The sequence below is a fragment of the Kitasatospora sp. HPM-01-4 genome (genome assembly GCF_051374625.1).
In the GTDB taxonomy this organism is placed as follows: Bacteria; Actinomycetota; Actinomycetes; order Streptomycetales; family Streptomycetaceae; genus Kitasatospora.
Map to the genome: position 1 here is coordinate 4,919,070 of NZ_JBPQGP010000005.1, position 57,194 is coordinate 4,976,263.

General features: G+C 70.7%; 49 protein-coding genes (2 of these 49 cut by a window edge). 34 read left to right on the top strand and 15 right to left on the bottom strand.

Annotation, left to right across the window (positions count from 1 at the left end):
- From ACSMTC_RS21420 to ACSMTC_RS21440, 5 genes are all read left to right on the top strand, one after another.
- Positions 1-1,469: the 3' portion of an FxsB family cyclophane-forming radical SAM/SPASM peptide maturase gene (locus ACSMTC_RS21420; protein WP_436561320.1), read on the top strand. The gene continues 931 nt to the left of window position 1, outside the view; 1,469 of the gene's 2,400 nt are visible here — the last part of the coding sequence; its start codon lies beyond the left edge, outside the window; it ends in the stop codon at positions 1,467-1,469.
- A 44-nt stretch (positions 1,470-1,513) separates the two neighbouring features.
- The gene (locus ACSMTC_RS21425; protein ID WP_436561321.1) at positions 1,514-2,302 is read left to right on the top strand and encodes an AAC(3) family N-acetyltransferase; all 789 of its coding nucleotides are present in this window, start codon (positions 1,514-1,516) and stop codon (positions 2,300-2,302) included.
- 199 nt (positions 2,303-2,501) lie between these two features.
- Complete coding sequence (locus ACSMTC_RS21430) at positions 2,502-3,869, top strand: TIR-like protein FxsC (protein WP_436561322.1); 1,368 nt, start codon at positions 2,502-2,504, stop codon at positions 3,867-3,869.
- Positions 3,866-7,888, top strand: a complete 4,023-nt coding sequence (fxsT, locus tag ACSMTC_RS21435; protein WP_436561323.1) for an FxSxx-COOH system tetratricopeptide repeat protein — start codon at positions 3,866-3,868, stop codon at positions 7,886-7,888. Before ACSMTC_RS21430 ends, fxsT begins: the two co-directional genes overlap by 4 nt.
- Positions 7,889-8,016: 128 nt before the next feature.
- Positions 8,017-8,994, top strand: a complete 978-nt coding sequence (locus ACSMTC_RS21440; RefSeq protein ID WP_436561324.1) for a 2-hydroxyacid dehydrogenase — start codon at positions 8,017-8,019, stop codon at positions 8,992-8,994.
- A 26-nt stretch (positions 8,995-9,020) separates the two neighbouring features.
- Here the strand turns inward: ACSMTC_RS21440 and ACSMTC_RS21445 are convergent, their stop codons facing one another.
- The 3 genes from ACSMTC_RS21445 to ACSMTC_RS21455 form a co-directional block, all read right to left on the bottom strand.
- The gene (locus tag ACSMTC_RS21445; RefSeq protein ID WP_436561325.1) at positions 9,021-9,896 is read right to left on the bottom strand and encodes an alpha/beta fold hydrolase; all 876 of its coding nucleotides are present in this window, start codon (positions 9,894-9,896) and stop codon (positions 9,021-9,023) included.
- Positions 9,897-10,059: 163 nt separating this feature from the next.
- Positions 10,060-11,046, bottom strand: coding sequence for a DUF4231 domain-containing protein (locus ACSMTC_RS21450; protein ID WP_436561326.1), 987 nt, complete (start codon positions 11,044-11,046; stop codon positions 10,060-10,062).
- Positions 11,047-11,185: 139 nt separating this feature from the next.
- The gene (locus ACSMTC_RS21455) at positions 11,186-11,935 is read right to left on the bottom strand and encodes a sugar isomerase domain-containing protein (protein WP_436561327.1); all 750 of its coding nucleotides are present in this window, start codon (positions 11,933-11,935) and stop codon (positions 11,186-11,188) included.
- A gap of 210 nt (positions 11,936-12,145) precedes the next feature.
- Between ACSMTC_RS21455 and ACSMTC_RS21460 the strand changes: the two genes are divergently transcribed.
- Positions 12,146-12,838, top strand: coding sequence for an iron-dependent transcriptional repressor DtxR (locus ACSMTC_RS21460; protein WP_436561328.1), 693 nt, complete (start codon positions 12,146-12,148; stop codon positions 12,836-12,838).
- 736 nt (positions 12,839-13,574) lie between these two features.
- Here ACSMTC_RS21460 and ACSMTC_RS21465 read toward each other — a convergent pair.
- Complete coding sequence (locus ACSMTC_RS21465) at positions 13,575-14,273, bottom strand: bifunctional DNA primase/polymerase (RefSeq protein ID WP_436561329.1); 699 nt, start codon at positions 14,271-14,273, stop codon at positions 13,575-13,577.
- A 328-nt stretch (positions 14,274-14,601) separates the two neighbouring features.
- Here ACSMTC_RS21465 and ACSMTC_RS21470 point away from each other — a divergent pair, with 328 nt between their 5' ends.
- Both ACSMTC_RS21470 and ACSMTC_RS21475 read left to right on the top strand, forming a co-directional pair.
- Positions 14,602-15,978: an NsdA family TPR-like regulatory protein gene (locus ACSMTC_RS21470; RefSeq protein ID WP_436561330.1), complete on the top strand. Its 1,377-nt coding sequence runs from the start codon at positions 14,602-14,604 to the stop codon at positions 15,976-15,978.
- A 258-nt stretch (positions 15,979-16,236) separates the two neighbouring features.
- Positions 16,237-17,502 (top strand): hypothetical protein, encoded by a 1,266-nt coding sequence (locus tag ACSMTC_RS21475; RefSeq protein WP_436561331.1) that lies wholly within the window; start codon positions 16,237-16,239, stop codon positions 17,500-17,502.
- Between the two features lie 133 nt (positions 17,503-17,635).
- Here ACSMTC_RS21475 and ACSMTC_RS21480 read toward each other — a convergent pair whose 3' ends face one another.
- Positions 17,636-18,949 (bottom strand): ABC transporter substrate-binding protein, encoded by a 1,314-nt coding sequence (locus ACSMTC_RS21480; protein ID WP_436561332.1) that lies wholly within the window; start codon positions 18,947-18,949, stop codon positions 17,636-17,638.
- Positions 18,950-19,132: 183 nt separating this feature from the next.
- On the opposite strand from ACSMTC_RS21480, the gene ACSMTC_RS21485 reads away from it, so the two are divergent.
- Positions 19,133-19,651 (top strand): SCO4402 family protein, encoded by a 519-nt coding sequence (locus tag ACSMTC_RS21485; protein ID WP_436561333.1) that lies wholly within the window; start codon positions 19,133-19,135, stop codon positions 19,649-19,651.
- Between the two features lie 191 nt (positions 19,652-19,842).
- Positions 19,843-20,709: a formyltetrahydrofolate deformylase gene (gene purU, locus ACSMTC_RS21490; protein WP_436561334.1), complete on the top strand. Its 867-nt coding sequence runs from the start codon at positions 19,843-19,845 to the stop codon at positions 20,707-20,709.
- Between the two features lie 61 nt (positions 20,710-20,770).
- Here purU and ACSMTC_RS21495 read toward each other — a convergent pair whose 3' ends face one another.
- Positions 20,771-21,937: a zf-HC2 domain-containing protein gene (locus ACSMTC_RS21495; RefSeq protein WP_436561335.1), complete on the bottom strand. Its 1,167-nt coding sequence runs from the start codon at positions 21,935-21,937 to the stop codon at positions 20,771-20,773.
- The gene (locus ACSMTC_RS21500) at positions 21,934-22,848 is read right to left on the bottom strand and encodes an RNA polymerase sigma factor (protein WP_436561336.1); all 915 of its coding nucleotides are present in this window, start codon (positions 22,846-22,848) and stop codon (positions 21,934-21,936) included. The genes ACSMTC_RS21495 and ACSMTC_RS21500 overlap by 4 nt, the downstream gene beginning before the upstream one ends.
- Positions 22,849-23,426: 578 nt before the next feature.
- On the opposite strand from ACSMTC_RS21500, the gene ACSMTC_RS21505 reads away from it, so the two are divergent.
- The 4 genes from ACSMTC_RS21505 to ACSMTC_RS21520 all read left to right on the top strand — a co-directional run bounded on the left by ACSMTC_RS21505 (position 23,427) and on the right by ACSMTC_RS21520 (position 26,873).
- Positions 23,427-23,975, top strand: coding sequence for an ATP-binding protein (locus ACSMTC_RS21505; RefSeq protein ID WP_436561337.1), 549 nt, complete (start codon positions 23,427-23,429; stop codon positions 23,973-23,975).
- 777 nt (positions 23,976-24,752) lie between these two features.
- Entirely contained in the window at positions 24,753-25,280 is a 528-nt protein-coding gene (locus ACSMTC_RS21510) for a GNAT family N-acetyltransferase (protein ID WP_436561338.1), read from the top strand.
- 119 nt (positions 25,281-25,399) lie between these two features.
- A complete protein-coding gene (locus tag ACSMTC_RS21515) occupies positions 25,400-25,741 on the top strand; it encodes a DUF4229 domain-containing protein (protein WP_436561339.1) in 342 nt (113 codons plus the stop codon).
- Positions 25,742-25,766: 25 nt separating this feature from the next.
- Positions 25,767-26,873, top strand: a complete 1,107-nt coding sequence (locus ACSMTC_RS21520; RefSeq protein ID WP_436561340.1) for a LacI family DNA-binding transcriptional regulator — start codon at positions 25,767-25,769, stop codon at positions 26,871-26,873.
- A gap of 70 nt (positions 26,874-26,943) precedes the next feature.
- On the opposite strand, the gene ACSMTC_RS21525 is transcribed toward ACSMTC_RS21520, so the two are convergent.
- Positions 26,944-28,164, bottom strand: a complete 1,221-nt coding sequence (locus ACSMTC_RS21525) for an MFS transporter (RefSeq protein ID WP_436561341.1) — start codon at positions 28,162-28,164, stop codon at positions 26,944-26,946.
- A gap of 422 nt (positions 28,165-28,586) precedes the next feature.
- Here ACSMTC_RS21525 and ACSMTC_RS21530 point away from each other — a divergent pair, with 422 nt between their 5' ends.
- Both ACSMTC_RS21530 and ACSMTC_RS21535 read left to right on the top strand, forming a co-directional pair.
- Positions 28,587-30,038 carry a peptidoglycan D,D-transpeptidase FtsI family protein gene (locus ACSMTC_RS21530; RefSeq protein WP_436564759.1) on the top strand — a complete coding sequence of 484 codons (1,452 nt, stop codon included), beginning with the start codon at positions 28,587-28,589 and terminating at the stop codon, positions 30,036-30,038.
- Positions 30,039-30,359: 321 nt separating this feature from the next.
- Entirely contained in the window at positions 30,360-31,685 is a 1,326-nt protein-coding gene (locus tag ACSMTC_RS21535; RefSeq protein ID WP_436561342.1) for a dicarboxylate/amino acid:cation symporter, read from the top strand.
- Positions 31,686-31,841: 156 nt separating this feature from the next.
- On the opposite strand, the gene ACSMTC_RS21540 is transcribed toward ACSMTC_RS21535, so the two are convergent.
- Positions 31,842-33,113: an NsdA family TPR-like regulatory protein gene (locus ACSMTC_RS21540; RefSeq protein ID WP_436561343.1), complete on the bottom strand. Its 1,272-nt coding sequence runs from the start codon at positions 33,111-33,113 to the stop codon at positions 31,842-31,844.
- A gap of 210 nt (positions 33,114-33,323) precedes the next feature.
- On the opposite strand from ACSMTC_RS21540, the gene ACSMTC_RS21545 reads away from it, so the two are divergent.
- The 5 genes from ACSMTC_RS21545 (at position 33,324) to ACSMTC_RS21565 (ending at position 38,277) form a co-directional block, all read left to right on the top strand.
- A complete protein-coding gene (locus ACSMTC_RS21545) occupies positions 33,324-33,746 on the top strand; it encodes an ATP-binding protein (RefSeq protein WP_436561344.1) in 423 nt (140 codons plus the stop codon).
- Positions 33,747-33,900: 154 nt separating this feature from the next.
- Positions 33,901-34,260, top strand: coding sequence for a hypothetical protein (locus ACSMTC_RS21550; RefSeq protein ID WP_436561345.1), 360 nt, complete (start codon positions 33,901-33,903; stop codon positions 34,258-34,260).
- Positions 34,257-34,556 carry a hypothetical protein gene (locus ACSMTC_RS21555; RefSeq protein WP_436561346.1) on the top strand — a complete coding sequence of 100 codons (300 nt, stop codon included), beginning with the start codon at positions 34,257-34,259 and terminating at the stop codon, positions 34,554-34,556. Before ACSMTC_RS21550 ends, ACSMTC_RS21555 begins: the two co-directional genes overlap by 4 nt.
- 159 nt (positions 34,557-34,715) lie before the next feature.
- Positions 34,716-35,009 carry a hypothetical protein gene (locus ACSMTC_RS21560; protein WP_436561347.1) on the top strand — a complete coding sequence of 98 codons (294 nt, stop codon included), beginning with the start codon at positions 34,716-34,718 and terminating at the stop codon, positions 35,007-35,009.
- Positions 35,010-36,336: 1,327 nt separating this feature from the next.
- Positions 36,337-38,277: a hypothetical protein gene (locus ACSMTC_RS21565; protein ID WP_436561348.1), complete on the top strand. Its 1,941-nt coding sequence runs from the start codon at positions 36,337-36,339 to the stop codon at positions 38,275-38,277.
- A 44-nt stretch (positions 38,278-38,321) separates the two neighbouring features.
- Here the strand turns inward: ACSMTC_RS21565 and ACSMTC_RS21570 are convergent, their stop codons facing one another.
- Positions 38,322-39,116 (bottom strand): GntR family transcriptional regulator, encoded by a 795-nt coding sequence (locus tag ACSMTC_RS21570; protein ID WP_436561349.1) that lies wholly within the window; start codon positions 39,114-39,116, stop codon positions 38,322-38,324.
- A 247-nt stretch (positions 39,117-39,363) separates the two neighbouring features.
- Here ACSMTC_RS21570 and ACSMTC_RS21575 point away from each other — a divergent pair, with 247 nt between their 5' ends.
- The 5 genes from ACSMTC_RS21575 (at position 39,364) to ACSMTC_RS21595 (ending at position 43,022) form a co-directional block, all read left to right on the top strand.
- Entirely contained in the window at positions 39,364-39,723 is a 360-nt protein-coding gene (locus ACSMTC_RS21575; RefSeq protein WP_436561350.1) for an SCO3933 family regulatory protein, read from the top strand.
- Positions 39,720-39,929 (top strand): hypothetical protein, encoded by a 210-nt coding sequence (locus ACSMTC_RS21580; protein WP_436561351.1) that lies wholly within the window; start codon positions 39,720-39,722, stop codon positions 39,927-39,929. Before ACSMTC_RS21575 ends, ACSMTC_RS21580 begins: the two co-directional genes overlap by 4 nt.
- Positions 39,929-41,266 carry an FtsK/SpoIIIE domain-containing protein gene (locus tag ACSMTC_RS21585; RefSeq protein ID WP_436561352.1) on the top strand — a complete coding sequence of 446 codons (1,338 nt, stop codon included), beginning with the start codon at positions 39,929-39,931 and terminating at the stop codon, positions 41,264-41,266. The genes ACSMTC_RS21580 and ACSMTC_RS21585 overlap by 1 nt, the downstream gene beginning before the upstream one ends.
- Positions 41,263-41,454 (top strand): hypothetical protein, encoded by a 192-nt coding sequence (locus tag ACSMTC_RS21590; protein ID WP_436561353.1) that lies wholly within the window; start codon positions 41,263-41,265, stop codon positions 41,452-41,454. The genes ACSMTC_RS21585 and ACSMTC_RS21590 overlap by 4 nt, the downstream gene beginning before the upstream one ends.
- 131 nt (positions 41,455-41,585) lie before the next feature.
- Positions 41,586-43,022 carry a replication initiator gene (locus ACSMTC_RS21595; protein WP_436561354.1) on the top strand — a complete coding sequence of 479 codons (1,437 nt, stop codon included), beginning with the start codon at positions 41,586-41,588 and terminating at the stop codon, positions 43,020-43,022.
- Positions 43,023-43,133: 111 nt separating this feature from the next.
- On the opposite strand, the gene ACSMTC_RS21600 is transcribed toward ACSMTC_RS21595, so the two are convergent.
- Complete coding sequence (locus ACSMTC_RS21600) at positions 43,134-44,594, bottom strand: recombinase family protein (protein WP_436561355.1); 1,461 nt, start codon at positions 44,592-44,594, stop codon at positions 43,134-43,136.
- 64 nt (positions 44,595-44,658) lie between these two features.
- Here ACSMTC_RS21600 and ACSMTC_RS21605 point away from each other — a divergent pair, with 64 nt between their 5' ends.
- Positions 44,659-44,790 (top strand): hypothetical protein, encoded by a 132-nt coding sequence (locus tag ACSMTC_RS21605; RefSeq protein WP_436561356.1) that lies wholly within the window; start codon positions 44,659-44,661, stop codon positions 44,788-44,790.
- Positions 44,791-44,867: 77 nt separating this feature from the next.
- Here ACSMTC_RS21605 and ACSMTC_RS21610 read toward each other — a convergent pair whose 3' ends face one another.
- Entirely contained in the window at positions 44,868-45,875 is a 1,008-nt protein-coding gene (locus ACSMTC_RS21610) for a bile acid:sodium symporter family protein (protein ID WP_436561357.1), read from the bottom strand.
- Positions 45,876-46,038: 163 nt separating this feature from the next.
- Complete coding sequence (locus tag ACSMTC_RS21615; protein ID WP_344637859.1) at positions 46,039-46,242, bottom strand: cold-shock protein; 204 nt, start codon at positions 46,240-46,242, stop codon at positions 46,039-46,041.
- A gap of 416 nt (positions 46,243-46,658) precedes the next feature.
- On the opposite strand from ACSMTC_RS21615, the gene ACSMTC_RS21620 reads away from it, so the two are divergent.
- From ACSMTC_RS21620 to ACSMTC_RS21650, 7 genes are all read left to right on the top strand, one after another.
- Positions 46,659-47,543 (top strand): menaquinone biosynthetic enzyme MqnA/MqnD family protein, encoded by an 885-nt coding sequence (locus ACSMTC_RS21620; RefSeq protein WP_436561358.1) that lies wholly within the window; start codon positions 46,659-46,661, stop codon positions 47,541-47,543.
- A 184-nt stretch (positions 47,544-47,727) separates the two neighbouring features.
- Positions 47,728-49,005 carry a cyclic dehypoxanthinyl futalosine synthase gene (gene mqnC / locus ACSMTC_RS21625; protein ID WP_436561359.1) on the top strand — a complete coding sequence of 426 codons (1,278 nt, stop codon included), beginning with the start codon at positions 47,728-47,730 and terminating at the stop codon, positions 49,003-49,005.
- A 33-nt stretch (positions 49,006-49,038) separates the two neighbouring features.
- Entirely contained in the window at positions 49,039-49,656 is a 618-nt protein-coding gene (locus ACSMTC_RS21630) for an amidohydrolase family protein (RefSeq protein WP_436561360.1), read from the top strand.
- A 232-nt stretch (positions 49,657-49,888) separates the two neighbouring features.
- A complete protein-coding gene (locus ACSMTC_RS21635) occupies positions 49,889-50,506 on the top strand; it encodes a hypothetical protein (protein WP_436561361.1) in 618 nt (205 codons plus the stop codon).
- 57 nt (positions 50,507-50,563) lie between these two features.
- Positions 50,564-51,256: a demethylmenaquinone methyltransferase gene (locus ACSMTC_RS21640; RefSeq protein ID WP_436561362.1), complete on the top strand. Its 693-nt coding sequence runs from the start codon at positions 50,564-50,566 to the stop codon at positions 51,254-51,256.
- A 248-nt stretch (positions 51,257-51,504) separates the two neighbouring features.
- Positions 51,505-52,809 carry a geranylgeranyl reductase family protein gene (locus ACSMTC_RS21645; protein ID WP_436561363.1) on the top strand — a complete coding sequence of 435 codons (1,305 nt, stop codon included), beginning with the start codon at positions 51,505-51,507 and terminating at the stop codon, positions 52,807-52,809.
- A 107-nt stretch (positions 52,810-52,916) separates the two neighbouring features.
- Entirely contained in the window at positions 52,917-53,318 is a 402-nt protein-coding gene (locus tag ACSMTC_RS21650; protein WP_436561364.1) for a hypothetical protein, read from the top strand.
- An 88-nt stretch (positions 53,319-53,406) separates the two neighbouring features.
- Here ACSMTC_RS21650 and ACSMTC_RS21655 read toward each other — a convergent pair whose 3' ends face one another.
- Positions 53,407-56,562 carry a DEAD/DEAH box helicase gene (locus ACSMTC_RS21655; protein ID WP_436561365.1) on the bottom strand — a complete coding sequence of 1,052 codons (3,156 nt, stop codon included), beginning with the start codon at positions 56,560-56,562 and terminating at the stop codon, positions 53,407-53,409.
- Between the two features lie 127 nt (positions 56,563-56,689).
- Positions 56,690-57,194 carry the 3' portion of a peptidylprolyl isomerase gene (locus tag ACSMTC_RS21660; RefSeq protein ID WP_436561366.1) on the bottom strand. The gene runs 170 nt beyond the window's last position, so 505 of the gene's 675 nt are visible here — the last part of the coding sequence; its start codon lies off the right edge, out of view; the stop codon is at positions 56,690-56,692.

Sequence of the window (57,194 nt, forward strand, 5' to 3'; positions counted from 1 at the left end):
GGATGGTGGAACGCCAGTCGGGGCTGGCCGGGTTGTGCGAGGAGTGCCGCTCCTGTCCCGTGGTCCGCTCCTGCGGCGGCGGCCTCTACGCCCACCGCTACCGCAGCGGACGGGACTTCGCCAATCCCTCCGTCTTCTGCGGGGACCTGATGAGTCTGATCACCACCATCCGGGACCGGGTGGCCGCCCGCGTCGCCGTCCCGGCCCAGGGCGCACCGGTCGAACCCGTGCTCACCGAGAGCCAGTTGGACGAGCTGGCGCGGGGCCACGGCGACGCGCCGACCGTGGCTGCGCTGGCCGCTTCCCAACTCGGGGTCACCCGGCGGCTGCTGGCCGCGCTGGCCACCGGGCCGTCCGAAGCATGGTCGCTGCTGACCGAGTTGGACGCCGTCGCGCCCGAGGCGCTGGACGCGGTGCTCGCCCACCCCTATGTCCGGGCCTGGGCGGTGCGCTGCCTGAGCGGTGAGCCGGGCGCCGACCTGGGCTCGCTCGCCGAGATCGCCGCCGCCGCCGCGCTGCGGGCCGGTCTGGACTTCGAGCTGCCGGTGCCGGTGCGCGGCGGCGCGGTCCACCTGCCGACGCTCGGCCGGGTCCTCACGGTCGGTGCCGGCCAGGCCGAACTGCACGGCAACGCCGACGGGTTCACCGTTCGCGGGGTCCGGGTCGGCTGGGACTCGCCGGAGGGCGAGCAGTGGCAGCCCGTCCGGCGCCTGGCGCTGGCGGGCGGCTGGACGGTCGCCCTGGAGGACACCGACCCGCAGCGCGACTGCCACCAGTGGCCGGTCGAGGACCGCCTGGGCGAGTTCGAACTGCTGAACTGGACCGGGGCGTTGCGCGAGGCCTGGGAGCTGATCCTGCGCGATCTGCCCGGCCATGCCCCGGGCATCCGGGTCGGACTCGGCACCATCACCCCGCTCCGCCCGGCCCAGGCCGGCCGGGACGTCAGCGCGGCCGCCCGGCAGGCGTTCGGCACCGTCGGCATCGCCAGGCCCGCCACCGCGCCCACCCTGGCGCTGCTGGTCACGCATGAGTTCCAGCACGTCAAACTGGGTGCCGTGCTGGACTTCCACGATCTGTACGACCCGGCGGACCAGGCACACTACTACGCGCCCTGGCGGCCGGACCCGCGCCCGCTGGAGGGGCTGCTCCAGGGCACCTATGCGCACCTGGCCGTCTCCGAGTACTGGGCCACCCGGGTCCGGGCCTACGACGGGCTGCCGGGCGAGCCGGCCGACCACGCGCGGGTGGAGCTGGCGACCTGGCGGGCGCACACCGCTCAGGCGCTGGACACGCTGGCGGGCTCCGGAGCGCTGACGGCGCTCGGGGCACGCTTCGTCGAGGGAATGCGCGCCGGGCTCGAACCCTCGCTGCAACTGCCGCTCCCCGCGGAGGCGGAGAGTTCCGCGCGCCGGATCGCGGAGCGTAACCTCGCCGAGTGGCGCGCCCGGACCGCGCTGACCGACGCCTGAGGCCGACCGGGAACAGGGAGCGCGGACCTCGGGGAGGGGCGGCGATGCACGACGTGGACCGGCTCGCGCGGGACCTGGCCCGGCTGGGGGTGGAGCGGGGCGAGACCCTGTTGGTGCAGTCCTCACTCCGCTCGATCGGGCCGATGGCGGACGGTGCCGGCACCCTGCTGGCGGCCCTGCGGCGGGTGCTCGGCCCCGAGGGCACCCTGGTGGTCTACACGGCGACCCCGGAGAACTCCAGCACCTCCCGGCTGGCGCTGGCCCCCACCGAGGGGATGACACCCGAGCAGCGCCGGGCGTACTGGGAGGCCAAACCCCCGTTCGACCGTGCCGGGACACCGACATCGAGGATTCTCGGCCACTTTTCCGAGCTGGTCAGACGGCAACCGGGCGCGGTGCGCAGCAGTCATCCGCAGACCTCCTTCGCCGCACTCGGCGGCCAGGCCCGTGAACTGATGCGACGTCACCGCTGGGCGGGCCACCTGGGCCGGCACTCACCGGTGCAGAAGCTGTACGACCGGGGGGCCAGGGCCCTGCTGATCGGCGTGCCCATCTGGTGCTGCACCGCGTTCCACCTCGCCGAGTACCGTCAGGCCGACCCGCCGATGCAGCGCTACGGCTGTGTCGTCACCGATCCCAGGGGGCAGCGGCGCTGGGTGCACTTCGACGCCGTCCACCTGCGGGACGAGCACTTCGAGCCGATGACCTCCGCACTGGAAACGGGCATGCCGAGTCTGCTCGCGGGTACTCTCGGTGATGCGAGCTGCTACCTCCTGCGGATTTCCGAAGGAGTGGATGTGGCGGACAAGTACCTTCGTGATCACCGTAGTTGAGTCTCCGCAGTCCAGCCACCCTGAGTGACGCGAGCACGTGCTGTCGACCGGTGTCGCCCTATTCCCTTGGGGAAGCCTGGGTTCCTAGACTGACAACCCCTCTGCGGGGGAACGACGTAACCGGAGACCGGACGTAGCAGCGGCTACGCCCGGTGCGGTACACCACATCACACACCGGACGGTCTCGGGGGAGGCGCGTGTGTACGACGACCCTGGGGGTTGGGACGAGGACACGGCACGGCCGTACTTCTTCCTCAGCTACGCGCACACCCCGCGAGCGGGCACCAGGGGAGCGGGAGACCCCAACCACTGGGTGAGCAAGCTGTACGAGGACCTCTGCGAGGCCGTGCTCCAGCTCACCGACCTGCCGGAGGGCGCACCGGTCGGATTCATGGACCAGTCCATGCACCAGGGGACGCTGTGGGCGAAACGGCTCTCCCAGGAACTGGCCACCTGCCGGGTCTTCGTCCCGCTCTACTCCCCGCGCTACTTCAACAGCCTGGCCTGCGGCCAGGAGTGGTACTCCTTCACCCAGCGGCCGGTCTACCCGGAGCGCTCCACCTCGGAGCGGACCAGCGGGATCGTGCCGGTGCTCTGGGTCGCCATGGGCAACTACCAGCTGCCCGAGGTGGCCAGCCAGCTCCAGTTCAACCACAGCGGCTTCGGCCCGGACTACGCCGCCGAGGGCCTGTACGCGCTGATGAAGCTGAGCTACTTCCGCGCCTCGTACGAACTGGCCGTGCACCGGCTGGCGAAACGCATCGTCGACGTCGCCGAGGAGACGGTCATCCCGGTCGGGCGGCCGCTCGACTTCCAGTCGCAGCCCAGCGCCTTCAAGGCGCTCGCCCCCACCAAGCAGCTGCGGATCTCGGTGTTCTCCTACCGCCAGTCGGAGCTGCCCCCGGGGCGCAACCCCGACTACTACGGGCAGCGCCGGATCGACTGGCACCCCTACCAGCCGCAGTCCGCACGGCCGTTGGCCGAGCACGCGATGCGGCTGGCCAAGCAGTTGGGCTTCCACCCGAGCATCCACGAGTTCGACCAGGAGGTCGAGGAGATCCTCTCCAACCGGGAGCCCGCCGCGCCCGGAGTGGTGCTGCTGGACCGCTGGGCGCTGCGGGACGAGGAGCGGCGGGAAATGGTCGCCCGGTTCGACCGCGGCAACCCGCCCTGGGTGAGCGTGCTCGAACCGTGGAACACCTCTGATGCGGACTGCGTCGAGCACGATCTGTCGCTCTCCGAACTCAGCGCCAGGACACTGAAGTTGAAACGCCGAGAAGCCAAACCGAGTTTCCAGGAGGACGCCGCGGGACTGGCCACGCTGGAGGACTTCGAGGACGCGCTGCCCCGGGCCGCGATGCGGGCCAAGTACGCCTTCGAGGACCGGACCAGGAGCGGCCAGACCAGGTCGGGCGCACCCAAGCCCAGCCTGCGGGAAGCCTTCGGCGGGGAGCCCAGGCCGTGGCGGCCCGGGGTGGGACGCAGCGATCCGGGCGGTCAGGAGGCGGCCCGTGACCAGGAGGACGGTCCACAGTCGGGGGCCGGTCCAGGGGGAGGAGAGGCATGACCGAGAACCCGACCAGGAACCTGCGGTTGCGGGCCCCGAGCACCACCGCGCCGGCCGAGAGCGAGCCGCAGGCGAACGAGGACCGGCAGGGCCGGATCATCACCTTCTACTCGTACAAGGGCGGCACCGGGCGCACCATGGCGCTGGCCAACACGGCCTGGATCCTGGCCGCCAACGGATTCCGGGTGCTCACCGTCGACTGGGACCTCGAGGCGCCCGGCCTGGCCAGGTTCTTCCACCCCTTCCTCGACCCGGCCGCGCTGGCCGGGACCACCGGGATGATGGACCTGATCACCGAGTACCGGGAGGAGGCGCTGCGCGAGGTCGACCACGCCCCCGGCTGGCACGAGGACTTCGCCCGGGTGCACCCGCACGCCCTGTCGCTCTCCTGGCCCGGCTTCCCGCCCGGCGGCAGCCTGGACTTCCTCTCGGCCGGCCAGCAGAACCGGGACTACTCCGAGTCGGTCGGCCGGCTGGACTGGGACCTGTTCTACGAGCGGTTCGACGGCGGGCAGTTCTTCGACGCGCTGCGCCGGGACATGAGCCGCCGCTACGACTACGTACTGATCGACAGCCGCACCGGCCTGTCCGACATCGCCGAGATCTGCACCGTGCAGATGCCCGACGACCTGGTGGTCTGCTTCACCCTCAGCGACCAGTCCATCGACGGCGCCTCCAAGATCGCCCAGCACATCAACGACCGGTACCGGGAGCGCGGCATCCGGATCCTGCCGGTGCCGATGCGCATCGACGAGGGCGAGAAGGAGAAGGCGGACGCCGGGCGGGCGCTGGCCAGGCTGCGCTTCGCCGGTCTGCCCGAGGGCCTGGCGGAGGAGGAACTCGCCCAGTACTGGGGGTCGGTGGAGGTCCCGTACCGGCCGTTCTACGCCTACGAGGAGATCCTGGCGACCTTCGGGGACCAGGTCGGCACGCCCACCTCGATGCTGGCGGCCTGCGAGCGGATCACCTCGGTGATCACCAAGGGGCGGGTCGCCGGACTGCCGCCGGTGGACGAGGAGGTGCGGCTGCGCTTCGTGGACGCCTACACCCGGCGCCGCCCCACCGTCCCGGCCGACCTGTACCTCAGCTATGTGCCCGAGGACCGGATGTGGGCGGACTGGATCGCCGCCGTGCTGGAGAACGCCGGGTTCCGGGTGGTGCCGAGGGACCTGGGGGCGGGCGCGGACTCCCGCTCGGAGACCGAGCGGGGCATCGACGCCGCCTTCCGGACGGTCGCGGTGTTCTCGGCCGCCTATCTGCGCTCGCCGCAGGCCAGGGCGCTGTGGGACTCGATGGCCGGGTTCGACCCGGCGGGCACCCGCCGCCAGCTGGTCCCGGTCCGGGTCAGCGACGTCCGCCTCGCGGCGCCGTTCAACAGCCGCAACCCGGTCGACCTGGTCGGCCGCGACGAGGACCAGGCCGCCGCGATCCTGCTGCGCGCGCTGGGCCGCGAGAGCGCGAACGGCGAGGGCGGCGGCGGGGCCGTGCCGCGCTTCCCCGGCACCAAGCCCTCGTACTGGTCGGTGCCGCAGCGCAACCCCTCCTTCACCGGGCGCGCCAAGGTCCTGGACGAGCTGCGCGAGCAACTGGTGGGCGGGCCCACGGCGGTGCTGCCCACCCCGCAGACGCTCTACGGGCTCGGCGGTGTCGGCAAGACCCAGCTGGCGCTGGAGTACGCCCACCGGTACATGTCGCACTACGACCTGGTCTGGTGGATCGACGCCGAGCAGACCGAACTGGTCCCCGCCGCCCTGGCGGACCTGGCCAACCGGCTCGGCCTGAGGGTCGGCGACAGCGTCAACGAGGCGGCCGAGGCGGCCCGGGAGGCACTGCGCAGGGGCACCCCGACCTCCCGCTGGCTGCTGATCTTCGACAACGCCGACGAGCCCTCGGAGATCCGCAGGTACTTCCCGGGCGGCTCCGGGCACATCCTGGTGACCTCGCGGAACCAGGCCTGGTCCGGGCAGGCCGGGGTGCTGGGGGTCGACGTCTTCACCCGCGGCGAGAGCATCGAGCACCTGACCCGCCGTACCCGTGGGCTCTCCCGCCAGGACGCCGACCGGGTGGCCGAGGCGGTCGGCGACCTGCCGCTGGCCGTCGAGGTGGCCGCGGCCTGGCTGGACACCACCCGCACCCCCGTGGACACCTACGTCGCCCAGCTGCACGCGGAGGCCACCAAGGCGCTCGCGGTCGGACGCCCGGCCGACTACCCCAGCCAGGTCGGCGCCACCTGGAACGTCTCCATCGCCCGGCTGCGCGAGCAGTCGCCGGCGGCGGTACGGCTGCTGCAGCTCTGCGCGTTCTTCGCACCCGAGCCGATCTCGATGGACCTGTTCTACAGCGACCAGATGATCCGGGCCCTGGTCCGCTACGACGAGGACCTCAGCGACACCTTCATGCTCGGCAAGGTGATCCAGGCGGTCGGCCGGTACGCGCTGGCCAAGGTGGACGCGGCCAGCAACAGCTTCCAGGTGCACCGCCTGGTGCAGGCCGTGGTCCGCGCCGAGATGAGCGAGGACGACCGGGTGAACGCGATGCACGAGGTGCACCGCATCCTGGTCGGCGCCCGTCCGGTGCTCGGCGACACCGACAACCCGGCCAACTGGCCGCGCTTCGAGAAGATCTGGCCGCACCTCGCACCGTCCCGGGCCCAGGACTGCGACGAGCGCGAGACCCGTGAACTGCTGATCGACCGCGTGCGCTACCTCTGGAAGCGCACCGACCTCGACCGGGCCCGCGCCCTGGCCGAGCAGCTGGACACCACCTGGGTCGAGCGGCTGACGGGGGAGAGGGACGAGCTAGAGCGCCGCAACCTGCGCCGCCAGATCCTCAGCCTGAACTTCCAGCTCGCCAACGTGCTCCGCTCGCAGGGCAACTACGCCGACGCGCTGCAGCTCGACGAGTCCACCCTGGCCGGACAGAGGGAACTGCTCGGTGAGCACAACCCGTACACCCTGATGACCGCCGGTTCGCTCGGCGCCGACCTGCGGGCGCTCGGCCGGTTCCAGGACGCACTCGACCTTGACCTCGAAACCTACAGCCAGTTCCGGGAGTTGTTCGGCGACGAGAACGCCCGCACCCTCTCCATCGCCAACAACCTGGCCATCGACTACCGCCTGGTCGGCGACAGCGAGGCCGCCCGCGACCTGGACCAGGAGACCTTCGACCGCCGGCTCGCCGTCCTCGGCCCCAGGCACCCGTACACCCTCTCCAGCAAGTCCAACCTGGCCCGCGACCTGCGCGAGGTCGGCGACTACAAGGGCTCCATCGAGCTCCTCCGCGAGGTCACCGAGGAGCTCGCCGACATCCTCCAGCCCGACCTGCCGGAGAACCTGCGCAACGCCAAGTCCCTTGCGGTGTCGCTGCGCAGGGAGGGCCATCTGCGCGAGGCCCGGCAGCTCACCATGCAGACCTACGAGCGCTACCTCGACCGGTACGGCGCGGAGGCGGCCGACACCCTGGCCTGCGCGCTCAACCTGGCGGCCGACCACTCGGCCTCCGGGGACAAGGAGGCCGCCCGCGACCTCGCCACCACGGTCTACGAGGGCCACCGGCGGCTGTTCGGCGACGAGCACCCGTTCACCCTGGCCTGCGAGAACAACCTCGGTATCTACCTGCGCGGCAGCGGCGAGGTCGAGGAGGCGATCCGGCGCGGGCGGCACACCGTCGAGGGTCTCCAACGGGTGCTCGGGCCCGACCACCCGTTCACGCTCAACGCGATGATCAACCTGGCCAACGCGTACGGCGAGGACGGGCAGTTGGCGAAGGCGGAGGACCTGGAGCGGACGGCCTACACGGGGCTGTGCAGCCGGTACAACCCGGCCCATCCGGACGCCGTCGCCTGCGAGGCCAATCTGGGGGTCACCCTCCGCAAGGCGGGGCGGCTCTCCCAGGCCACCGAACTGCGGGACCACGCGGTGGCCGAACTGATCCGCCTCTTCGGCGAGGAGCACCCCAACACGGTCTCCGCCCGGGGCTGGAAGCGGATCAACCGCGACCTCGAGCCCCAGCCGGTGTAGGACCGGACCCGCACCGGGCGCCTCCGCTCTCCGGCGGAGGCGCCCGGGTCCTGCCGGCCGGGGCGGCCCTTGGGCGGACCGCAGGAGTTCCCCGCCGCCTCCCAAGGGGGCGTGTACGCTGCCGGGCTGTGACCGAGACCTTGCCGCCGCCGTCCGTACTCGTCACCCGCCGGCTCGCTCCGGGGGTGCTGGAACGGCTCACGCCGTTCTGTGCCGTCACCCTGCACGACGACGATCTGCCCATGGCCAGGCCCGAGTTGCTCAGCGCGGTGGCCGGCCGGACAGCCGTGATCACCACCCTGGACGACGTGGTGGACGCCGAGTTCCTGGACGCGGCCGGCCCCTCCCTGCGGCTGGTCGCCAACCATGCGGTGGGTGCGCACAACGTGGACCTCGCCGCCTGCGCCGCGCGAGGGGTGACGGTCACCAACACCCCCGGCGTGCTCACCGAGTCCACCGCGGACATGGCCTGGGCGCTGCTGCTGGCCGCCACCCGGCGGCTCGGCGAGGGCGAGCGCCTGCTGCGCTCCGGACGCCCCTGGGCCTGGGCGCCCAACTTCCTGCTCGGCATGGAACTGTCCGGCACCCCGCTGGGCATCCTCGGCATGGGACGGATCGGCCAGGCCGTGGCCCGCCGCGCCGCGGCCTTCAACATGCCGGTCTGCTACCACAACCGAACCCGGCCGTCCGGTGACACTCCCCAGGGGGATCCCCGGTGGCTCCCGCTGGACGAACTGCTCGACCGGTCCCAGGTGCTGGTGGTCACCTGCCCGCTCAACGCCGCTACCAGGCACCTGCTCGACGCCGAACGCCTGGCCCGACTGCCCGAGGGGGCGGTGGTGGTCAGCATGACCGCGGGAGTGGTGGACGAGGAGGCGCTGGCGGCCGCCCTGGACTCCGGCGCGCTGTTCGCGGCGGCCGTGGACAACTTCGAGCACGAGCCCGAGGTGCCGGCCGCCCTGCTCGCCCAGGAGCGGGCCGTACTGGCACCGCACCTGGGCAGCGCCACCGTACGCACCCGGCAGGCCATGGGCGGCCTGGCCGTCGACAACGTCCTCGCCGTCCTGGCGGGTTCCGACCCGCTCACGCCGATCGGAACCCGCTAGCCGGGCGCGCCCCGCCGGTTCGAAGGTCAGCCGGCCGCCCCGGCCGCCCACTTCAGTTCCTCGGCCATCACCCGCAGGGCGCCGAAGTGGGCGGCGCCGGGCTCCAGGTAGAGCTCGGCGCCGGGGATGTGGTCGGCGAGCCACTGGGAGTGCTCGACCGGGGAGAACTGGTCGTCGGCGCCGTGCCAGAGCCTGGTCGGAACGGTGATGTCCTCCACCTTGAAGCCCCAGTCGGTGGTGAAGGCCAGCACGTCGTCGATCCAGCCGTGGGCGCCGTACCTGAACGCCTCCCGGTAGGTGCTCAGCAGCATCCGGCGGATTCCGGCGTCGGAGACCACCGACCGGTCCGCGGGCGGGAGTTCGGGGACCAGGCCCTTGATCAGGGCGGCCGGGTCGTCCTTGATCTTCCGGGACCTGACCTGGAAGGCGTCGACGAAGCGGTGCGGGCCGCGTTCGACCTCGCTGTATCCGCGCCGGTTGGCCTCGGTCATCCCGGCGTACCAGTCGAGCCCCTCCGCGTGCCGGGGGGCCAGGCAGACGAGTGCCGACACCCTGGTGACCCGGTCCGGCAGCAGCGCCGCGCAGGCCAGTGCGTGCGGTCCGCCGCCGGAGCGGCCGAGCACCGCGAAGCCGCCGATGCCCAGTGCGTCGGCGATGGCCGTCACATCGGCGGCGGCCGAGCCCACCCGGCGGCCGGGCAGGCGGGTGGAGTCGCCGTAGCCGGGGCGGTCGAAGGAGATCAGCCGCACCCCGAGGCGGTACAGCACCGAGGCGCGCGGCAGCGGGCCGACCCGGCTGCCGGGGGTGCCGTGCATCAGGAAGACCGGACGGCCCTGCATGTCTCCGTGGGTGTCCACCGCCAGCCTGCGGCCGTCAGGGGTATGGACCAGGAGTTCGGCCACTCGGTCTCTCCTTCGTCAGGGGACAGAGATCCTTAACGCAGTTCCAGGGTAAGGGAGTTGGCTGCCAGGGATCTTCTGTCGGCGGCAACCGGCGCCGCAGGGCCGCGTCGCACCGCGCCGTCGGAAATGTCCATGTCTGGTACATGCCCGCTCTGAGGGCCGGTCACCCGGCCACATCCAGGTTCCTGACCTCGCGACGGGCCTGCCAGGTGGTGTGCTCCCGTGAGATCGCGTCCTCGGCGTCCCTGGCGATCCGGGCCCAGGTCTCCTCGGCCTCCCCCGAACCCACCTCCAGGCTGCCCAACTGGGCCTCGATCACGGCCAGTTCGGAGGCGGCCAGCGAGTAGGCGGCCGACTGTGGCCGGTACTGGCGCAGCTGGGCCCAGGCGGCGATCGAGGCGGCGACGGCGGAGACCGTGCCGAGCGCGTCGTAGCCGAAGTACCCGAGCGCGCGCAGCACCGCCAGCCCGAGGCCGAGCATCGGCAGCGCGATGCCGAACACGCTGGTCCAGCGGCTGGCGACGGCGCACTGCCGGGCCTTGGCCCGGTACCAGTCGCGCTGTGTCCGCACCCGCTCCCGCAGATAGACCTCGCGCCGGACGGCCAGTGGCTGCTCACGCAGTGCCGCCATGGTCTCGGTGATCTGCGGGTGGTTGGGCGCCCGCCCGTCCACCGGTCCGCGCCAGGTGGCCAGCTCGGCCTGTACCCGGTCCAGCCGGGGGATCGCCCGGCTGGCGCCGAACTGGCCGATGATGCCGCCGAGTTGCGCGTCGTACAGCAGCTCGGCATCGGGCAGGGTGCGCGGTGGCGGCTGATAGGCGTCGGCGCGGACGGCGTACTTCCAGGAGAGCGTCTTGACCGACTCGGCGGCGGCCCGGCCCTCGTACCAGAGGCCCTGCGGGTTCTGGCGGCCGATCACGGCCGCGAGGGCGACGGTGCACAGGTAGGCGAAGGCCGCGGTCCAGGCCCAGCGCGTGCCGTCCGCCGAACCCGAGGCCGCCGCCGCGACCAGGAGCAGCAGCTCCCAGCGGGAGAGCGCGACGGCGCGGTGCTGCCCCTGCAGTGAGGAGGAGTCCGCCGTCCAGAACAGCTCGGGCAGCAGCTCGCGCTCCTCGAAGCGCCGGTTCGACCGCCCTGACTCCGCTGCCATGTCGGCCCCCACTGCTGCCTCGCCGTGTCACCAGCAGGTACCTACTGCCCCGGCCACGTGTCCGGTACGCGTCGCCTCCGGCCAATCTCCGGCCGCCGGGCGCCCGCCGGGGCAGCTCTCGCGCCCCCGTCCGAAGCCCCTAGTACGCGTAGTAGATCCGGTCGGCGTTCTCGGCCATCAGCCGGGCGTTCCACTCCGTGCCGCCGTCCACGTTGCCGGAGCGGAACAGCGGCGGGGTGATGCCCCGGTCGGTGAGTTTCCCGACCGCCGTGGCGACCACGGCCTGCATCAGCGCACTGGTCACGACGGTGGAGACGGAGCCGAAGGTGGTCCCGGCGCCGGGGTGCGACAGCTCGCCGTCACCGACCGCGATCTTGCTGTCCAGCACCACGTCGCAGTGGTCCTTGAGGTACGTCCCGGACGGGTGCTGCGAGGAGACCTCGGCCGGGTACGCCAGCGAGGTGACCCCGATCACCCGCAGCCCGCGCGACCTGGCGTGCTGGGCCAGTTCGACCGGCATGACCTGCCGTCCGGAGAGCGAGATCACGAACAGGAGGTCTCCCGCGCGGGCCGGGGTGAGGTCCAGCGTGGCCGGAGCCAGGCCGGAGACCCGTTCCAGCGCGCTGCCGAGCGGCGCGGGCATCACGTTGACCCCGACCATGCCGGGCACGTTCAGCAGATTGACCACGGCCAGTCCGCCGGCCCGGTAGACCACGTCCTGGGCGGCCAGCGAGGAGTGCCCGGCACCGAAGGTGAAGATCCTCCTACCCTCCGCCACCGCGTCGGCCAGCAGTGACGCGGCCTGCTCGATGGTCCGGGCCTCCTCGGTACGGACTCGCTGGAGGTGGGCCACCGCGGCATCGAAGTACTGCCCGGCCAGGTCGCTCATCAGATCTCCGTACCGTGCTGTGCGGTCGGGACGGTCCGGACCGCGGTTCGGGAAAGCCATGGAGAAAGCTACGGCGAGCACGGTGCGGCCTGCGGTGGCCCGCTGTCAACAGGGGCGAAATGCCCTGGGCATAAGGCCCGGGCGGCTCTGGTTGTCCGCGCGGTACGTCAGAATTGGCGGTGAGGACACCGATGAACGGAGCCGGCTGCGATGTCTGGGCTGATCGACACCACTGAGATGTACCTTCGGACCATCCTGGAGCTGGAGGAAGAGGGCATCACCCCGATGCGCGCCAGGATCGCCGAGCGCCTGGAACAGAGCGGCCCCACCGTGAGCCAGACCGTGGGGCGGATGGAGCGCGACGGCCTGCTCCGGGTCGCCGGTGACCGGCACCTGGAACTGACCGAGGACGGCCGCCGGCTCGCCACCCGGGTCATGCGCAAGCACCGCATCGCCGAGTGCCTGCTGGTCGACGTGATCGGCCTGGAGTGGGAGGAGGTGCACGAGGAGGCCTGCCGCTGGGAGCACGTGATGAGCGAGACGGTGGAGCGCAAGGTGCTCGCGATGCTCGGCCACCCCACCCAGTCCCCGTACGGCAACCCGATCCCGGGTCTGGACGAGCTCGGCGACACCAAGGCCGAGGGCGAGGGCTTCGACGCCGGCCTGGTCACCCTGGACGCGGTGCAGCCGGGCGAGGGCGGGACCAGCGTGGTGGTCCGCCGGATCGGTGAGCCGATCCAGACCGACGAGGACCTGATGCGTACGCTGCGCCGCGCCGGGGTCCGCCCGGGTGCCACCGTCCAGGTCGCGGCCGGGGTCGGCGGTCTGCTGGTCGGCAGCGGCGAGAGCCCGGCCGAACTGGGCAAGGACATCACGGCCCACGTCTTCGTCACCCAGCCCTGAGCCGTCGGGGGTGCCCCGTCCGGGCGTGAGCGGGTGGCCGTCGTCAGGAGGCGGGGCGGCGGGCACCTGGGCCGTGCGCACCCGCGCGAAGCGGGGCCCCACGCCCCGCCGGGGCCGTCAGGGGCGCCGCGTGCGGCCCGGCCGCAGCCGTCCTCCGTCCCGAGCGGCTCATCGTGCGCTCTTCGGCCCCCGAGGAGGGGCCGTCCGGCCGAACGCCGATGAGCCCGGTGCATCCCCGTGCACCGGGCTCATCGGCCCTCCCCAGTCCTCCCCGTTTCCCTCCCCGACCCCCGGCCCGTGCCACTCGACCACCCCGAGCGCGGTCGGTACCACGGCCCCCCGGCTTCCTCCCCGTCCACCGCGCTCGGCTTCCCCGTCCGAGCGCCCTCCCCGGTGTCCCCCGGTCCTGCTGCCCCCTGGTGCCCCGCTGTGGCCCTGTGCCCTGCGGTGTCCTGCTGCGCTGCCCTCCTGTCCGTCTCGCCGGCCGCCCCTCTCGTCGGAATTCCTCCCCTCGGCAGATCACCGCAATCCTTGAGTGCCGTCACTCGTACGAGGGGCTTTCGCTCCTGACGATCGGGTACACCGGTCTTTTATCCGCACATGCGTCTGACGGGCCCTGCCTCCGGTGGGAGACAGGGCCCGTCAGGTGCGCGTGTGGTGTCGCGCAGCGCCGCCCCTCACCCGATAGGCGTAGGGCAGTGGCCGGGGTACCGCCGGACGGCCGTCCGCGGCGGGGTCAGCGCGCGGCCACCGGCTGGCTCCTCGGCGCGGCGGCGGGTGTCGCCCCGCCCCGCCCGCAGGCGTACGCGAGCGGGCTGATCAGCTCGGCGGCGTCCGGCAGCCAGCGGTTCAGCGCGGACGGCGGCCGGGCCCACTGGGCGAACCGGTACCCGCCGACCCGGGAGGGCGGGGCGACGATGAAGTCGTCCTCGCCGCGGGCCGTCAGATCGAGCCGGCCGGGGGCCCAGCCCTGCCTGCGCAGCAGCTCCGGCAGCTTGCTCTGCCCGCCGGGCAGTACCAGGAAGTGCAGCCGCCGCCCGATCTGCCCGGCCGCCGCCGGTACGGCCACCACCGGGCCCAGCTGCAGTCCCATCCGCTCCATCCGGGCCAGCGCCAGGCAGCCCGCCACCTCCGGGACGTCCAGTACGTCGAAGGAGCGCCCGGTGGGCAGCAGGATCGAGGCCGACGGGGTCCTGGTCCACCAGTGCCGGACCACGCCGGGGCCGGAACTGGCCTCGCGGCGCCAGTCGGGGCTGGCGGGGTGTGCGCCGGGGAGCGCACAGCCGAGGTCGCCGCACGAGCAGCGCGCCGGGCCGTCCCCCTCGATCAGCCATGCGCCGGGGACGACTTCCCAGTGCCGGTCCTCCACGTATCTGACGGCTTCGACGAGAAGTGGGGGCAGCTCCTGCGACTGGGTTCCTGGGGTGTCATCCACGCGGTGCTCAACTACCGTCAGTGAGTGGGGTTACGGCTGCGATCGGGGCGGTCAAACCGCCGGAGGCGATGTCACCCGTATCGGTGATGACGCCCAACCCCGGTAGGGCGCAGTGCAGTCGAACGGGGGTCGCGCCCGGCGCAGCAGGGGGCGCACAGGGGCATTTGGCAGGGCGCGCGGGGAGTGGATTGCTCACCGTGGGTATCCCGCTGGTGTCGCTGATCGCTAATCTGGGGTCAGAAGCCCTAACCGGTCGGCACGTCGGCACCAGAGCATGCAGAATCGTCGCCCTCCGGTCCAGGGCCGGGGGCGTGGGGAGGCGAAACCCATGGCCGCGAGACCACTTGTCGCACGACAGCCCAACGAGCGCTTGCAGCAGCTGATCCAGGAAGCGAGCTGCTCGAACGCCGGGCTCGCCCGCCGGGTGAATCTCTGCGGCGCCGAGCACGGCCTCGACCTGCGCTACGACAAGACCTCGGTCGCCCGGTGGCTGCGCGGTCAGCAGCCGCGTGGCCAGGCGCCCGCCGTGATCGCCGAGGCGCTGGGCCGCAAGCTCGGCCGGAGCGTCACGGTGGACGAGATCGGCATGGCCGACGGCAAGAACCTCAGCTCCGGTGTCGGGCTGCAGTTCGCGCCCACCCTGAGCGCCGCCCTCGAGCAGGTCTGCGAGCTCTGGCGCAGCGACGTCGGCCGCCGCGAGTTCCTGACCGGGGCGACGGTGGCCGCCTCCGCGCTGGTCGAGCCGAGCCGGGACTGGCTGATCACCCCGCCCGACCCGGTGGTGGCCCGCACCGGCGGCCCCCGGGTCGGCCCGGCCGACGTGGCGGCGATCCGGGCGACCACCCAGATGCTGGTCGAGCTGGACCACCGCTTCGGCAGCGGCCACGTCCGCCCGGTGGTGGTGCACTACCTCAACTCCGTGGTCTCCGGTCTGATCGGCGGTGCGTACCGGGAGGAGACCGGCCGTCAGCTCTTCGCCGCGGTCGCCAGACTCACCGAGCTGGCGGGCTACATGGCGGTGGACACCGGTCAACCCGGCCTCGCCCAGCGGTACTACATCCAGGCGCTGCGGCTCGCCCAGGCCGCCGACGACCGCGGGTACGGCGGCTATGTGCTCGCCGCCTCGATGAGCCACCTGGCGGCGACCCTCGGAAATCCGCGTGAGATCGCCCAACTCGCCCGCGCCGCACAGGAGGGCGCCCGCACGGTGGCCACCCCGACCGCGATGGCGATGTTCTACGCGGCGGAGGCCAGGGGGCACGCCCTGCTCGGCGACGCCCGCTCCTGCGAGGCGGTGGCGGCCAAGGCGGTGGCCGCGATGGAGCAGCGCAACCCGCAGGACGACCCCGACTGGATCGTCCACTTCGACGAGGCCTACCTGGCCGACGAGCTGGCGCACTGCCACCGGGACTTGGAACAGGCCGCGCAGGCCGAGCGCTACGCCAGGACCGCGCTCGAACTCCACCCGCCGACCCGGGTCCGGCGCCGTGCGGTGGACTTGGTGCTGCTCGCCACCGCCCAGCTCCAGCAGCGCGACGTCGAACGGGCCTGTGAGACGGGCGCGCAGGCCATCCGGCTGCTCAGCGGGCTGCGGTCGAACCGCGGTGTGGAGTACCTGGACGACTTCCGCCGCAGGCTCGAGCCGTACCGGGACAACCGGGTGGTCCGGGAGTTCCAGGCCCGGGTCGACGTGGAGGCCGCGTGAGAGAAGACCGGCCCACGTAGTCACCCGTGCCGGCGAACAGGTAGCGTGGGCCCGATATTCGGCGTTACAAGCGCCGTACGGCGGCGCGAGCGTCGCCGGGCGTGCCGAGTAGCCGTGGTCCGCCGTCAGCGAGCGCGCGGAAGAACCGAGGAAGGCCCGGGTGCATACGCGGATTCGACGGTTCGGGCGGTGGGATGCCGCCCGGCTGCCGTCGCCTGCCCGCGCGTGCCAGGCGCCACACACAGGTGAGGAATCGCGTTGAGCCAGCGCCGCTCGTACTCCAGCTCCAACGACTTCAACCTGGACGACCTGTTCCGGCCCGAGCCCGCCGGTGCCCCGGGCGCCCCGCCGCCGCAGCAGCAGGACGTGCCCACCGAGCAGTTCCAGGGCGGCCCCGAGTACCTCGGCGGTCCTGTCGGCGGGGCCCCGCACCAGCCCGTCCAGCAGCCGCAGGCCGACTCGGCCGCTGCCACGCAGTACCTGCCGCCGTACCCGGCCGGCGACCCGATGGCCGGTGGCGGCATGCCCCAGCAGCCGATGGGGGGCCAGCCCTCGTACGGCGCGCAGCAGTCCTTCGGCGCGCAACAGTCCTTCGGCGGGCAGCCGTCCTTCGGCGGCCAGCAGCAGTTCGGCGCCGCCGAGCAGTTCGGCGGGCAGCAGACCGCGGCCGGGCCGCTTCAGGGACAGCCGCCGCTGGGCCAGGCTCCGATGGGGGGCCAGCCCTCGTACGGCGGGCAGCAGTCCTTCGAGGGGCAGCCGTCCTTCGGTGGCCAGCAGCAGTTCGGGGCGCCGCAGCAGCAGCCGTACGCGGGTGCGCCCGCGCAGGGGTACCAGGGTGCGCCCTCGGCGTACGCTCCCGGCGCGGAGGACAGTGGCGGGCGCCGTTCCAACAAGCTGCTGCTCGGCGGGGCGGCCGTCGGCGGTGTGGCGGTGGTGGCCATCGTGGCCGCCATGCTGATGAGCGGCGGCGGCGACAAGACCGACAACACCGCCGCCGCCAAGACGACCCCGGTCGCCAAGGTCGCCGGCAGCGCGCCGAGTGCGGCCGCCTCCGGCAGCGCGGCGGCGGCCGACCCGCAGCTGCAGGCCCAGGCCCAGGCGATCTCCGACCTGCTGGGCAAGGCCAGCTCCAGCCGGCAGAGCGTGATCGCCGCGGTGGCCGCCGTCAACAAGTGCCAGCAGCTGCCGGAGTCGCAGCAGGCGCTCGCCCAGGCCGCCACCCAGCGCGACCAGCTGGTCGCCGGGCTGAACGGGCTGAAGGTCGACAAGCTTCCGAGCGGCACCCAGCTGGTCGCGCAGCTGCAGAAGGCCTGGCAGGCGTCGGCCACCGCGGACCGCGAGTACGCGGGCTGGGCCGGTGACTCGGCGGCCGGCTGCGACCCGTCCAAGCAGGACAACCCGCACCTCAAGGCGGCCAACGACGCCAGCGGTACGGCCAGTACGGCGAAGGGCCAGGCCGCGACCCTCTGGAACGCCATCGCCGCCCAGACCAACCTGCCCACCAAGAGCACCAGCGAACTCTGAGGCGGCGCTCAGGGCCCGCCCGGCGGAGCTTTCCGGGCGCGCGAGAAGATCCGCCGGACAGGCCCTCGGGCCGCGGCATGTGCCCGGGCCCGCGCTCGGTTCGCCCGTGCCTCCGGGCTCCCGGGCGTGCGGTTCAGGCCGGGGGCGTGCCGTGGACGAGGACCCAGCGGACGTCGACGAAGCCCGGGTGCGGTTCGGTCAGGCGTCCGTCCTTGACCCGCTGGTAGGTGACCGAGGTGTTCACCAGGCGGGGCGAGTCCGCGCTGGGGAGCATGCTGGTCAGTCCCCAGTTGAGCGGAGGGGTCGCACCGGTGGTGTCGATCGGCTCGCCGCTGTCCAGGACGTTGCGCAGCGCCTTCGAGGTGAGTGCCTTCCCCTCGCCGACCCGCTGGGCGGCCTGCCGGAGGACCTCGTACGCGACCCAGGTGGTCTGCACCCCGGGGTCGGACACGTCGATGGGGGCGTCGCTGCTGCCGTAGCCGCGCACGGTGGTCCGCAGCGCGTCCCAGACGTGCGAACTCTCCGGCGGGTACCAGCCGGTCGCGTAGGCGCCGCCGAGCGGTCCGCTGTCGCCGCCGGTGGAATCGACCACCGACTGCTGGAAACTGCCGATCACCGAGGCCAGCACGGTGTTTTTGGGGCCGAGCCGCCGGTACGGGTCGAGCAGGTTGGAGGTGGCCTCGGGGCCGAGGGCGCTGGTGACGCAGCTGCCCGGCCGGTCCTCGCCGATGGCCTTGGCGGCGATGGCGGCGTAGTCGCTGGACTGCTCGGGCGCGCGGAGGTCGACCAGTCTGACGTTGGCGGGTCCGAGGGCTCCGGCGAGGTAGCCGAGCAGGGTGTCGCCGGCGCGGGTGTCGGGCCGGATCAGGGTGACGGTCCTGCAGCCGGCCTCGACCAGCTGGAGGCCGCTCCCCGCGATCAGCGCGGGTGTGCCGCCGTTCACCGGGTAGGAGAGCGGGCTGCTGAACTCCGGTGTGGAGAGCCCGTATCCGCCGATGTACGGGATCTGGGCGGCTTCCAGCACGGGGATGAAGTCACTGCCGAACTGGCTGTACGAGCCCACCACGGCGGCCGCGTGGGCGGCGACGGCCTGCCGGGCGCAGGCGGTGGCGCCGTCGGAGGTGTTGTGCTCGTTGCAGGTCAGGACGGTGACCCGGTGGCCGGCCAGGCCACCCCCGGCGTTGAGTTCGCGGCCGATCGCCGCGGCCAGCGCGGTCATACCGGGCCGGTCGGCGGCACCGGTGTCGGACGGCGCCCAGGTCATCAGGGTGACCTCGCGGTCCGCGGTCGCGGCGGCGTCGGCGGAGCCGGTACAGGCCGAGGTGGCGAGGAGTGCGGGCAGTAGCGCGGCAGTTGCGGCGAGCGCCCCCATGGTGCGCCGGCGGTTGGGCACGGGCTGTCGGGCGCCGGTCGAATGCCGCTGGTCCGGATGTCCGCTCGGTTCCATGGTGGTGCCCTCCCCGGGTTACTGGGCGTACGGCCGCTCAAGCCTTGACCCGGTCGGGTGCAGGGAGAGGTCCGCCGGGCAAACGCCGCGGCAAGGGAGCGCGAACTCCGGGTGTTGGCCCGGAGTGACGCGTGTAGAGCTCGTGTGGATCGCTAACGGTGGGGGAACGTACGATCGTTGCCCATGTCCGCCACTTCAGATTCTCCGTACCGGTCTGCCCGAAACACTCCTCGTGGCGCGCACCGCTCCAGCACGATGGGCGGTATGCCGCTCAACGACCTGCCCTGGTGGCGGTGGCGTGCCCGCCTCCGCTCCGCACTGCACATGCTGTCCGATCCCGCCTTCCAGCAGCAGACCTGGCTGGCCGGGCACAGCGGCTACGGCGATGTGACCGACGCCGTGTACCGCCTGGTCGAGGACACCTGGCTGGACCGCTGGTCGGCCGAGAAGTACGTCGGCACGATATTCCGGGACAGCACAGAGGCGGCGCTGGTCGACCACGCGGTGCTCAGGGTGCTGCGGATCCTGCACGCCGTCGGGGCGGATGCCCCCGCCGCGAGCTACCTGGGGCACCCGGACTGGCCGGAGGCGGTCCGGGCGGCGCGGGAGGCGCACGTCGCGCTCGCGGTCAGCGACGGGGAGGACCCGGACGCGCCGCCGCGATCGCTGGAAGTGCTGCGGATCCTCACCAAGATCAACTGAGGCCTCCCGGGCGGAGGTGAGCCGGCGGAGCCGCTCGGGCCCCGGTCGGGCCGCCCTCCGCCCCGGACGGCGGCCCGGCGCGCGGCAGAGACGATCCGTTCCGGATGACGGGCAGTGCGGCGAGTGGCGTCCGGTTTGTGACACCCTGGACCGCCTGCGCACCCATTGACCTCAGAACGGGAAGCCCCACCGTGGAACAGCAGCCGGCCAGCACCCAGTACGTCCTCACGCTGTCCTGCCCCGACAAGCAGGGAATCGTGCACGCGGTCTCCAGCTATCTCTTCATGACGGGCTGCAACATCATCGACAGCCAGCAGTTCGGCGACGGGGACAGCGGGCTGTTCTTCATGCGGGTGCACTTCTCCGCCGAGCAGCCGGTCAGCACGGAGAAGCTGCGGGCCAGTTTCGCCGCGATCGGCGCCTCGTTCCGGATGGACTGGCAGATCCACCCGACCGACGAGCGGATGCGCGTCATCCTGATGGTCAGCAAGTTCGGCCACTGCCTGAACGACCTGCTCTTCCGGACCCGGATCGGCGCGCTGCCGATCGAGATCGCGGCCGTGGTTTCCAACCACACCGACTTCCGCGAGCTCACCGAGTCGTACGGCATCCCGTTCCACCACATCCCGGTCACCAAGGAGACCAAGTCCCGGGCCGAGCAGCAGCTGCTCGACCTGGTCGCCGCGGAGAACGTGGACCTGGTGGTGCTGGCCCGCTACATGCAGGTGCTCTCGGACGACCTTTGCAAGGCGCTGTCCGGCCGGATGATCAACATCCACCACTCCTTCCTGCCGAGCTTCAAGGGCGCCAAGCCGTACCACCAGGCGCACGCCCGGGGCGTGAAGCTGATCGGTGCCACCGCGCACTACGTCACCGCCGACCTGGACGAGGGCCCGATCATCGAGCAGGAGGTGGCCCGGGTCACCCACGACGTGACGCCGGACCAGCTGGTGGCGCTCGGCCGCGACGTCGAGTGCCAGGCGCTGGCCCGCGCGGTGAAGTGGCACAGCGAGCGGCGGGTGCTGCTCAACGGGAGCCGTACCGTCGTCTTCGGCTAGGGCCTGGCGCCCCCTCGGTGCGCGGTCGGGCGGCAGCGCTGCGGACGGAAGGGCCGCGCCGCTACGGGCGGGAGAGCAGCGGGGCCGCCCGCAGGACCTCCCGGATCGCGGTGCGGTCGCCGAACTCCCCGACCAGGACGTGCTCGGGGTGCTGGTGGGCGGCGGCCAGCCGGCAGAAGTCCAGGCCGTCCAGGACCATCGAGGCGATCGGGTCGGCGTCGTCCGGCGGCGGTCCGGGACCGTCCAGCGGGATGAGCCACTCGCCGCCGCCCGGGCCGTCGGCGACCATCCGGACCACCCGTCCGCGCGGTGGCGGTCCGCCGAACCCGGCGGGCTCCGGCTGGGGTTGGCGCAGTTCGGCCAGGGCGAGCGGGAGCATCCGGGCGGCCAGGTCGATCATGGATCGCAGATGCCCGGGCTTCGGCGGCGCGTAGGGGTAGTCCACCGCACGGGCGATGTCGTCCCCGTGGATCCAGCACTCGAAGGCCCGGTCGAGGAAGGCGTCGCCCAGCGGCACGGTGGCGAAGCCGAAGTCGACCGGGGCGGCGCCGTCGGCCCGCAGCGCGGCGCCCCGGACCAGGGTCTGGCTGTGCCGCCGCCAGACCGAGCGGACGGCCGCGGGGTCCGACCCGGCCAGGTCGGCCATCAGCCGCTCGCTGCGCTCCAGCACCCCGAGCGGCCCGTGGCCCGGTGGCGGCGGCTGTGAAGGGAGTCCCGGGGCGGCCTGTGGCGGCACCCGGGGCGGGACGCCGGCGGGCCCGGCCGCTCCCGGTACCGGGTCGGGCAGCCCGAGGGCGGGCGCCAGCAGACCGTCCACCGCTGCCAGATGGCAGAGGACCTCGGCCGGACGCCAGCGCTGCACCCCACCGTGCCAGGGCAGTTCGGCGACCTCGTGCCACTCATCGGGGCCCAGGTCGCGCAGCAGCGCGTCCAGCTTGGCGGTCTCGGCCGCGTACGGTGCGGCCCAGGCCGGGACCGGCAGTTCGGCGGGCCGTCGGGCGAGGCACCAGTCGAGCACCTGCTGGCGCAGCGACCCGGGCGGGTCGAGCGGATCGTCGGCGGAGAGCCGGGCGGCGGCGTTCCGCAGCCGGGAGGCCTCCTCGGCGCACTCCGGGCAGAGCGTCAGGTGCCGGGCCACCTCGGCGGCCTCCCGGCGCGGGCAGGCGTCCAGCGCCCAGGCACCGAGTAGGGAGCGCAGGGAGTCGTGCCGCGCGTCGTCGATGCTCATGCGCCCGCCCCGGCCGCACCCGCACACCCGTGGTCCGGGGGCGCGGACCGCGCACGCCCGGGCGCCGGATGAGCGTGCGCCGGGTGCGAAGGCCCCGCATCCGTGCGCCCCTCATACTCGCGCGCGGTGTCCGCGCGACTGGCGCATCCGCGCGCTACCGCGCTCCCCGCCTCGTGGTGCCCGCTGCCCGTGGGGTACGCGTCCGGACGTCCGGCTCCGTACCGGACGGCGACGCCACCGCCGCTCACGCCGCCGCTGTGCTCGGGGCTCTCGTCGTCGTCCTCAGCGTCGCCCTCACCCTTGCTTTGGCCTTCGCCCTCGCCCTCGTCTTCGCCCTCGCCGAGCCGGCCGGCCAGCAGCTGCAGCCCGAGCCGGATGCGCTGTTTGGCGTCCTGTTCGCTGATGCCCAGCCGAAGGGCCGTCTCCTGGTAGGTACGGCCGTCGAAGTACGCCACCGCGAGGGTCTCGCGTAGTGGATCGGGCAGGGACTCGACGGCGGACTGCGCCCGGGCCGCGCCGGCGCGCGCCCGCAGCTCGCGGTCGTCGGTGTGCAGCGCGCGCAGTCGGTCGAGGGCCCGGCGGCGGGTCAGCGCGCCGAGCCAGGAGCGCAGCGAGCCCTGGGCGGGGTCGAAGGAGCCGGGGTGCTCCCAGAGGTGGGCGAAGACCTCGCGGGTGAGCTGCTGGGCGGCGGTGCGGTCGTCGAGGATGCAGCCGGCCAGGCCGTGCACCAGCGGGGCGAAGCGGTCGTACAGCTCGCCGAGGGCGGTCTCCTCACCCCGGGCGAGCCGCCACCGGATCAGCTCGTCCCACCCCGGGCCACCACCCCGGGCGGCGCCCGAAGCGGCGCTCGAAGCGGAACCGGGAGCAGCACTCGGGGTGACCCGACGCGGGCTGGGCGCGCCAGCGGCCATGGCCCCTCCCTCGTCCGTGGATCAGGTCCGGTCTGCCGGGCCGACAGCCTGCCGGGTGATTCTCCGTGCCTGTGGATCCACGTTATCCCGGGGTCTTTCCCGGCCGGGGTGTAATCACCGGAAGAAGTCCTGGAAAGGTATCTGATCGTCAGATTAGTGCAATGGCTTGGAAGTTGATGTCCAAGGGGTGGGGGACGGATGAGGGACGGGTGGTTCCCTCGTGGCGATCGCCGGATCCAGGGCTGGTGGCGGTACGTTCGTTACGCTCGTGCGCGGGTGTGAACCGGGCCTCGTCGGGCCACCGGACGAGCGCCGGTGCGAAGCTCGTCAGGGTGAGCGGGACAGTATGCACTGCACTGTCCCTCGATCGCTGGAATATGCCCGAAGCGCTTGCTGCGTCCGATCTGCCGGATCATCCTGAGGCGTATTCGTGACGAAGCCATGGGCGGTTCGAGCCATGGGCAGTCCGATCGGGCCTCGGAATGCTCGCGGCCTGCCGGACCGGCGTGATCAAGTGCCCTGCTGCCCGGTCGGGCGGTCGGGAAAGTGGCCGAACTGCGAGTGCGGGTGGTGGAGCGGTGCAGGTACTTCAGGTGCAGCTGGCGGTCCAGGCGGACCCGGCCGAGGTGGGCAGGGCGCGCCGGTGGGTGCGCTCGCGGCTCCAGGGTCAGGGCGTCGAGCCGGACGAGCAGCTCGCCGAGACCCTCGTCCTGGTGGTGTCGGAGCTGGTGACCAACGCGGTGGTGCACACCGGCTGTCCGGCGGTGCTGCGGCTCTCCATGCCGGTCTGCTGTTCCGGCGTGGACGGCGCGGACGGCGCGGACGGTACCGAGGCTGCGGACGGTGCGGCCGGCCCGGACGGTGTGAACCACGCGGCGGTCCAGGGCGGCGACGGCGTCCTGGTACGGGTCGAGGTGGCCGACGCCAGCCGGGCCGCCCCGGCGCCCCGGCACGCGGCCGGGGATGCGACCAACGGCCGGGGGCTTGAACTGGTCGAGATGCTCTGCGACCGCTGGGGCTGGTACCCGGACGGCTCCGGCAAGCGGGTCTGGTGCGAGATCGGCTCGGCCCCGGCGGTCGGGCGGGCGGTAGGACAGGCCCCTGCGGCGGGCGCGTACGCCCGCTGAGGCACCGGTCCGACGGCCGCCCGGCTCCTCGCCGGGTGCACCGGCGAGACCGTCTGACGAAATGTCAGATCCGTTACTGTGCGCCGGATGCATGCCGTTTGCGCCTGTATCGCGCGGATCGCGCCCCCGTCGGTCAGGAAATGCGCCGCAACCATTCCGAATTTCAGACAACCCATTGACGTGACGTATCCGACTGATCACTCTTGGGTGCAGCTCTCCGTTGCGAGGGGACGTCGAGGGAGCGCCCGAACCGGGTCAGCAGGGGGATTGCTGCGACTGCCGGTCGCCCGGGTGTGCCCCTTGGCGAGTGCGGAGCGCCCGTGCGCGGGTTCAGGGCCCGCGTCCCGGAGGGATGGCGGCTCGCGACGTGCTCGGGGTGTGCACGGCAGCCGCCATCCGTTCCGGCAGCTGCCATCCGTTCCGGCTCCCGAATCGTTCGCCGCTCAGGCGGTCCACCGCTGCCGGACGGTGATGCACCGCCACCGGAACCGGTCGGTGGTCCGGGCCGGAGCCGCCGCTCGTGAAGCACCTCCGGCCACAGCGGGCACAGCCGTCCCAGGCCTCTCCGGGGCCGGGATGGGATGGTGCCGACCGTCGGGGGAGTGGCCGGACTTCCGGTGGTCGCGGCGCTGCTGCCGGTGCGGCCGATCCGCGAACCCCGGCGCGTACCCGACCGGCTGCCGGGCTGAGACCGGCGTGGCCCCCGGCCCTCCCGGAAAGGCCGGCCCCCGGTCGGCCCGGGCAGATTGTCGTAACAGGCGGATAGGCTCTGCGCCCATGACGCTGATCTTCACTCTGGACCCCGACCTGACCTCCGGGCTGCGGGACGACATCGTCAGCCTGTGGACGGACGTGAGCAACGCCGGCGGTGCGGTGGGCTTCGTGCCGCCGGTCACCGAGGACCGGGTGCGGGTCACGGCGGAGCAGCAGTTCGCAGGTGTCGGCCCCGGTCTGCCCGACCGGCTGCTGGTCGCCCACGAGAGCGAGACGGGGATGCTCGCCGGCGTGCTGTTCTTCGAGGACATGCGCTTCGAGCTGATGGACCACTGGCGGCTGCTGAAGCGGGTCATGGTCCACCCCAAGTTCCAGGGGCGCGGCTACGGCGTCGAACTGCTGGCCGAGGCCGAGCGGATCGCCCGTGGCTGGGGCCTGGACGCCCTCCGGCTCACCCTGCGCGGCGGACTCGGGCTGGAGCGGTTCTATGCCCGCTGCGGCTATGCCGAGGTGGGCCGGGTGCCGGGGGCGATCCGGGTCGCACCCGGGGACGACCGCGACGACGTCACGATGTGGCTCGACCTGCGCTGACCCGGGTGCCACCCCGGGTGCCCGCCCGGACGGATCGGACGTGAGGCATGCTTCACTGGGAGACCGGTGCCCTGTGCGCCGATCCGGCCGGTTGTACCCCTGCAGTAAGGAAGTCCACCGTGAGCAGCAACGTGAGCAGTGGGAAGCACGCCACGCTCCGCTACACCTCCATGCGGGCCAGCATCTTCCTCGGCTGTCTGATGATCGCCCTGTTGCTGGGCCACTTCGGGATCATCCCAGTGGTCGGCACCACCGGGATCGTTTTCCTGGTGCTGCTCGCCGCGCTGGTGTCCGCCCCGCTGAGCTACGTCCTGCTCAGCAAGCAGCGGGACGAGATGTCGGCCCAGCTCACCGAGAAGCTCTCCGGCATGCGCAGCCGCACCGCCGAGCGGATCGCCGCCCAGAACGCCGAGGAGGACGCGGCTGACGAGGCCGCCCGTGCGGCGTCCGTGAAGGGCTGACGGGCAGCCGACCAGTACCCGCGCCATGACCTCCGTAGCACCGACCCCGGACCGCGCCGGGCCCCGCCCCGCCGGATCGGGCCCGGCCGTGCCGGAGTCCCTCGCAGAGGCCTCCGCACCCGGGCGCAGGCCCACCGGGCGGGATGTGGCGCGCCTGGCCGGGGTCTCGCAGGCGACCGTCTCACTGGTCTGCTCCGGCGCCGAGTCCGGGCACCGGGTCTCCGAGGCCACCCGGCAGCGGGTCCGCGAGGCCGCCCGCAGCCTCGGGTACCGGCCGCAGGCGGCCGGACGCCAACTGCGGCTCGGCCGCAGCGGGATGATCCTGCTCGCCGTGCCCAACATGCTCGGGCCGTTCTTCGGCCGGGTCCTGGTCGGCGTCCAGGAGGAGGCCGGGAAGCACGACCTGGCCGTGGTGGTCAGCTCCGGCTGGAGCAGTGCGACGCTCGCCGAGGCGGCCACCACCGGCCGCTTCGACGGCCTGCTGCTCTGCTCGCCCGACGACAGCCAGCTCGGTGAACTGCCCGCCGACGTACCCGCCGTGTTCCTCGACGCCGACCCCTCGGCGCCCTTCGGCGGCCGGGTCGGGCCCACCGTCGAACTCGACATCGCGGGCGGCATGCGGGCCGCCGTCGAACACCTCGTCGGTCTCGGCCACCGGCGGATCGGCCATCTGCGCTCGACCCACTCCGCGTACACCTTCCGGGTCCGGCAGGCCGCGTTCGAGACCGCAGCCAGGGGACTCGAGGTGGTCGAGCTCGGGGTCACCCTCAACGAGGGCCAGCAGGCCGCCCGTTCGGCCGCGTACCGGATGCTCAGCGCGCCCGACCGGCCGCGCGCGGTGGTCTGCGACGACGACGTGGTGGCCTCCGGCCTCTACCAGGCCGCCGCCGACCTCGGCCTGCGCATCCCGGCCGACGTCTCGGTGGTCGGCATGGACAACATCCCGGTGGCCGACCTGCTCGCACCGCCCCTCACCACCGTCGACCTCCCCGGTGAGGCGCTCGGCCGGGTCGGAGTCTCCGCTCTGGCCGCCCTGCTGCGCGGCGAGAGCGTGGGCTCGGTCGAACCACTGGAGGCCGGTCTCGTGGTCCGCAGCTCCACCTGTGAGGCGCCGTCGGCCGACGGCCGATGATCTGGCAACTCCCTTGGCGCGCAAGGCCGGTGGCGGACATGGCCGGCCCCGTGCCGGGCGGGGTTCGGCCTCAGCCGGCCAGAACCTGGTCCGCCGTCCGACCGGATGGTGCCGGGAGCGCGGCGGGGTGGAACAGCCGCCGGGTGGCGAACAGCAGCAGACCGCCGAGGCAGATGCCGGCGGTGGCGCACAGGGCGACCGCGCGCAGCGAGTAGTCGACCAGGGCCCCGGAGACGGCGTAGCCGGCCGCGTTGCCGGTGGCGAAGAGGGTGACCAGCCAGGCGAAGGCCTCGGTGACGGTGCCGGTGGGGGCGAGTTCGGCGATCAGGACGAAGGCGGCGGCGAGCATCGGGGCCAGCCCGATGCCGGAGACGAAGGCGAGGACCGCCATCGGGACGGGCGAGGGGAGCAGCAGCAGCGGCAGGTAGGAGGCGCCCATGGCGAGCGCGATCAGCCAGGTGCGGGTGGCGGTGGTGCTGCGCCATTTGACCGCGCCGTAGGCGAGCGCGCCGAGCAGTCCACCGAGGGCGGCCAGGGCGAGCAGGGAGCCGGCGCCGCCGGGCAGGCTGTTCGGGTGCTTCTCGGGGTACGCGATGAACAGGACGTTCTGCGCACCGACCGCCCAGCCGGATCCGGCCAGGCCGACCAGCAGGACCACCAGACCGGGGGAGCGCAGCGGGCCGAGCAGCCCGGCGGAGGCCTCGCGGGCGGGCGCCCGCCAGGTGCGGGAGGGTGCGGCGGTGGCGACCACCAGGACACCGAGCAGGCCGAGCGCGGCGGCCGTCCACAGGGCCGTGGTCGGCCCGAAGAGGCCGGAGATGCCGGCCACGGTGAGCGGGCCCGCGACGTAGAGGACCTGCTGGGAGGCGGAGTCGAAGGCGTACGCGGTGTCGAGCTGCTCCTCCTCGACCACGACGGGCCACAGGGCGCGCAGGCAGGGTTCGAGCGGCGGCATGGCGAGTCCGGCTATCGCGGCGCCGGCGGGTGCGGCGATCGCCGAGCCGGGGGCGAGGGCGAGCAGGGCGTAGCCGAGGCCGGCGACCAGGGCGGAGCCGAACAGGACCCGGGGCTGGCCGGTGGCGTCGACGATCCGGCCGAGGACGGGCCCGCCGATCGCGGCGGCGATGGCGTAGGCGGCGGTGGCCAGGCCGATCCTGCTGTACGGGGCGTGGGCCTCGCGCAGGGCGAGGGCGATGACCAGGGCGGTCATTCCGGCGGGGAGGCGGCCGAGGAGGGTGCCGAACAGGAGGCGGGTGACATGGGGTGCGCGGAGCAGGGCGAGGTAGCCCATGGAACTTGGCTCTTCCGTTCGAGCGGCATACGTGAAGTGGGATCGTATGCCAAGTTATACGTATAACTAGATCGGGTCAATCGGCCGTGGGCCTCGGGCCCCAGGCGTCACGGCCGCGAGGGAGCCCTGCGGCGCGGGGCTGTGCGGCCGGCCGGGCGGCGCGGGATCGGCCTGGTCGTGCGGCGCCGGACCGGCTCGGTCGTGCGGCTCCCCGCGCCCCGGGCGGCGCCGGGTCCGACGAGTGTGGCGCTGGTCGCATCGGGAACTGGGCGGCTGCCGCGGCACGTCCATGCCTCCAAGAGGACAGCAGTTACGCCAGGCCGCCTGGGACCGACGGCCGTGACCAGGCCGTCGCGCGGACGGGAAGCCCGCCTCGGTGGCCCTACAGGATCCGGATGAAGACCTCGACCCGGTACGGCGGCATGAACCGGCCGATGCGCCGCGCCGCAGCGTTCTGCCTGCTGCTGGTGCTGGCCCTGATGCTCCGCGCCACCTGGCTGACGGTGGCCAAGGCCGACTCGTACGACAACAACCCCAACAACGTCCGGATCGCGATCCAGCGGTACAGCAAGCCGCTGGGCGACATCCTGGTCGGCGGGCAGCCGGTGACCGGCTCCACCCGGACCGGCGGTGAACTCGCCTACAAGCGCAGCTACACCGACGGCCCGCTGTACGCGCCGGTGACCGGCTACAGCTCGCAGGCGTACGGCTCGACGCAGTTGGAGAGCCTGTACGCGGGGCTGCTCGACGGCACCGATCCCCGGCTGGCCGGGCCCGCCGACGCGATCACCCGGACCACTCCGCCCGGCGGGAACGTGGTGACCAGCATCGATCCGAAGGTGCAGCAGGCCGCCTGGGACGCGCTCGGTGGCAAGGAGGGTGCGGCCGTGGCCATCGACCCGGCGACCGGCGCCATCCTGGGCCTGGTCAGCACCCCTTCGTACGACCCCTCGACGATCGCCGGACGTTCGGCCGCGGACGCGCAGGCCTGGAAGCTGCTCAGCGCCGACAGCGGTTCGGCGATGCTCAACCACGCGCTGCGCTCCACCTATGCGCCGGGGTCGACGTTCAAGCTGGTGACGGCCGCCGCCGCGCTGGAGAACGGGCTGTACCCGGACGTGGACACACCCACGGTCAGCCCCGACCCTTACGTCCTGCCGGGCACCACCCGGACGCTCACCAACGAGAACCCCGCCGCGCCCTGCACCAACGCCACGCTGCGGGTGGCGCTCCAGTACTCCTGCAACAACGTCTTCGGCAAGCTGGCCGCCGACCTGGGGGAGGAGAAACTCGCCGCGCAGGCGGCCGAGTTCGGCTTCAACCTCAGCAAGCTGGACACCCCGGTGCGGGCCGCCACCAGCGTCTACCCGGACAAGCTGGATCCCTCGCAGGTGGCGATGACCGGGATCGGCCAGTTCTCGGTCACCGCGACGCCGCTGCAGATGGCCATGGTCTCGGCCGCGATCGCCGATGACGGTGTGCTGATGCAGCCGTCCATGGTGGAGAAGCTCACCGACCACCAGGGGAAGACCGTCGAGGACTTCAAGCCGCAGCAGCTGTCCCGGGTGATGAGCGAGAAGACGGCGCGCCAACTCCAGTCCGCGATGGTCACGGTGGTGACCGGCGGCACCGGGCAGTCGGCGGCGGTGGACGGCGTGACGGTCGGCGGCAAGACCGGCACCGCGCAGAACGGCGTGAACAACAGCGGCACCCCGTACGCCTGGTTCACCTCGTACGCGGACGACGGCGGCGGCCACAAGATCGCCGTCGCGGTGGTGGTCGTGGACGGCTCCGCCGACCGTGCGGACGTCAGCGGCGGCGGCCTGGCCGCGCCGGTCGCCCAGGCCGTGATCAAGGCCGCCTTCGGGAAGTAGTCCGGAGCGCCCAGGGGGGCGCGCCCGCGATGGTTCGCGGCCAAAACTCAAACAAGTACTTTGAACATCTCAAAGGTTTGTTGCTACTGTGTGGGCCATGACCACCACAGGCGCGCCTTCGCGGAACGGCATGAGCACCCCGCTCATGCCGTGCTCGTGCCTGCCCGGTGCTGTGGACAGTCCGCGCCCCTGTCGCGCGCCCAGCTGTATGCCGGCGGCACGCCCCTACTGACGCCCAGGCCCGTACCGCCTGTCGCCCGTCGCCGTGCCGCCGTGTCCCGCCCACCCCCTCCCGCCCCGTCCCCCCGGAGCCGCACCACCATGTCCACAGCGCCCTCCACTCCGGCGCCCTCCCTGTTCGGGAAGGTCCGAAAGACTCCCTTCTGGGTCCAGATCGTCGGCGGCCTCGTCCTCGGTCTGCTCCTGGGCTACATCGCCCGGGTCCAGGACGTCTCCTGGCTGACCAGCACCCTCGACACCATCGGCAAGACCTTCGTCCAGCTGCTCAAGCTGGCCGTCCCGCCGCTGGTCTTCACCGCGATCGTGGTGAGCGTCGCCAACCTGCGGAACGTCACCAACGCCGCCCGGCTGGCCGCCCGCACGCTGCTGTGGTTCCTGATCACCTCGCTGATCGCCGTCAGCATCGGCCTCGGCCTCGGCCTGCTCACCGGCCCCGGCAAGGGCGCCGACCTCTCCACCACCGGTCTCAAGGCGCCCGACCACGCGGGGTCCTGGGTCGACTTCCTGACCGGGATCATCCCGAGCAACATCGCCACCTCGTTCGTCGAGGTGAACGTCCTGCAGATCGTCTTCCTGGGTGCCGTCACCGGCGCCGCGATCCTGAAGATCGGCGAGAAGGCCGAGCCCGTCCGCAAGCTCAGCGAGTCGGTGCTCGAACTCACCCAGACCGCGCTCTGGTGGGTCATCCGGCTCGCCCCGATCGGCACCCTCGGCCTGATCGGCAAGTCCGTCGCCAAGTACGGCTGGGACCTGCTCAAGCCCTTCGCCACCCTGACCGTCGACGTCTACGCCGGCTGCGCGCTGGTGCTGTTCGTGGTCTACTCGCTGCTGCTCCGCTTCGCCGGCGGCCTCAACCCGGTGAACTTCTTCAAGGGCGCCTGGCCGGCCATCCAGCTGGCCTTCGTCTCCCGCTCCTCGGTCGGCACCCTGCCGGTCACCCGCCGGGTCACCGAGCGTCTGGGCGTCCCGAGCGAGTACGCCTCCTTCGCGGTGCCGTTCGGCGCGACCACCAAGATGGACGGCTGCGCCGCGATCTACCCCGCGCTCGCCTCGATCTTCGTCGCCCAGGTCTACGGCATCCACCTCGGCATCGGTGACTACCTGCTGATCGCCTTCGTCTCGGTGATCGGCTCCGCCGCCACCGCCGGTCTGACCGGTGCGATCGTGATGCTGACGCTGACCCTCTCCACCCTGGGCCTCCCGCTGGAGGGCGTCGGTCTGCTGCTGGCCATCGACCCGATCCTGGACATGGTCCGCACCGCCACCAACGTGGCCGGTCAAGTTGTAACTACGTTGATCGTGGCTGCTCGTGAGGGCATCCTCGACCGCGAGGCGTACAACAACCCCACAGGCGAGCTGTACGAGGACCGGGCCGCGCGCCCTGAGGTGGCCATGGCTGCTGCCTGAGCCTGAGTGCTTCGAGCCCTTCCCGGGTGATCTGGGAAGGGCTCGAACCGTTTGTGCAGGCCTTCGCGGCGGAGCCCTCTGCCTTGCCGGGCTATGCGCCGATTAGGTCCCGGGCGGGGTGGAGTCGGCCGCCGTGGCGGCTCGCCACCCCGATGGTTAGAACGGCAGCGCAGGCTTGCTTTCCGTGCCGATAGTGATCACTTGGTCATGGAACTGCCCGGTCAGTAGCTCCTTCGGGTACTTCGTCCGAAGTTCCTGGTCCAGTTCTCCGGCGATCATGAGGAGCGATGGCAGAGACTTTCGCTCGGTCGCGAGGGCGCGAGTAGCGACGGCTACGGCCTCTTCAAGCTCGCCTCGCCGGGCTGCGGCAACGCCGAGCGTGAGCCGGGCCTCCGCCATGCGCATGGGTGAGCGCTCAGACCCGTCGGGTGCCGTGCCGACCCGGATGACCTCGCGGGCGTGGACTGCGGCACGGTCGTCGTCACCGAGGAGCCGGTAGGCATCCATCGCGTAGAAATCCCACTTGTCGGGGTCGATGACGAAATGGTGGTCAGGGTGCTCCGGCCGGGGGAGGCGGTCCAGCCTGGCCCGTCCGGCTTCAAGGGCGTCCCGCACGGCTCGGCCGTCACCCATGCGGCCGAACGCCTTGGCTGCCTGGCCGTAGAGCTGGACACCGATGGAGTGGCTGGAGTCGGCGGTGTGGCCGGCCTCGACGGCCTTGATCACATCGGCGTACCGCCCCTGCGTGAGGGCGAACCATGCCTCAAGCTCCCAGGCCCAAGCGGTCATTTCCCCATGGCCTGTCTCGGTCCCGATGCGAAGGGCGGCGGCCTTGCTGAGGTTCGCTGCCTCGACCTGGCCCATGTCGTATTCCAGGCAGCCGCCCAACAGGAAGAGCCACCCGGCATGCACCAGCAAATCCCGGTGCTGCTTCAGTGAGATCCGGCGGTCCAACTGCCGGGTCACGAAGTCGATTCCCTCACGGGTCTTCTGATGGAGTTCCGCAGCCGGTGCGTACGGGTACGCCCGGCAGAGCTGGTAGATCGCGGCTTCGATCGACTCCATCGACGCTGGGTTTATGTCGGACTGCTCGATACGTCGCACCATCTCAGCTACCTCCCACAGGCCGAAGCTTGCTGCGGCGGGCAGAGCCACGGCGGCTGGCGGTTGTGCGATCACTCCTACCACAGTGCCGTGTTCCCAGGGCCGGGCGGCCAAGCCGAGGAGGTGACCAGGAATCCGCAGTCCGTCCGCGACCTGGATGATCTTCTCCAGGGTTGTGATCGAGCCTTCACCGCGCGCGAGCTTGCCGACGCGTTCGGCCTTCATGTCGATGGCTTCGCCGATCTTGGTGAAGCTGATGCCGCCCCACTTTCGGGCCAGTGCGAAGACCTCGCCCAGATCTCGCCGGTCCAGGGCGTTGCGCACGTCGGCGCGCTCCAGGACGTGCGGAGGGAGAGCAGCGGGCGTTGGAGCTTCAGGCATGATCACTTCCCCGTGGGCCGACCTGACGCCGAGTCGCGTGATGCTCACCAAGTGTACCCATCGTAGGTATACCCAGCGTGGGGGAGCGGCCGCGCCCGCCATCGCTGAATCCTTCTCCGTACGCCATGAATTGCCGTCCGAGGAGGGTGCGAGATGTCAACCGTCGCGACAAGAGCCGGTGCCTCAGTGGCGGAACGCTGGCTGCCTCAACAGAAGCGTTCGGCGGGTGAGGCGAGAAGCATGCTGCGCCGGTTCCTTGTCGACAGCCAGAGCGAACAACTCACGGACGTTGCCGAGTTGGTTCTCTCCGAGTTGGTGACCAATGCGGTTGCTCACGCACGTGTGCCCGGTCGGTTGATCGCTGTACGGCTGGAACTGCTGGGCGGCGAACTCCGGATCGAGGTGCACGACGCGAGCAGTGACCGTCCGGTGCTGCTCCCATGGCCGGACGACGACATTGAGTCCGGTCGGGGGCTGCGACTGGTGCAGACCCTGTCGAACGCCTGGGGGTGCTGTCCTCGTCGGGGTCTCGGCAAGTTCGTTTGGGCTGTGTGCGGCACGGGCGGGGGTGCCTGATGGGCTTCCTGCATCGGTCGAGTCGCGTCGAGATGTGGCGGTGCTTCTACTGCGGTGCGGGTCTTCGCCGTTCGGGCGCACGGTTCATCAGTGTCGGCGGTGAGGTGGTGGCGGTGCACAAGCGTCACCCTCGGCGGTCGGGTGAGGTTTCGGCGTGAGTGGTGAGGAGCGGCGGCCGAGTAAGTGGGATGCGGTCGCCGAGGACGTGATCGCCGATTACCGGGCTGGGCGGCGGTGGGTGGCGATCAGCCGGGCGCACGGCATCCCGGTGGGGTCCATTGCCACCCTGCTGGCCCGCTATGGGGTTGCCCGGGATCGCAAGGAGTGGCCGAAGCTCTCGGCCGATGTGGTGATCCCGATGTACGTCAGGGAGCGGCTGTCGCAGCGGAAGATCGCGGCGGCTCTGGGGGCGAGCGAGAACGCCGTCCGTGAGGTTCTGGACCAGCACCGCGTCGAGACGCGCCCTTCGGGCCCGCCAGGCGGTGCGCTGCGTGAGGCGGGAGACGAAAGATGATCACGGGAAAGGGTGGAGCGGGCGGTCCGGGCCCGGTGACGGTGGAGATCGAGGGGATCACCGAAGCGGCGACCTTCCATGAGCTCCCCAAAGCCCTGGACGCGCTGTGGCGGTCGCTGCGGGCGTTGCCGCTGGGCTCGCTCCAGTACGAGGCGTACCGGGAGTTCTTCGAGGTGGACGCGGCGGAGCGGGTGACCGAATTCCTGGAGCGCGATGGCCGGTTGGAGCTGACGTTCGCCATGTCGGGCCGCTCGCACTCGGTGCGCGTGCGCCCGGCGGAGCGGGCGGCGTCGTGATCAGGGCCAACTGAAGACTTGCCGGACCACCCCTGATCCTTGGCAGGGGCGGGGTGGTCCGGTGGGCGTCAGCCCGGTGCCGATGGTACCGGGGCTGTCGGCATGTCCGTGCACGGATCCCCGGTCGGAGCCTTTGACCACAGGGGAGTTGACGGTCAGTTGGACGGGGATGGCGACTTCTTCGGAGGGTCGGCGGAGGGCCTGGAGCCGGACGCGTGGCTGTGGCTGCGCGGGGTGGACTACGCCGCTGGCTGGCGCCAGGCCAGGGCGGCGGCTGGTGAGTTGAACGAGCTGCTGGCCGGGTGCGGGGTGGAGCGGTGGCAGCTGCGGGCGATCGCGGACACCGATGCGCAGGGGCGGGGCGTGGTGCGAATGGAGGGCGTGGAGGCGGGCTGGCGACGCCTGGAGGAGCTGCTGCACCTGGCGGCCGAGGCGCGACGGGACGCCGCCTGACGGCGGGCGCCGTGGCGGTGGTGGCCGGTAGCCGGTGGGTGGTGAGCGGGTGCGCGCGGGTGGTGGCGGGAAGGTTTGGGCGGTGTCCTTGCCGTGCTGGGGTCGGGCGTGGCCGGGGGGCCGTAAGCTGGCCCGCGATCTCGGGCAGGCTTCTGGGCCTGACCGCAATTTGGCCGAGTGGCCCCCCGGGTGCGTCCGACGCGGGTTCCGGCTCGACAAGGTGCGTAAAGCTTCCCGCCGCTACCCGGCCCAGCCACGGCGCGGCAGCCTTCGGCCCGCTCAACCCGGCGGCCGGCCAGTGCAGGGCGGCCTGCCGCCCGGCCCGGAACGGCCGCAAGGCCGCATGCCCGGCCGGGGCGGCAGGGGGCGCCCGGCGGCGCGCACGCGCCGCCGCTTGAGTGAGTGAAGAAGATGTGCGACAGGCTCAGCACCAAGCCGGGCGTAGCATGCGGAAACGGATTGACAGGTGCGCTAGCTGGCGTTGGATGCTTCTACCCGCGGTGCTCGCGCCACTCACGAGACATGACGCGAGCCGGGTGACCCCGAGGCGTTGGTTTCCCCGGTCGGTGAATGCTTCCTGGATGATCGCCGCTCCGCTTTGGTGTTGCTAGTGTCCGGATCTCTTTGTGCTGTAGCTCGACGGCGACGCGGAGTACGACCTGATACGCGTCCTTCGCTGTGAAGGAGAGGCGGACGAGTTGATCGGGTAGCTTCTTCACTCATGGCAGGCGCGGTCGTCTGTACGCTCAACAGCGCGAGGGTAGTGCACCTCAGGCGTCGATCTCGTGTTGCGTGAGAACCTGCTGCCTGAAGACCATGCTGTCGTGGTGAGGCCTTTGGCGCATCTCGTGCGGCTAGCCCACCGTCGCGATGACGGTCTCGATGGATCTCTAAGCGACGGCCACGAAGATCACAACCTCGGTGAAAAGCCCACCTGTTGAGAACGGTGTCCCACACCTGACGGCGGTCGCTCGACGACTGAGGGGCGATGGCATGTACGACGCTCACGATGGTGAGGGCTACGACTTGGACCATGCCCATCCCGATACACCCCATGAACATCCACCACGGGCCATTGACCAGGAAGGTCAGCCCGGCTCCACCGCTGACAAGGCCGGCGCTCCCGGCCGCTTTCAAGGCCAAACTTCCGCCACCCTTCGAGCTGCCACTGACCAGTGATCGTCCCTGACGCATAGCCAACTCTCTGTCCAGAGCCGCATCGTCGGTGCGGCTGTGCCCCTAGATTGGTTGGACGAGGCATCTTGCGGTAAGTAGCAACACGTTGCGAGCAACACACAACGGGAACTGTCACAGAGGGCGGGAACACGTGGGCGACAGCAAGACTCAGGCCGCAAGCGCGCCACTTGGTCAGGGGATGCCCGTTCCGGCTCCCGGCCGTGCCGTGCCGGGACAGAGGAGCAGTCGCAGGCGGATCGTGTTCACCAGCGATCTACCCGACAGCCTCAGTCCGAACGTCCGCACGCTTGCAGCCAACCTTCGAATGCTTGCTGAGCGCCTGACCACAAACATGACGACGTACGCTGCAAGCCTGCACCGCAGTGCGTCGACACTTTCCCGTTACTTTAGCGGGCAGGAGATGCCGGGAGCGGATTTCATTGAGCAGCTAATGAATGACGTCGAGTCTCATACGGGGCAAGCGCTCACCGAGGAAGCGCGCGACGCTATACGCCATATCCATCGCGTCGCTCAACAGGAGATGGCCCCTAATGTCGCCCTACTCCAAGCACTGCGAGATGAGGTGAATAGTACTCATCAAAAAGCTGAAGAAACCGCCCGCACGGTCCAGCTGCTCGAAGAGGAGCTGAGGAGGGTTGAGGAGGAAGCGCATCGCCACGCGTTGGAAGCTGCCAGGCTACAGAAATCCATGCATGCGCAGGCCGCCCGCTATGCTGTTGAACTTGACCGAGTCACGGAAGAAAACGAGCGACTTCATGCTCTACATCACAGCCTCCAGGGGCGGATCGCTGAACTGGAGCACGCACTAGAACGAGCCAGGGGGCGAGCTGTAGAAGCCGAAGAACGCTGCCTTGCCGCCGAGCGCCAACTAGAACGAGCGGAACAAGAAGCTGAGGCTGTGACTCAGCAGAAGGTAGCGGAGCAGGCGCTGCTTGAGGACGCTCTCAAAAAGACGCAAGAAGAATGGGCTGCGCGAATGGCGGAAAGCCAAGCCCAAATGGCCATGCTGCGCGCCCAGAAGGCGTCAGATACACGCAATGAGGCTGACCTCTGCAAGCAGCTAGGGATGGTCCTATGTGAAGCCAGGAATACGAGAGAGGCGACTGAGATGGCGAAGCGCTCGGCGAGTCTGTATCGCGAGATCGGAGACGGTCAATCAGAAGCGGATCTGTGGCGAGACTTCAGTGTTGCCCTATGTCGGGCTGGCGGAGATGCAGAGGCCATGCGGCATGCCAGGAGTGCAGCCTCCATGTATAGGGAGCGCAGAGACATGGCATCTGAAGCTGACCTCTGGGCATCGCTCCTTTTTGCGCTTATGCAAAAGCCGCGTTTTGATATCTCTCTACAGGAGCGAATCGCAGTTCACGAGTGCGCAGAATATGCGATTGATTTGTATCAGAAGATTGGAGACTTGGAAGGTGGGGCGCTTGTTCAGGGGAGTCTCGGTGTAGCTTTTGCTGAAATGGATTTGATTGAGTCGGCTGTCGGAGTCACGGAGCATGCCGCTTCATTTTATCGGAAGATTGGAGATCGAGATCTAGAGGCCTACTTGTGGAAACGGCTCGGCTCTGTGATCGGTCAGGTCGCCGGATCCCATAAAGGCCGGGAGGGGAGATTGCAGTGCGCCATTGAAGCTGTCAACCGTGCGGCCGCACTATATCGCACAAGCGGAGACGGAATTGCCGAAGCCTATGTTTGGCGAGATTTTCTTGGGGGTGTCATTTCTAATCTCCCGCCACAAATGGTGCTCGACGTTGGCGCTCAAGTCGCATTTCTGTATCGCGAAATGAATGATCTGCGCTTTGCGGCATACATCTGGTCTGCCCTCGTCGATGTTAGCGAGAATGGGCTCATCTCAACCGGATATGTTGCGATGCTCATCCAGTGTGCAGGGAATGCAAGTTCACTATACCGCGACCTCGGCGATAAGGCTTCTGGGGTCAACGTTTGGAAGAATCTGGCCGACAAGTTGAGGAATATGGGGATTATGAAAGAGGCCTCTGAAGCGGCAGCGCGCGCCGCGTTTTTGGCGGCCGAGAAGACCGGTAGTGGCGATGGAGAGAACCATTAAGTGCCAACTCGGAACGCGCTTTAGCGTAGTTGATTCTGGATCATTCACCGGTGCTTGGTGTCACTGCGGCTCGTCGGTTTGGGCGTGGGCTGCTGGGTATCGATGGCGTAGGTGAGTGCGATAGTTTCGGCGCCGAGGCGGGTGGTCTCCAGGAGGAGCGGCTGGCCGCTGGCGCGGTCGGTGGTGGTGCGGTGGACGACCAGGAGGACGGCGGCCTCGGAGAGTTTGAGGGCTTCGCGTTCGTCGGGAGTGGGGACCTTGGCGGTGACTTGTTCGCGCCAGGTGAGGTCGTGGCCTGCGGTGGCGAGGATGGCGTACGCCTTGGCCGGGGTGACGTCCGGGGTGTCGGCGAGCGGGGTGCCGTCGATGCGTTCCATGGGCAGTAGGAGCCGGTGGAGGGCGCGTGTGCTGTTGGCGGGGTCGGTGATCAGCCGGTCGACGGAGATCATCAGTTCGCCTTCGTCCATGGCCAGGAGTGGGGCTGTGATGGGGTCGGTGCGGGTGCGGAAGACGGTCGGTTCCTCCGCGTTCGTCCACCAGTCATCCGATGGGGTCTGGTAGCGGCTGCCGCTGCGGGTGATGGTGCGTTCGATGGCGCCGGTGGGGCCGAGGGCTGCGGCGCGGACGAAGGTGCCCCGGCCCTGCTTGACGTCCAGTAGTCCTTCGGTGCGCAGGGCGGCGACGGCGAGTCGGATGGTTGGGCGGGAGACGCCGTAGCGGGCGGCGAGGTCGGTCTCCGTGGGGAGCTGGCTGCCGGGTGGCCATTCGCCGTCGGCGATGGACTGTCGCATTGCGGTGGCCACCTGCTTGTGCAGGGCCTCGTTCCGGATGATCGCCATGTCCGTTGAACTCCTGCTGCGGGCCCGGATGTTGGCCCGCGTCGTGTTGTTGTCGATTCGTTGTGAGTGGTGTTTGCCCAGCTCGGGCGGCCTGTGCGGTCTGTCGTCAGTCTTGATTCGTCAAACGTAAGCATGAATCCACTTGCGGAGGGGCGTCAAGGTGCTCCATCATCGGGAATCCGCCAAAGGTAAGTACGTTTGACGACTGTCGTCATGCGGCCTTGGTGGGTCCGTAGGAGAGTGCTTCATGCAGTCCATCCCTGTGGATGTCGCCCGGCTGGGCACGATGACCTGCATCGTCGCCCCGGAAGCGCGGCTGGCGAACCGGGAGACCGGAGAGATCAAGAAGGACCGGGACGGACAGACGGTCTTCACCGTCGGCGTCGCGGTGCGCCAGGAAGGCCGCCGGGCCTCGATCATCGAGATCAGCGTGTCGGGCGAGCCCGTCGGCGTCACCGAAGGCGTCCGCGTAGCCGTGAGCGGCCTGGTCGCCGTCTCGTGGGCGATGGGCGACCGGCACGGGCTGAGCTTCCGCGCCGACGCCATCACCCCCACCCCCGCTGCTGCACCGGCCGCCGCTGCCGCGCGTAAGGGCGGTGACGCGTGAGCGGGACGCAGATGCGGGTGCGCCTGCGCCGGGTGCTGCTCGAACTCGGCGAACTCGCGCCGGAGATCGACCCGTTCGCCGCCGATCACACCGGCGGCCTCCTCTTCCCCCGCATCGCCACCCTCGCCGACCGGGCCGCCGGCCTGGCCCGCGACCTCGTCACCGAGGCCCACAACGCGGCGGCGGAAATGGGCGGTGAGGGCTGATGCTGCTCCAACTGCTGTGGGTGCTGGTGCTCGCCGCCGTCATGCTGGTCCTCGCTCTGCGGCCGGTGCTGCGCGATCGGCACCCGTACGTGTGGTGGTGCCTGCTCGGCTACCCGGCCGCCGTGCTCCGTGCCCGGCTGAGCTGGCGCCGACTGACCACCGCCCTCGCTCTGGCGGTGCCGCGCCGACCGGCCAACGCCCTGCTCGGCGACCTGGTCGTGCGCGGTGATCCGCTCAAGCCCATCCCGCCCCGGCTCGGGATGCCGAGGCTGCGGCGCGGCGGCTTCACCGTCCAGGTGCGGCTCCACCCGGGGCAGGTGCCCGAACAGCTCACCAAGGCGACCGACGCCATCACTCACACCTGGCGGGTGTACGCGGTCCGGGTCACCAGTACGACCCGGGGCTTTGCGACGGTGACCGCGCTCGCCTGGGACCCCTTGGCGGCCCCTGCGCTGCCCTATCTGCTGCGGCCGGAGACCTTGCGGGCCCTGGTCGGCACGCGGGAGGACGGCCAGTCGTGGCTGATCGACTTCCGGCGAGTGCCTCACTGGCTGATCGTCGGCGCCACCCGCTCCGGCAAGTCCACCCTGATCGCCGCACTCGTCAGCCAACTCGCCCGCCAGCGGGTGGCCTTGTTCGGGATCGACCTCAAGGGCGGCATGGAACTGTCCCTGTTCGGGCCCCGGCTCTCCGCCCTGGCCGCCAACCGCACCCAAGCCGCTCAGCTGATCGCAGAGTTGGTGCGGGAGGCCGAGGCCCGGATGGAACTGTGCCGCTCGGCGGGGGTGCGCTCCATCTGGGACCTGCCCGCGCGGCACCGCCTGATGCCCATCGTCGTGATCGTGGACGAAGTCGCCGAGCTGTACCTGATGGCCACCCGCGACGACAAGGCCGAGGTCGGCGAGATCTCCACCAACCTCCTCCGCCTCGTCCAACTCGGCGCAGCCCTCGGCATCCACCTGGTGATCGCCGGACAGCGGGTCGGCTCCGACCTCGGCCCCGGCGTGACCGCCCTGCGGGCCCAGCTCGGTGGGAGGGTCTGCCACCGGGTGAGCGACCCCGGCACGGCGGAGATGGCACTCGGCGACCTCGACAAGGACGCCCTGGCCGCGGCCCAGCAGATCACCCCTACCGAACAGGGCGTCGCGATCACCATCGGCGACGACGGCCAGTGGCTGCGGGCCCGCTCCATCCACATCACCCCCACACAGGCCCGGCGCACCGCCCGCAAGTACGCCCACCTCGCCCCCTCCTGGCCCGGCCTGACCGAGACCACCGAGACGACCGGGCCGGTGGGTGCGGCGGAAGGCGACGACACCGAAGGGATCCACCTGTGAGCCTCGCCGTCCTCCTGATCGCCTTCATCGCCGTGGTCGTCATCCTCCTGGTCCGCTCCGGTGAACTGCGCACCTGGCACGTCACCCTGACCGTCCTGCTCGGCATCTTCCTCGACCGCGTCCACGTCACTGAGCCGATCGTCTACGCCGTCACCTGGCTCGTCCAGGGCTTCACCCACACCCACTGAAAGGCCCTGACTCCCATGCCATCCAACCCAGCCACCGGCCACCCCACCCGCCCCTTCGCCGCCCCCGGCCACGCCAGATGCTGCCTGGCCTGGCCGGGGCCCGGCGCCCCCTGGCCCTGGAGACACCCCCCATGACCAACGCCTTCACCGACCCCGCCGCACGCCGCGCCCACCTCGACCATGAAGCCCGCCTGCGGGCCCTCCCGCTGATCGATCGGGACCTGGTGAGCCTCGGACAGATGCCCCAGCTCGGCCGCTGGCTGGAACAGATCCACGCCACCGGCGGCTGCGCCCACCCGGTCTACCTGGCCGGGCACACCACCACCGTGGACCGGAGCACGGGTGAGGTGCTGCGGCACTACACCACCGCGAGTGAGCCCGGCGGGCGCCTGGCCGTGCGCTGCCGCAACCGCCGGGCCACCCGCTGCCAGCCCTGCTCCTGGGAGCACTCCGGCGACACCTTCCACCTGGTCCGTGCGGGCCTGAGCGGCGGCAAAGGCGTCCCGGCCAGCGTCGCCGCGCACCCGCGCCTGTTCATCACCCTCACCGCCCCCAGCTTCGGCCCCGTCCACCGCAGCGGCACCTGCCACCCCGCTGGCCGGCCGGGTCGCTGCCCGACGGGCAACCGCCACAGCTGCGGCCAACACCACCCCGAGGGCGACCCGCTCATCGGACAGCCTCTGTGCCCCACCTGCTACGACTACGTCGGCCACGTCCTGTGGAACTCAGCCGCCCCCACGCTGTGGAAGGCGTTCCGGGACAACCTCTACCACCACCTCGCCGCACGCGCCGGAGTCGGCCGAACCGCCGTCCGCACGCTGCTGCGGGTCTCGGCCGCCAAGGTCGCCGAGTACCAGAAGCGCGGCGCCATCCACTTCCACGCCGTCATCCGCCTCGACGGACCCGACGGCCCCGGCACCCCGCCTCCCGCCTGGGCCACCACCGATCTCCTCCTGGAGACCGTCCACTCCGCAGCTGCCGCCGTCGCCCTCGCACCCCCTGACTCGGCCGCTTACGGGGACATCCGGCTGCGCTTCGGCACCCAGCTCGACGCCCACCCGCTCACCAACGACAGCAGCGGCGGCCGGATCACCGACGAAGCCGTTGCCGCCTACGTCGCCAAATACACCAGCAAGAGCGTCGAGACCGCCGGAGCCGTAGACCGGCGCATCGACTCCCTCGCCGACATCCGAGCGCTGCGTGTCACCGACCACATCCGGGCCCTGATCGCCACCGCCTGGCGCCTCGGCGGCCTCCCCGAACTTCAACACCTGCGCCTGCGGGCCTGGGCCCACATGCTCGGCTATCGAGGCCACTGCCTCACCAAAACCCGCGCCTACTCCACGACGTACGGTCAGCTGCGGGCCGACCGAGCAGAGCACGCCCGCACCCTGGCCGGTGACCGCCAGCTCTTCGCCGACTGGGACACCGACACCACCACCGAATCCACCTGGCGCTACGTCGGCTCCGGCCACGACACCTCCGCCCAAGAACTCATCGCCGCAGGCATCGCCGAAGACCTCGCCGTCAACCGTGCTGAGGCGCGCGATGCCTTGGGCGGTGGGTGATGACAGAGAGGCAGGGGCAGTCGGTCCCCGAGTGGATCGCGGAGATCATCTCCAGATGGGTTCCGCCGGAGGACTACGACGCCCAACTTTCGGGCGTCGTAGCCGGGTATGTCACCGAGCTTCGTCGGACGGCCGAGACTCGTCATGCTGGGCTCGCGGGCCAACCGGAGTGACCTCGATGGAGTCGATCTCCGGCGGCTTTCGGCGGCCCCGCCCGACGCTGTGGACTTTGACCTCCGCGATCACCGTTGCGACGATGGCCCGGCGTCGTTCGAGGTTGGTCTCGTCGTCGTCGCGCCACACGGTCAACACGTCGATCTCGGATTGTGAAGCGGCTACGGCCGCAGCCGCCTCCTGCGTGCGAAGCGTTTGAAGCTCGCCGCGCAGATGAGTCAAGGCGTCGAAGTAGTCCTCGTCCTCCATCTTCTTCTCCTTCCACCTGAGGCGGAGAAGCCTGATGCGTTCCTCCAGGCTGGTGATCTCGTCCGTGAGATCGGTTACCGGCGACTGCGTGATCTGTGGCTGGCGGGCCAGCAGCGCGGCTTCGACCACCTCGTTGAGGCGGTCCTCGATCCACGTATAAGCGCGGCTCACCTTGCCGCACCCGAGCTGTCCTTCGACTCCCGTGCGATCACTCGCACAGTGAGTCCGGCGGAAGGTGCGGGTCTTGTCGGAAGTCCACTGGATGGCCATGCTGGCACCGCAGTTGCCGCACCTGAGGAACCCCGAATAGAGGTGCTTGCGTCGTCCTGAGCCTTTGACAGACGGCGTCGCACGGCTGTCGAGCACGGTCTGTACGTTCTCCCACTCCTCCTTCGTCAAGGGGTGCGGGTAGATGCTGTCCCCGATGACCTGGCCCTTGTGGGTGATGATCCCGCCGAGCCGCTCGGATCGGAAGACACGCTTGACCTTGTGCGGGGTCCACAGCGTCGCGCTACCGGAGGAGCGCCCGCCCTTGTCGTTCCATGCGCGGGCCACGTCGCCCGGTGTCTTGCGGTCCATCAGCATGTCGTAGCCGAGTCGGATAAGCTCCACCTCGTCGGGCACGATGCGCTGAAAACCCGAGTCGGGCTCGAAGCCGAACACGCGGGGTCCACCAGCGTGGGGCTTCCCCTTCTCCCGGCGTTGCAGCAGCGCGGCGTTGATTCGCTCCGACATGCGCTCGGTCTCCTGCTGGGCGACCGCGCCCTTGATGGTGAGGATCATGCGGCCCGACGCGCTGGAGGTGTCCTCTCCCTCCGTGGTGGCGAAGGAGAACCCGTACTCCTTCTGCTCCTCTAGGAAAGTGGTCAGCTCGGTGATCCGACGGGTGAGGCGGTCGATCGAGTACACGACGATGCCGTCGATCACGCCGGAGCGGGCGTCCTTGAGCATCTCCGAGTAGACCTGGCGCGTCTTCCTGCTGGTGGTCGAAGCGGACATGTCGTTCTCCGCGTACACCTTGAGAACGGTCCATCCGAGCCGTTCGCACAGTTCTCGGCACGCCTTCTCCTGGCGCTGGATGCCGAGCTCCTGCCCCTTGCGATCCTTGCTGATACGGACGTAGATGCCGACCCGCTTGGGCTTAGCCACTACTACCCCCTGAAGGTGAACGATCACTGGAAGTGACGTAGGTGTTCAGGGTACGGCGACGAACGTGGCCGGCCAGGTCGTGGTCCCGATCCTGGTCGCGGCCCGCGAGAAGACCCTGGACCTCGCGGCCTACAACAGCCCGACGGGGGAGCTGATCGATGACGCTCCCGTCGCCGAGGTCGCCGTCGCGGCCTGACGGTCCGCCGGCCCCGAGCCCGCACCCGGTTCCCACCGGGTGCGGGCTCTCGGCTGTTCCGGGCCCGGGGCATGGCGTCAGGGCTGCGCCACGGCACGGCCCCAGCGCTGGGCGAGGACGGTGCAGACCATCAGCTGGATCTGGTGGAAGAGCATCAGGGGCAGGACCAGCAGACCGACCGAGGCGGCCGGGAACAGGATGGTGGCCAGCGGGATGCCGTTGGCCAGGCTCTTCTTGGAACCGCAGAACTGGACGGTGATCCGGTCGGCGCGGTCGAAGCCGAGGCGGCGGGCGACCGTGCCGGTGAAGACCAGGACCAGTCCGAGCATGGTGAGGCAGACCGCGGCCAGCCAGAGCAGCTGCCCGGCCGTGACCCGGCCCCAGATGCCCTCCCGGGCGCCCTCGCTGAAGGCGCTGTAGACGATCAGCAGGATGGCGCCCCGGTCCACCACCAGGGTCACCGCGCGGTTGCGCCGCATCCACGGCCCCACCCGGCGGCGCAGCAGCTGGCCGAGCGCGAACGGCATCAGCAGCTGCAGCACAATGTCCAGAATCTGCCCCCCGCTCAGCCGGATTCCCGCGCCCTGGGAGAGCAGCCAGGCCGCCAGCAGCGGGGTGAGCACGATGCCCAGCAGGCTGGAGAAGGTGGCGGCGCAGATGGCCGCCGCCACGTTGCCGTGCGCCATCGAGGTGAAGGCGATGGACGACTGGACGGTGGACGACAGCAGGGTGAGGAACAGGACGCCGGTGGCGAGCGAGGGCGGCAGCACGCTCTCCGGGAGCAGCCGGGAAGCCTCCCCGAGCAGCGGGAAGAGGACGTAGGTGCAGCCGATGATCAGCAGGTGCAGGCGCCAGTTCCGGGCGCCGGCCAGTGCCTCCTGCGGGGAGAGCCGGGCGCCGTACAGGAAGAACAGCAGCCCGACCGCGACGTTCACCGCACCGCTGACCACGCCGGCCGCGGCACCGGTGGCGGGGAACAGGGTGGCCAGGCCGACCGTGCCGAGCAGCAGCAGGAGGAAGGCGTCGATGCCGATCCGGTGCAGGGCGCGGTTGGCCGCGGCGGGCGCGGCACGGAGGTGGCGCATGGCTCGATCATGCCCTTGCCGGCCGCGGACAGAGGCAGGGGGCCCGCCGCGTACGAGACGTGGCGGGCCCCCTTGGTACTGCTCGTCATGCTCTTGGGGGCGGCCCTGGCGGCCGCCTTCGGGCCGGTGAGGGCCCCGAGCGATCAGATCATCAGAGGAGATGTCAGATGACGGTGACGTTCTCCGCCTGCGGGCCCTTCGGGCCCTGGGTGACGTCGAACGAGACGTTCTGGTTCTCCTCCAGCGAGCGGAAGCCGCTCGCGTTGATGGCGGAGTAGTGGACGAAGACGTCGGGGCCGCCGCCCTCCTGGGCGATGAAGCCGAAGCCCTTCTCAGCGTTGAACCACTTGACGGTTCCCTGAGCCATGCCGTTCTCCTTGCGAGGGACGTGTTGGAGGCCACACCGTGTGGCATCCGGTCCGCTGCGCTGATCGCCCTGCCTCCGGATTGTTCCGGAGTTTTTCGATAATGCTGAAAAACTACAAAAAGCCCGCGGTTACATGCTCCGCAGGCTTCAAGTACTGCAAGGGGAATCAAACTGCAACTGAGTGGAACGGTAGCACGCGGGGGCGGCCCCGACCAGGGGTGACCGAAGGCACATCGCCGGGTGTGTCGCAGTGATTCAGCCATGTGTCGGCAGCCTGTCGGGGGGCCGTCTGCGGGCCGTCCGGGAAGCCGCCGACAGCCGGTCGGCGGCATGCCGGACGGCTGGTGTCGGGGCCGCGAGGGGACAGGCATACCCTGCGGGGAGAGTACGAACAGAGCAGCCAGAGGGAGCGTGCGGTGACCGGACGGGAAGCGAGTGGCTCGGCGGCGGTAAGACCCCGGGTGGGACATATTCAGTTCCTCAACTGTCTGCCCCTCTACTGGGGACTGGCCCGGACGGGCAATCTGCTCGACCTGGAACTCACCAAGGACACCCCCGAGAAGCTCAGTGACCAGCTGGTGAACGGCTCGCTCGACATCGGCCCGATCACCTGCGTCGAGTACCTGAGGCATGCGGACGAACTGGTGGTCCTGCCCGACATCGCGGTCGGCAGCGACGGTCCCGTGATGTCCTGCGTGATCGTCAGCCGACTCCCGCTCGCCGAACTGGACGGGCGCAGAGTCGCACTCGGCTCCACCAGCCGCACCTCCGTGCGCCTGGCGCGCCTGCTGCTTGAGGAGCGAGAGGGCGTACGCCCGGAGTACTTCAGCTGCCCGCCCGATCTGGAGGCGATGCTCGCCCAGGCCGACGCCGCCGTACTGATCGGCGACCCCGCGCTGCGGGCCTACCTGGAGCAGGCGCCGCAGCAGGGGCTGGCCGTCCACGACCTGGGCGAGATGTGGAAGGAGTGGACCGGACTGCCGTTCGTCTTCGCGGTCTGGGCCGCCCGCCGGGACTACGTGGAGCGCTACCCCGAGCTGGTCGAGGCCGTGCACCGGGCCTTCCTGGAGTCCCGGGACCTCTCGCTGGCGGAGGCCGGGAAGGTCGCCGCGCAGGCGGCCCGCTGGGAGGCCTTCGACGCGGCCGTGCTGGAGCGGTACTTCAGCCAGGCGCTCGACTTCTCACTCGGTGAACGGCAGCTGGCGGGCATCGCCGAGTTCGCCCGGCGCACCGGCCACGACAGCGGTTTCGCACCCGATGTGACGGTACGACTGCTCCAGTCGGCCCAACCGGTCGGCTGAGCACCGCGGTCCCGGCCGCGGCTCCGACCCCTCGGAGGACCCGGCCGGGCAGGGCTGGGGCGGGGGCGCAAAAGCGGCGCAACCGTGCTGGCGTAGGCTGGTTCGGTCATGTCGGCCGAGCGCTCCGTCCCCTGCCCTGCTCGGTCGAGGAGACCCGACGTCGGAGAGAAAGAAGGCCCGCCAGGTGTCCGAGCAGAGCCTCCCCCAGCCTTCGGCCGGGGGCACCCCCCTCGCCACTGACCTGCAGGCCGTTCTCGACCGTGCGGCCGCCGGGGGCCGGATCACCCCCGAGGAGGCGCTGGACCTCTACCGCCACGCGCCGCTGCACGCGCTGGGCTCCGCCGCCGATGCCGTCCGCCGCCGCCGGTATGCCGGGACCGAGCACATCGCGACGTACATCATCGAGCGGAACATCAACTACACCAACGTCTGTGTGACGGCCTGCAAGTTCTGCGCCTTCTACGTGCCGCCGAAGAGCGACCGGGGCTGGTCCCGGGACCTCGACGAGATCCTGCGCCGCTGCGCGGAGACGGTCGAGCTGGGCGGCACCCAGATCATGTTCCAGGGCGGGCACCACCCCGACTACGGCGTCGAGTACTACGAGCGCGCCTTCTCCGCGATCAAGGCCGAGTTCCCCCAGCTGGTGATCCACTCGCTGGGCGCCTCCGAGGTCGAGCACATGGCCCGGATCTCGGGCGTCTCCATCGAGGAGGCCATCACCCGGATCCACAAGGCGGGCCTGGACTCCTTCGCCGGCGCCGGCGCCGAGCTGCTGCCGGAGCGTCCGCGCAAGGCGATCGCCCCGCTGAAGGAGTCGGGCGAGCGCTGGCTGGAGATCATGGAGGCCGCGCACGGCCTGGGCGTCGAGTCCACCTCCACCATGCTGATGGGCACCGGCGAGACCAACGCCGAGCGGATCGAGCACCTGCGCATGATCCGCGACGTACAGGACCGTACGGGTGGCTTCCGCGCCTTCATCCCGTACACCTACCAGCCGCAGAACAACCACCTCAAGGGCTCCACCCAGGCCACCGTCTTCGAGTACCTGCGCATGATCGCGATCGCGCGGCTCTTCCTCGACAACGTGGCGCACATCCAGGGCTCCTGGCTGACCACCGGCAAGGAGGCGGGCCAGCTCTCGCTGCACTACGGCGCCGACGACCTCGGCTCGGTGATGCTGGAGGAGAACGTGGTCTCGATGGCCGGTGCCAAGCACCGTTCCAACCTGACCGAGCTGATCCACCTGATCCGGACCGCCGGGCGGGTGCCCGCGCAGCGCTCCACCACCTACGAGCACCTGCGGGTGCTGGCCGACCCGGCCGACGACCCGGTCGACCCGCGGGTCGCCTCGCACATCGCCTCCATCGCGATCGAGGGCGGGGGCGTGGGCGTGGCCCCCTCGGGTGAGGGACCGGTGGGCGGCACGGCGCACCCCGAGCTGAAGATCCTCTCCTCCAACTGACGGCCGCTTCGAGCCGATGGGCTGTCCGAACCGATGCTGACGCTGCACCGGGCCGCCGTCCTGGTGGCCGACCCCGCCGCCCCGCCGATCCACGACGGGGCGGTGCTGGTCGACGGCGCGACGGTGGCCGCGATCGGCCCGTACCGTGCGGTGGCCGGGGCCAGGGAGCGGGCGTGGGGCGGGCTGCTGGTGCCCGGGCTGTGCAATCCGCACGGCCAGTGGCTGCTGGAGCGGGCGTACCACCCGGACCCCCGGGAGGAGCTGGGCAGTGAGCCGCTGACCGAGGCGGCCGCCGCCGGGCTCTTCGGCGAGCTGGACCAGGAGCGGCGGGGCGGCAGCGCCAGACGCGGTCTGCAGCGGATGCTGGCGTACGGGACCACGGCGGTCGCTGGGCCCTTCGAGCTGCCCGTGGTGCGCACCGCGGTGGCCAGGTCCGGGCTGGTCGCGCTGGACGGCGACGGTGCCGAGGGCGGTCTGGACCCGCTGGCCGGCACCGGACTGGCGCAGGCCGTACACCGGCCGCTGGCCGTCGGCGGGCGGGCGGACTTCGCGGTCTTCGATGTGAGTTCGGTCGCCGAGCTGGAGTCGGCGGGCGCGGGCCGCTGTCTGGCCACGGTGCTCGGCGGAAGGCTGCTGTACCGGCGGCGCTGAGGAAACGCCCGGTGCGACCGAAGGGTGGCTGGTATACGGACGGAATCTGGCCGGAAACCGGCGCGAAAGCTGGACAGTCCGATGAACTGATTGATCGTTGCCGTGACCTGAGCCCCCGCCAGCGGCTACGATCCCGGACAGCCCCTCAGATCGCCTCCCCAGCGGCTGGACGGGTCACCTCACCATCGGGCCCCTCCCCCGGGGGCCCTGTCCGGCAGCCAGGACAGGAACCATGCGATCCGCGACCGTCCCCCGCTTTCGCAGCGCGCGCCTCGGCCGAGGCTGGTACCTCGCCGCAGTGCTCAGCGCCGTGCTCGCGGTCGGGATGTGCCTGCTCGGCTGGCGCCAGGCCGACCAGGCGGAACGGATCGCCGCCCACCCCGTCCGCACCGAGGGCACCGTCACCCAGCTCCCCGCCGGCAGCGCCACCTACAGCACGGTCAGCTACGAGGTCGACGGGCGTCAGCGCACCGCGGCCGACCTCTGGCTGCCCGAGGGTGCCAAGGTCGGCGACCGGATCTGCCTGGAGCACGCCGCCGACGACCTGAGCGCCGTCCGGGTCTGCGGCAAGCGCTACCCCCAGCCGGCCGGGGTCGGGCTGGCCCGGATCAGCGTGCCGGTGGCGCTGCTGCTGTTCGCCGGCTGCGTGGTCCGGATCTGGCGGCACCGGCGGGCCGTCCAGTCCGCCGGGCAGTACGTCCGGCTGCGGACCCGCGGACGCGGCCGCAGCGGCCGGATCAGCACCACCGTCGCCTTCGCCACCGAGGCACTGGGCGAGGGGATGCCCTCGATCACCCATGGCAAGCGCTCCCGGCGGCGGCGCAGGGGCGGGCGGCGCGCGCTGCGCTGAGCGGTGTGTGCACACCCCTCGGCGGGCCGGTGGCCACCAGGGTGAAGAATGGGGTACGTGACCCGAGCCTCCCTGGACAAGCAGCCGCACGAAGTCGCCGCGATGTTCGACGATGTCGCGGCCAAGTACGACCGCACCAACGACGTGATCTCGCTCGGCCAGGCCCGCGCCTGGCGGCGCGCGGTCGCCGACGCGGTGGACGCCGGGCCGGGTGAGCTGGTGCTCGACCTCGGCGCCGGCACCGGCACCTCCTCGCTGCCCTTCGCGGACGCCGGGGCGAAGGTCGTACCGTGCGACTTCTCCGTCGGCATGCTCACCGAGGGCAAGCGCCGCCACCCCGAGCTGGCCCTGACCGCCGGGGACGCCACCCGGCTGCCGTTCGCCGACGGCACCTTCGACGCCGTCACCATCTCCTTCGCCCTGCGCAACGTCCACGACACCGACGCCGCGCTGCGCGAGATGCGCCGGGTCACCAAGCCCGGCGGGAAGCTGGTGATCTGCGAGTTCTCCACCCCGACCTGGACGCCCTTCCGGACCGTCTACACCGAGTACCTGATGCGCGCCCTGCCGCCGGTGGCGACCGCCGTCAGCAGCAACCCGGACGCGTACGTCTACCTCGCCGAGTCGATCCGGAGCTGGCCCGACCAGCCCGCGCTGGCCGTCAGGCTGCAGGAGGCCGGCTGGTCCAAGGTCGCCTGGCGCAACCTCACCGGCGGGATCGTCGCCCTGCACCGGGGCTTCAACCTCTGAACCCCGCGGGACGCCTCCGAGCCCCGCGGGACGCCACAGCCCCGCGGGTCGCCACGGCGCTCCGCGGGACGCCGCCGAGCTTCGTGGGGCCCTTCCGGCCCCACGGGGCGTCCTTGAGCGCCGGCAGGCGCCGACCACCGCCTTGATCCGCCCTCGTTAGACTCGTGCGAGCCCGCTTCGGCCCTCCCAGGCCCGGGCGTGCTCGTCGTTGCCAAGTCCGACCCGCCGCCCGCAGGAGTGTGCCCACCGTGTCCGAGACCGCAGTCGACCCGAGCGCCGACACCGTCGAGAGCAGCGCCGACGTCATCGTGGTCGGTGCCGGCCCGGCGGGCTCGACCACCGCGTACTACCTGGCGCAGGCCGGCCTCGACGTGCTGCTGCTGGAGAAGACCGCGTTCCCGCGCGAGAAGATCTGCGGCGACGGTCTGACCCCGCGCGCCACCAAGCAGCTGGTCGACATGGGCATCGACGTCTCCACCGAGAACGGCTGGCTGCACAACCGGGGACTGCGGATCGTCGGCGGCGGCGTCCGGCTGGAACTGGACTGGCCCGAGCTCTCCGCGTTCCCCGACTACGGCCTGGTCCGCAAGCGCGCGGACTTCGACGAACTGCTCGCCCGGCAGGCCCAGAAGGCCGGCGCCCGGCTGTACGAGCGGTGCAACGTCAGCGGCCCGGTGCTGGACGACCGCACCGGCCGGATCGTCGGTGTCACCGCCAAGCTGGGCGAGGAGAAGCGCCCGGTGACGTTCCGCGCCCCGCTGGTGGTCGCCGCCGACGGCAACTCCACCCGGCTCTCCCTCGCCATGGGCCTGCACCGCCGCGAGGACCGCCCGATGGGCGTCGCGTACCGGACGTACTTCAAGTCCCCGCGCCACGACGACGACTACCTGGAGTCCTGGCTGGAGCTCTGGGACACCCGCGGCGGCCGGCGTGAGCTGATGCCCGGCTACGGCTGGATCTTCGGCATGGGTGACGGCACCTCGAATGTCGGCCTCGGCATCCTCAACTCCTCTTCCTCCTTCGGTGAGCTGGACTGGCGCGAGGTGCTGAAGACCTGGTGCGCCGGCATGCCCGAGGAGTGGGGGTACACCCCCGAGAACATGACCGACCCGATCCGCGGCGCCGCTCTGCCGATGGCCTTCAACCGGCAGCCGCACTACACCCGCGGCCTGCTGCTGGTCGGCGACGCGGGCGGCATGGTCAACCCGTTCAACGGCGAGGGCATCGCCTACGCGATGGAATCCGGCCAGATCGCCGCCGGCGTCATCGTCCAGGCCCACGCCCGGGTCACCCCTGCCGGCCGGGAGCGCGCCCTGCAGGCCTACCCCCGCATCCTCAAGGACGTCTACGGCGGCTACTACACGCTCGGCCGGGGCTTCGTGAAGCTGATCGGCAACCCGAAGGTCATGCAGCTCGCCACCCAGCGCGGCCTGACCCACCCCATGCTGATGAAGTTCGTCCTCAAGATGCTCGCCAACCTGACCGACCCTCAGGGCGGCGACGCCATGGACCGCATCATCAACGGCCTGGCCAAGGTCGCGCCCAACGCCTGACCCCTGCCGCCGGGTTTGCCGTGTCCCGTTGACGCCGTTACGCTCCCTGGCGCGCTGCCCGGCGCGCTGTCCAGGGAGCGGGCGGCCGGATTCGACGGGGGACGTACGTGCTCGACAACGGCCAACTGCCGGACCGGCGCCTGTGGTTGCGCGCGGCCCTGTGGGCCTTCCTGCTGTGCGTGGCCTCGGTGGCCGCCGAGATCACCGACGGCATGCTCTACGACCACTACGTCCGCGAGCCCACCAGGCACTGCCACCACGCCGGCCCGGTCCCACCACTCGTCATCGGCCTCGGCGCCCTCGCCACCCTCCTCACCCTGATCACCGCGATCTGGCTGGTCCGCCTCATCGCCACCGCCCCGCGAGGCGGCGGAGCACCGGTCCGCGCCACCCAGGCGGGGCTGGCCTTGCTGCTGCTCCTCGTGGCCGTCCTGCTCGTGGCCGACACCCTCTCGCTGTGGACCGCGCTCGACCCACCGGAGCTGGACCCGTTCAACTGCGGGGCGTGACCGGTGCGCCCAGGCAAGGTCAGTAGCTCCGGTTACGGCCACGTTGGTCATGAAGGCCGTCCGTAACAGCTCCGTGTGACGGCTGGGTTCATCCTGCGGTGATCGCGGTGAAGTGCTGGACATCGGAGGGCAGCGGAGTCTGGAGCCGCCAGGTGACAGCCATGGGGCGTTCGCCCTTGTGCGAGACGTAGCATGCCGGTCCAAGAAGTACGTACGGTGACGGCTTGCCGTATTCGTTCCTCTTGAACTGGCGAACGAACAGGAGCACGTTGGAACCGCGCTCTCGGTGCTTCTGGTAGCGAACACCGGTCGGCGAGGTTGCGGACGTGCTGTTCTGCGAGTCCCAGTGGAAGTGGTCCTCGCTCAGGGCGTAGTCCCGGTAGCGGATGCTCTCGGAGAAGTCCTTGGCGTCCTTGTTGATCGTGACCAGCAGCGCGTCCGTCTCGGTCTCTTCGCACCAGGCCACGCCGGACTGGAAGGTGGAGGGGAGACGCTTCAAGGAGGCTAGGCGGAGCGCAGCCAGTATCTCGGGCGTGTTGTAGTGGGCGTGGACGGCAAGAGGGGTACCGGTGAGCGCGCCGAGGCTGAGGCCAAGCGGCTTGGGGGCGTGTGTTGCGCTCTCAAGGCCATAGGCGAGGACCTGGCGGAGCTCATTGCGCAGCCTCGGCTGGACTCGAAGCGACCGCAGGCCAGCGTCGATCGAAGCGAAACCGCCACCGTTCGGCCAGAGTGAGAAGAACAGCATGGCGGCGTAGGTCTGCATCCGGCGATCGAGATCAGCATGGAGCGGCGCATCGTCGGAGAGCAGGAGAGTGTAGGCCTGTACTCGATCCGGGTCGTCCACGTGCAGCAGGGCGAAGACGCGCTTCAGGAGCGCTTCTTCGCCATCGGGGGCGGGATCGTCGATGAGTCCTGCACGTCGCAGGATGCCTGTCCAGGAGTGGCGGGCGTAGATCTGGCCGATGTCGCGACGGCTCTCGAAGAGGTAGGTCCGCAGCAGTGGTTCGCGGTACGACCGAACTTCCTGGACAAGGGTTTTGATGTTGGCGTTGAGTTGCTCCTTGATGTTCGTGAGGACGATGTCCTTGGCCACCCGGTCGAGCACGATCTGGCAGCCCGACGGGAGCAGCGGGAAGTCGTTCTCCATGGAGTCGACAAGTCGGTTGCGGGTCTGGCCGGTCAGTGCGCCGAACTGCTCCTCGAACCGGAATTCCTTGCGCTGATAGCCGATGAAGTCGAGCACGGTCAGCACCGACTTGCCGGGTGAGCGGCGCAGCCCGCGGCCGAGCTGCTGAAGGAAGATGGTGGCGCTGGAGGTGGGCCTGAGCAACAGGAGGGTGTCCACATCCGGGAGGTCCAGGCCTTCGTTGAACAGGTCAACGGTGAAGAGGACTTGGAGCTCGCCGCTCCTCAGTCTGTCCAGCGCTTCCTTGCGCTGGTTCGAGGGGGTGTTTCCCGACAGCGCGACGGCGGCGAACCCAACCCTGCGGAAGGCGTCCGCCATGTGTTCGGCGTGCCGCACCGAGACGCAGAAGCCGAGCGCACGTATGGCCGATGGGTTGGCGATCTTTTCGCGGACGGCCTTCACGACCTGCCGCGCCTGGGCGTCACCGGCGGTGAGCACGTTCGTCAGCTCGGCGCTGTCATAGGCGCCCTGACGCCAGCGGACGGCACTCAGATCGGTGTTGTCGTGGACCCCGAAGTAGTGGAACGGGCAGAGTAGATCCTCCTCAAGGGCCTGCCACAGCCGCATCTCGGCCGCGATCCTCCCCTCGAAGAACTCGTCCTGGACCCGCTTGCCGTCGGCGCGCTCGGGGGTGGCGGTCAGGCCGAGCAGTTCCACCGGTTTGAAGTGGTCGATGATCCTTCGGTAGGTGGTGGCCTCGGCATGGTGGAATTCGTCGATGACGATCACATCGAACTGATCAGGTGCGAACTCGCCGAGCCCTCGGGCATGCAGTGACTGGACGCTGGCGAAGACATGCCGCCACTCCTCGGGGCGACGGCCGCCGACCATGAGCTCACCGAAGGTACCGTCGGCCAGCACCTCGCGGTAGGCGCGGAGCGACTGCGTGAGGATCTCCTCTCGGTGAGCGACGAAGAGCAGGGACGGGGTTCTGCCAAGCTGTTGGCAGAGTGCTCGGTAGTCCAGCGCGGCCGTGATCGTCTTGCCGGTTCCGGTGGCCGAGACCAGCAGGTTTCGGTGGTGGTCGTGCACCTCGCGTTCCACGCCGAGGCGTTCGAGCATGTCCTTCTGGTGTTGGTACGGCCGCACCTCCAGGCCGGAAAGCGAGATCTTTCGGTCGTCGGGGCGCTCGCTGCTACCGGCCTGGTGGAGAGCCTGGTCCAGCTCGTCGGCGTCCGCGTCGGGGTCGTAGTTCTTGAAGGCCGGGTTCGCCCAGTAGGAGTCGAAGGTGGCTTCGAACTTCCGCAGCGCGGCGGGCGTTGCCACGGCGGAGAGCCGGACGTTCCACTCCAGGCCGTCCAGGAGCGCGGCCCGCGACAGGTTGGAACTGCCGACATACGCCGTGTCGTAGCCGGTGGCACGGCGGAACAGCCAGGCCTTGGCATGCAGCCGGGTGGACCTGATTTCGTAGTTGACCTTCACCTCCGCACCGAAGTCGCGGACCAGCCGATCGAGTGCGGTTCGCTCGGTCGCTCCGAGGTAGGTGGTGGTGATGACCCGGAGCTTCACGCCGCGCTCCTTGAGACCGCGAAGTTGTTCCTCGATCACCCGGAGCCCGGTCCACTTGACGAAGGCGCACAGGAGATCGACGCGGTCAGCGGTCGCGAGTTCAGCGCGTAGTTCGTGGCCGAGGGTCTGCTCCTCGGGGGCATTGGTCAGCAACGCGCTCTCCGACAACGGAGTCAGCGGCCGAACACTGTAGACGCCGGGTGCCTGCTTCTCGGCGATGGCGACGAGTTCGCGGGGCCCGGAGTCACGTGAGCCGGAGACGACCGGGTCGGCGAACTCGCTCGTCTTGGCGTGCTCGGCCAGTGCGCCAAGCACCTTGTTGGCGACGTCGACCCGCTCCTTGGGATCCAGGGCGGACAGGGCCTGCTGAATGGTGGAACCCAGATGGCGGGCGAGTACGGAGGACGACGACTCACTTCCCACCTCGCGTTCCGCGATGTGCCAGCCGGACTCGTCGAAACCCGCGAGTCGTTCCGCCAGGGACTCCGTGACCACCTGCTCATAAAGGCCCGGAATCGGCTGCAGGATCCGGCTGTTCGGCTCGGCCACCATTTGCTCCCGTCAGTTCATGAGGTCTGCCCCATGTATCTAACCTGATGCTCTGACAGATGGGCTCTGTGGACGGCGAACGGACCCGTACGGCGCGGGTCGGCCGCTGCCGTACGGGAGTTGGGCGTCAGTGGTTGGTGATGTGGACCTGGCGGATGTTGACGGGGAGGGTGGGGTAGCCGTCGCCGGGGTTGTTCTGGTCGTCCTCGCCGGCGGCGGCGATCTTCTGGAGGACGTCCAGGCCGGCGGTGATGCGGCCGAAGGGGGTGTAGGCGGGGGAGAGCTTGGTGTCTTTCCAGACGAAGAAGAACTGGCTGCCGTTGGTGTTGGGGCCGGCGTTGGCCATGGCCACGGTGCCGGCGGGGTAGGTGGCGCCGGTGAGGTTCTCGTCGGGGAAGGAGTAGCCGGGGCCGCCGCTGCCGGTGCCGGTGGGGTCGCCGCACTGGAGGACGTAGATCCCCTTGGTGGTGAGCCGGTGGCAGTGGGTGCGGTTGAAGTAGGAGTGCTCGGCGAGGAAGCGGAAGGAGAAGGTGGTGCAGGGGGCCTTGGTGGTCAGCGCCTGGAAGGTGATGGCGCCCTGGTTGGTCCGCAGGGTGGCGTGGTAGGGCTTGGCGGCCTTGGCCGGGTCGAAG

Excerpts from the sequence above, each read along its gene's own strand:
- ACSMTC_RS21425 (WP_436561321.1), top strand. The coding sequence starts at position 1,514 with ATGCACGACGTGGACCGGCTCGCGCGGGACCTGGCCCGGCTGGGGGTG.
- fxsT (WP_436561323.1), top strand. The coding sequence starts at position 3,866 with ATGACCGAGAACCCGACCAGGAACCTGCGGTTGCGGGCCCCGAGCACC.
- ACSMTC_RS21450 (WP_436561326.1), bottom strand. The coding sequence starts at position 11,046 with ATGGCAGCGGAGTCAGGGCGGTCGAACCGGCGCTTCGAGGAGCGCGAG.
- ACSMTC_RS21455 (WP_436561327.1), bottom strand. The coding sequence starts at position 11,935 with ATGAGCGACCTGGCCGGGCAGTACTTCGATGCCGCGGTGGCCCACCTC.
- ACSMTC_RS21460 (WP_436561328.1), top strand. The coding sequence starts at position 12,146 with ATGTCTGGGCTGATCGACACCACTGAGATGTACCTTCGGACCATCCTG.
- ACSMTC_RS21470 (WP_436561330.1), top strand. The coding sequence starts at position 14,602 with ATGGCCGCGAGACCACTTGTCGCACGACAGCCCAACGAGCGCTTGCAG.
- ACSMTC_RS21480 (WP_436561332.1), bottom strand. The coding sequence starts at position 18,949 with ATGGAACCGAGCGGACATCCGGACCAGCGGCATTCGACCGGCGCCCGA.
- ACSMTC_RS21485 (WP_436561333.1), top strand. The coding sequence starts at position 19,133 with ATGTCCGCCACTTCAGATTCTCCGTACCGGTCTGCCCGAAACACTCCT.
- ACSMTC_RS21495 (WP_436561335.1), bottom strand. The coding sequence starts at position 21,937 with ATGAGCATCGACGACGCGCGGCACGACTCCCTGCGCTCCCTACTCGGT.
- ACSMTC_RS21500 (WP_436561336.1), bottom strand. The coding sequence starts at position 22,848 with ATGGCCGCTGGCGCGCCCAGCCCGCGTCGGGTCACCCCGAGTGCTGCT.
- ACSMTC_RS21510 (WP_436561338.1), top strand. The coding sequence starts at position 24,753 with ATGACGCTGATCTTCACTCTGGACCCCGACCTGACCTCCGGGCTGCGG.
- ACSMTC_RS21520 (WP_436561340.1), top strand. The coding sequence starts at position 25,767 with ATGACCTCCGTAGCACCGACCCCGGACCGCGCCGGGCCCCGCCCCGCC.
- ACSMTC_RS21525 (WP_436561341.1), bottom strand. The coding sequence starts at position 28,164 with ATGGGCTACCTCGCCCTGCTCCGCGCACCCCATGTCACCCGCCTCCTG.
- ACSMTC_RS21530 (WP_436564759.1), top strand. The coding sequence starts at position 28,587 with ATGAACCGGCCGATGCGCCGCGCCGCAGCGTTCTGCCTGCTGCTGGTG.
- ACSMTC_RS21535 (WP_436561342.1), top strand. The coding sequence starts at position 30,360 with ATGTCCACAGCGCCCTCCACTCCGGCGCCCTCCCTGTTCGGGAAGGTC.
- ACSMTC_RS21545 (WP_436561344.1), top strand. The coding sequence starts at position 33,324 with ATGTCAACCGTCGCGACAAGAGCCGGTGCCTCAGTGGCGGAACGCTGG.
- ACSMTC_RS21555 (WP_436561346.1), top strand. The coding sequence starts at position 34,257 with ATGATCACGGGAAAGGGTGGAGCGGGCGGTCCGGGCCCGGTGACGGTG.
- ACSMTC_RS21570 (WP_436561349.1), bottom strand. The coding sequence starts at position 39,116 with ATGGCGATCATCCGGAACGAGGCCCTGCACAAGCAGGTGGCCACCGCA.
- ACSMTC_RS21575 (WP_436561350.1), top strand. The coding sequence starts at position 39,364 with ATGCAGTCCATCCCTGTGGATGTCGCCCGGCTGGGCACGATGACCTGC.
- ACSMTC_RS21585 (WP_436561352.1), top strand. The coding sequence starts at position 39,929 with ATGCTGCTCCAACTGCTGTGGGTGCTGGTGCTCGCCGCCGTCATGCTG.
- ACSMTC_RS21595 (WP_436561354.1), top strand. The coding sequence starts at position 41,586 with ATGACCAACGCCTTCACCGACCCCGCCGCACGCCGCGCCCACCTCGAC.
- ACSMTC_RS21610 (WP_436561357.1), bottom strand. The coding sequence starts at position 45,875 with ATGCGCCACCTCCGTGCCGCGCCCGCCGCGGCCAACCGCGCCCTGCAC.
- ACSMTC_RS21615 (WP_344637859.1), bottom strand. The coding sequence starts at position 46,242 with ATGGCTCAGGGAACCGTCAAGTGGTTCAACGCTGAGAAGGGCTTCGGC.
- ACSMTC_RS21630 (WP_436561360.1), top strand. The coding sequence starts at position 49,039 with ATGCTGACGCTGCACCGGGCCGCCGTCCTGGTGGCCGACCCCGCCGCC.
- ACSMTC_RS21635 (WP_436561361.1), top strand. The coding sequence starts at position 49,889 with ATGCGATCCGCGACCGTCCCCCGCTTTCGCAGCGCGCGCCTCGGCCGA.